The sequence below is a fragment of the Aeromonas sp. 25-248 genome, from assembly GCF_053005425.1.
The window spans coordinates 1-57671 of the sequence record NZ_JBRKTB010000019.1 but is presented as its reverse complement, the minus strand read 5'-3'; the positions used below and the strand labels follow the sequence as shown (position 1 = coordinate 57671).

Below are 57671 nucleotides of genomic sequence, written 5' to 3'. Positions count from 1 at the left end.
ACCGATGCCACCGCCGGCCACAAGCTGCTGCTGGCCCTGGCCCTGTTCGCCTCCGTGCTCGCCGCCGGCATGCTGGCGGAGCACTCCCTGCAACTGGCCCTCAAGATGCACGTGCCCATCCGCCGTCTGCTGGCCGAATCCCTGCTCGCCAAGGTGATGAAGCAGGGTGGCAAGAGCTTCGACGACCGGGCCGGTGGCCGGGTGCAGAACCTCATCAACCGGGACGTGTGGGACATCACATGGATATTGGCGGACCCCGCCATGCCGCTCACCATGGCGCTGCAACTGGCCGGCACCATAGCGCTGCTGGTGTGGCAGGTGGGCAGCGCCGGTCTGGTGGGTTTTGCGGTGCTCACCCTGTTGCTGCTGCTCTCCACCCGGGTGGTGCGCCGCATGAACCAGCAGGAGCAGCAGCTCAAGCGTCAACAGGACGAGCGCAACGGCATCCTGGCGGAATACATCAAGAAGCTGCGGCTGGTGCGCCAGAACGGGCTTGGCCCCTTCTTCACCCGGGCGGCCAACAACAAGCGCCAGCAGGAGTTGGGGGTGCTGGGCCGGGTGCTCAGGCTCGATGCCATCAACGAAGGGCTGATGCTGAGCACTCCCCTGCTGGTGACCCTGGCCACCTTCACCACCTACCTGGCGTCGGGCAACACCCTCACCCTGCCCCAGGTGTTCACCACCATCGCCCTGTTTACCGTGCTGCGCATTCCCATGATGCGACTGCCCTACCTCATCCGCACCCTGATCAACTTCAACACCGGCTTCAACCGGCTGTGCGAGTTCCTGAACAGCCCGGAGCAGCATCGGGAACTCGATGATCCCGCCCTGCCGGCGGGGGCCCTCCACCTGGAAGGCGTCAGTGCCCTGCACCAGCAAAAACCGGTGCTCGAGGGAGCCAACCTAGCCATCGCACCGGGAGAGCTCGTGGGGATCACCGGGGCCACCGGGGCGGGCAAGAGCTGCCTGCTGCATCTGGTTGCCGGCTTTGACAGCGAGTTTGCCGGCAGCATCCGTCGCCACGGCCGGGTTGCCCATCTGGGCCATAAACCCTGGCTGATGAACGACACCATCCGCAACAACATCCTGTTCGGCCAGCCCTGGCACGCCGAGCGCTATCGCTGGGTGCTCGGCGCCTGCGCCCTCACGGCCGATCTCGCGCTGCTCAGCCACGGGGATCAAACCCTGGTGGGGGAGCTCGGCACCCGCCTCTCCGGCGGCCAGCAGCAGCGGGTCGCCCTGGCTCGCGCCCTCTACGCCCGGGCCGATATCCTGCTGCTGGACAACCCCTTGTCTGCGCTCGACCCCATGGTCGCGGCCCAGGTACTGGAGCAGGGGCTCGCCTTCAAGCCGGGGCCGACCCGGCTCCTGGTGAGCCACGACCCGGATGTGCTGGCCAGGTGCGATCGGGTGATCCGCATCGAGCAGGGGCGCCTGGTGGAGCTCGATGCCCACCAGTTGGCGGATCTTGTCCAGCATCCCCAGCCCGCCCCGCCGGTGCCCCCTCAGGAGGCGGAGCAGTTCAGCGAGGAGAAAGTGGTGGAGGGCAAGGTGGACTGGGGGCTGTTTGGCTTCATGTGGCAGCGCCTCGCCGCCCCCGGAGCCATCCTGCTCGTCCTGCTGCTCACCCTGGGCCAGGAGGGGCTGCGCATCGCCTCGGATCTCTGGCTCGGCGGCAAGGCCGAGGTGAGCGACGTCACGACCCTGCTCGGCATCTATGTGCTGCTGGGGGCGGGCTCCCTCGCCTGCATCATGGCGGTGCGAGTCATCAACTACAAACTCGGCCTCAAGCTGGCCTGGACCCTGTTTGACGGCATGCTGGGGCGCATCAGCCGCGCCCCCATGGCCTTCTTCGACAAGGTGCCCCAGGGGCGCATCCTCAACCGCTTCGACCGGGATCTGGGGGAGGCGCAAGAGATGCTGCTTTCCATGCTGGTGGGACTGTTCGGCATGCTGGTGTCCGTGGCCTTGCAGGTGGTGGTGATCGGCATCAATATTCCCCTGCTGCTGCTCATCGCCCCCCTGGTGGGATGGGTGCTCTATGTGTTGCAGCGCCGCTACCGGGCGGTGCAACTCAAGCTGCGGCGCCAGTCCTCGGTGCTGCGCTCCCCGCTCTACATCAGCATCAGCGAGACCATCCGCGGCGCCCCCGCCCTGCGCCTGGCAGGGGCCGAGCGTTTCGCGCTGGACCAGGTGCTGCACCACTATGACAACAACCTGCGCAGCTGGTACACCACCACCTCCATCAACCGCTGGCTCGGCATGCACCAGACCCTGCTCTCCGCCGCCCTGGTGGGGGCCGTGGCACTCATGGTGGCCTTTGGCAACAGCCCGCTGCTGGGGGCGGTTGCCATCACCTATGCCTTTACCGCTTCCGCCATGCTCAACTCCCTCATCCGCACCTTTGCCGAAGTGGAACAGGTGATGAACGCGGTGGAACGGGTGCGCGAATACAGCGAAATAGAGAGCGAACGCCAGGAGGGAGAGGCCCTCGCCACCCCTCACCCCGCAGTGCGCTTCGACAACCTGGGGCTGCGCTACCCCCAGACCAGCCAGTGGGCACTGCACAAGGTGAACTTCGAGCTGGCCCCCGGTGAAAAGGTGGGTGTGTGCGGGCGTACCGGGGCAGGCAAAAGCTCCCTGCTGGGGGTATTGCAGGCCATGTATCCCGCCTCCCAGGGGGAGATCTTCTACGGCAATCAGCCACTGTCACGACTTGCACCGGAGGCGGTGCGCGATCTCTACGACACCGTCTCCCAGATCCCGCTCACCTTCTTTGGCTCCTTGCGGGCCAATCTGGCGCCCCTGACCGAGCATGAGGACGCCATGCTTGAGCAGGCGCTTGCCCGGGTGGGACTGGCCGAGCGCTGCGCCGGACGGCTGGACGAGGATCTCGACAGGCTACAACTCTCCGCTGGCGAGACCCAGTTGCTGGTGATCGCCCGCATCCTGCTGTCGCGCCGACCGTTCATCGTGCTGGACGAGGCCACCTCGGACCTCGATCACGGCGGCATGCGCAAGATGGCGGAGCTGCTCTACCGCTACCGGCCGGAGGCCAGCTATCTGGTGATCGCCCACCACCTGGAGCCGCTCTTGTCGGTGGACAAGGTGGTGGTGATGGAGGCCGGCACCGTGGTGGAGCAGGGGTCGCCGGTGAGCCTGCTGGCCAACTCCCACTCCCGCTTCCACCAGCTGTTTGCCGGCCAGGTCAACCGTCAGGTGCCCCAGACGGCATGAGCACCAAAAATAACAAGGGCTGCCCCCGGGCAGCCCTTGTTGCTTGAGGAGAGCCTCAACGCTCCATGATCTGGGTGATGTCGTCCTTGTTGATATGCACTTCCCTCCCCTCTTCATCGTAATAGCGATACATGCCTGTGGTCTCGTCCAACCTGGGTTTGCTGTCGGTGGCAATCATCTTGCCATCCTTGGTGCTCATGATGTATTGGGAGCTGCACCCCGCCAATCCCAACAGACAAATCAGCATCATCACAGCTTTCATCACTCTCCCCTTCTTCACGCTCACCCTGGCGGTGATAGGTGAAGCCTAGCTCAGTATGGGTTTCTGACTGCAGCAGCCATAAAATTAGAGCAAAAAGTCAACCCTGCCAGACAAGCCTTATACGACACCCTAGTCAGGCGCCAGAAACAAAGCCATAACATCCGGCATACTGAGTTATCAACATGTGGTCTTATACCCGGCTATTTAATGTGCCTTCTGATCAAACAAAGGAATAATCCGATATCAGCCGTAGGAATTGTCTGATATATGTTGCAAAAAAATACACTTTTGATAGATTTCCGCGCGGAAAACAAATGTCATTGTCATTGCCAACACAATCAATAATTTGACGCTTTGACCATCAGGTGCGACGCACACTGTCAGTCAGCCTGGAAAAATAACAAAAAATACACATCCCATGCCGATTTGCCCTTCGGATGCGGTAGCCATGTCTTTTTACTCCCGACCAGCATGGACGTTGTGACACTCATAATGAGCGAAGACACAATAATTACCGTGCACGGGGCAACACGCTGACGCCAAGTACCAGTCATGCCATCCCTGCCCCTGCGGGTGGTTTGCTCCTCATGCTGACAACACTGAGCATACCCAGGCCTTCCATATACCTGGGTGCCTTGCATATAAAAACGTCACACAAGCATGTTCTAATATACGGGGCTTGTTATTTTTTCACGGATATATAAAGAAAGTCTAATTTACTCAATTGCCGAGTAAACACCCTATTTATTACTCACCATCTTCAGCAATCTGAACAAACACATTGCAAGGCTTTACCTAAAATGAAATTTATAACAGCGCCATGGATATTAGCTGCGATTAGTTTAAATGCATTCGCTGCGCCGCAAATCAGCCCGCAGATGATGGAACAATTCAAGCGCCTCCCCGCTGATCAGCAACAGGCTCTGGCCAAGCAATACGGTATTTCTGTCGACCAGTTCCAGAATGCCAGCGCCATGACCCCTGTCACCCCGTCAACACCGGTAGCGGCGCCACGGGAGGTCGACTACAGCCAGGTATCCCAGCGCCCGCTGATCGCAGGAGTCGCCCAGCCAGGGGAGCTCCAACCATTCGGTTACAATGTGTTCGCCGGTGAACCCATTCTGGATGCCCCGGTGACCGACATGCCCGTTGCTGATGATTATGTCATTGGCCCGGGGGATGAAATCCATGTGCAGCTGTATGGCAAGGAAAACGCGGTCTATGACCTGAGCGTCGGTCGCGAAGGCTTCATCGATTTCCCCAGTCTCGGTCCCATCTCCGCCAGTGGGTTGACCTTCCAGCAATTCAGAAGCGACCTTGAAACCCGGATCAAGGAGCAGATGATAGGCGTCAACTCCTTCATCAGCTTTGGTTCCATGCGCGCCATGCAGGTCTTTGTGATGGGGGATGCCTATCGCCCCGGTGCCTACAATGTCAGCGGCATGGCGACCGTCACCCAGGTCTTGCAGGCGGCAGGCGGCATCGATACCGTCGGCTCCCTGCGCAAGATCCAGGTCAAGCGGGCCGGACAGAAAGTCATCGATGTTGATCTGTACAAGATGCTGGTCTGGGGGGATACCAGCCAGGATATTCGCCTGCAGGCGGGAGATACCGTCTTCGTCCCGGCCAAAGGCAGTGAAGTGTCCATCAGCGGACTGGTCAAGCGCCCCGCCATCTACGAATTGAGAAATTCGGCCCCCCTGGCGGACGTGCTCGCCCTGGCCGGTGGCGTAAAGGCGTCCGCCTTGCAGGAAGTCTCGGTAGAACGTCATACAGACACCGGTCTGAAGGTCTTCAACCTGACGCTGGCCAATGACCATGATCGTCAGTTCAGCATCCGGGACGGTGACAAGATTTCGGTCAAACCGAGCAGCACCGAGTACAGTCAGGCCATCGTCGTCAAAGGGGCCGTAGTACGTGATGGCGTCTACAGCTATACCCCGGGCACCCGCATCAGCAACCTGCTCAAGAGCGTTCAGCGGGATCTCATCTCCGCGACCGATCTGAGCTATGCCCTGGTCGTCAGGGAAGTGGATTCCCAGCGCAATATCAGCGTGATCCAGTTCAACCTGGGCAAGGCGCTGCAACAGCCGGGCAGCAAGGACGATGTGGTACTCCAGGCCAGGGATCAGGTGCTGGTGTTCCGCAACGATGCCACTGACCGGCTCAGAGAGACTGCCGCGACCTCGACCAGAGTGAAGGATCTCAAGACCAAGGCAAGAGAGCTGGACAACGCCGCCATGATGCGGACCGATGTCTCCACCGGCGCCGATGTCAAGAGTGACGAGCTCAGCAATGACTCTCAGATCAAGCTCTCCTCCCTGTCCGACAAGACCGCCACGGACGCAGTGGTCGCCGATTCACGGCAAGCCCTTCTGGCGCCTGTCATCGAGCGCCTGAAGGCACAGTCTACGCTGGGTCAGCCGGTGAAGATCATGGAAGTGCGTGGCGAAGTGAAATACCCGGGCCTCTACCCGCTGACCGACAACAGTCGCATGTCCGATGCCATCCTGGCCGCCGGCGGATTCAACGAGCAGGCCAACGTTGTCGAACTCTCCCGCGTCAATGAGCGGGGCGACAGCATCCTGGTACAGAACGAGCGATTCTCGCTGGATACTGCCAACAGCCCTTACGGTTCACCGCTGCTGCAATCCAAGGACAACATCAACGTCCTGCCCCATCCCCAATGGCGGGAAGAGGCGACCGTCCAGGTCTTCGGTGAAGTGAAATTCCCGGGCACTTACACCGTGCGCCGGGGAGAGAGCCTGCACGATCTGATCGAGCGCGTGGGTGGCATCACGACCTACGCCAACCCCAACGGAGCCATCTTCGCCCGCAAGGCCCTGCGCAAGCAGGAGGAAGAGCGGCTGGTGATGCTGCGCGATGAACTTCGCCAGGAGATCTCGACCATGACCTTGCGCAGACAGAGCACCATTGCCAACTACAGCAGCTCCCCTGCCGAAGCCATGTCGGTGGTCAACCAGCTGGAAAACAGCAAGGCCATAGGACGCATGACCATCGACATGCCAGCCCTGCTGGCCGGAGAGAAGCAGTCGGACGTCCTGCTTGAGGATGGCGACAAACTCTATATCCCGACCATGCAGAACGTGGTCTCCATCGCGGGCATGGTGCAGTTCCCCTCTTCCCATATTTACAAAGAGGAGACCAGCATCAACGAGTACATCAGCCTGGCCGGTGGTACCAAGAAACAAGCCGATACCGATCGCGTCTATGTCATCAAGGCCAACGGCAGCGTGATGCTGCCCAATGACAGCTGGTTTGGCGGACGCAAGAGCCTGGAGCCGGGGGACACCATCATAGTGCCGGTGGATTCCGACTATCTGGACAACCTGAGCATCATGTCTTCGGCGACCCAGATCATGTATCAGTTGGGCGTCGCCTGGTCCGCCATCAAGTAACGCGCTGGACGCGTCCAGTCATATTCCATAGGACTCATCAAATCATCATGGAAGCACAAAAAGCGAACGTCATTCCCTTGCCGAGGGATCTTGCTCCGGCAAGCGATGAAATCGACCTGCGAGAGCTGGCTATTGCCCTGTGGCAAGGCAAGTGGTGGCTCTTTGCCACCACATTGATCGCGACCTGTCTCGCCGTTGCCTTCGCACTGTGGAGTCCCAACATCTATCGTGCCGAAGCGCTCCTGACCCCCTCCCTTGAACAACAGGGGGGAGGACTCTCCGCGCTGGCCTCCCGCTTCGGCGGGCTGGCCAGTCTGGCCGGGGTCGATCTGGGCAATAAAGGTGGAGACAAGGCTTCCATCGCCATCGAGGTGGGCAAGTCGCGGCTGTTTCTCGGGGAGTTCATTCGTCGCCATCAACTGGCCGTCCCCCTGATCGCCGCCACCGGCATGGATAAAACCACGGGGGAGCTGCTCATCGACCCCAAAGTCTATGACACCCAGTCCCATCAGTGGGTCCGCGAGATGCCGCCCGGCAGGTCTCCCGAGCCCACTGACTGGGAGCTCATCAAGGCGTTCAGGAGCCTGGTCAATCTCAACAGCGACCCCAAGACAGGGCTGCTGACCGTCAGCGTCGACTTCTACTCCCCGCAACTGGCAAAACAGTGGGTGGACTGGTTGATCGACGATCTCAACAGCACCATGAAACAGCGGGATCAGGAGGAGTCAAAACGCAATATCGCCTATTTGACCGAACAACTCTCCAAAACTTCCGTTGCCGATATGCAGAAAGTCTTTTATCAATTGATAGAAGAGCAGACCAAAACCTTGATGCTCGCCGAAGTCAATCAGGAATATGTCTTTAAAGTGCTTGACCCTGCCGTTATCGCCGAAGAGAAAATAAAGCCGAAACGGGCACTCATCGTCGTATTGGGTGCCCTCTTGGGCGGCATGTTGGGGGTGATGATAATTTTGGTTCGATTTGCATTCCGTCATGATAAAAAATAATGGATGCAAATTGATCAAAAACGATGGCTTGCCATCACAATAGAGTAGAACGATCGTCGACTATTCTGATTTTATAAGGGAAATATATGAAGAAGAGTGTTTTGATTATGACTGCACTGCTGGCCCTGTCCAGCCCGACCATGGCTGCAGAAACAGTCGCTGCTGGCGCAGGCGCCAGCACTGGTGGCGCCGCTGCCGGTGCCGGTGCTGCTAGCGCTGCTGCTGTCGGTGGCATCACCGCTGGTGCCATCGCCGTTGGCGTAGCCGCTGCTGCTGCCATCGGTGTTGCCGTTGCCGTTGCCAGCAACAACAACGACGACAACCCCTCGACTGTCACCAGCACAGCTCGTTGATATAATGAAATAAAGACTGCCTCAGGGCAGTCTTTATTGTTTTTCTATTTATTCAGTGATGCTTTCATGCTAATCAAGCGCATTCTTTTATTGCTATCAATGTTGTTGTTTGGCTGTGCAGACAGCAACGTTGATAGCTATCAACAGCTCAAATATATCTTCACTGCGGATGATGAGATAACCATTTCCCCGGAAGCCATCGAAAAGCTGCCCTATGCCAGTGCATTGCTCACCGTTGACGACAGACCACCTGTATTGCTCGTGCTCGCCTTTGCCGAGGGGGATCGCCTCTCCTGGGTCAGCAGCGACAGAGGCTTGATAGTGACCGAGCATGGTCGAATTACCAAGACGCTCAAGCTGGATAATGATCTTCGCTATTTCGCCGCCACCATGGCGGATCCCTTGAGTCAGGCCGTCATTCCAGGCGATGCCCAATTCAGTTATCTGGCCGAATGGGCGCAACTTCGCCACAGCGGAAGAAACCTCCACGCCACCTTCAAACAGCTGGCTGATGAAAATCTGGATATCAATGGCGCCGTGCTGACAACCTCCCTCTACGAAGAGACGGTCCAGTCGGTGAAGGATGACCTGACGTGGCGGAATTATTACTGGCTGGACAAAAAAACGGGCTTGGTCAGAAAAACCATTCAGCACATCGGCCCTGACAACAGCACCATCGAGATGGTCTTCACCAAGCCCTATGCACCATGAAAAAAATCATACTCTCGCTTCTGATTGGCTATGCCCCCTGGCTTCATGCCGACAGCATCACCCGGGTGATGGTCGGCCATGCCAGCAAGACCACCATTTCCCTCTCCGATAGCCAGCGTCTGGAACAGCTGTTGAATGCGCCCGGCTTGCCCGGCTACGTCTACTGGCCTGCCGCCATCATCTCCTCCCCCGCCCAGGATGAGTCTGCACAGCAAGCCAAAGAACAGCTGCTCAGCGATCTGAAAGCCCTCCAGGTTTTCTGGATGAGAGCGCATCAGGGAGGTCTGGTTCAGGCCACCCAGCAACTGCTGCGCGAGCTGGATCAGCTCGATGTGGCCGGCCGGATTGACATCAAGCTGGATCCGGATCTCAGCAGAGTGGAGCCGGCAAACAACCCTCGTCTGTCTGGCGACTATTCTCTCTATCTCTCTCGCAGGCCATCCAGCCTCTACCTGCTGGGATTGATCAACAGTCGCAGGTCCATGCCCCATGAACCCGCCAAGGGGCTGGCTGAATATTGGCAGGGTCACAGTCTGCTACCCGGCGCCAACCCTGGCGAGGTCTATCTCATCCAGCCGGATGGCCGCGTCCAGTTGTCCCCCGTCGCGGTGTGGAACGAATACCATATCGAGCCCATGCCGGGTGCAACCCTGTTTGCCGGTTTCGATCCGGCGCTGTTGCCTGCCCAGTTCAAGAACATCAATCTCCGTATTGCCGACATGATTGCTAATCGGATACCCGAGTAATGCTGACCAGAATCGCCACTCTCTCGCTGCTTGCCTCCCCCTTCGCGTTTGCCAACACGGACAGCTTCTCGCCTCTCCTCCCCACCCAGAGTGATTTTGGTGGCGTGGGCCTGCTCCAGATGCCGACGGCACGCATGGCTCCGGAAGGCGAGTTTTCATTCAACTACATGGATGACCAGGAATACCGGCGCTGGTCCATCTCCATGCAGCCATTCTCCTGGCTGGAAGCCACCCTGAGATACACCGACATTCGCACCCGGCTCTACAGCAATGACGAGAATTTCAGTGGCGACCAGACCTACAAGGACAAGGGGCTGGATGTCAAAGCCCGACTCTGGACCGAATCCACCTGGCGCCCACAGGTCTCTGTGGGCCTGCGCGATGTGATGGGGACCGGGCTCTTTGACAGCGAATACCTCGTCGCCAGCAAACGCTACAAGAACCTTGATTTCACCCTGGGAATGGCGTGGGGAAACATGGGTCAGAGCGGCAACATCAAGAACCCCTTCTGTGAAGTCCGTGAAGGCTGGTGTCAGCGTGATGACGGCTTCTCGGGCAGCGGCGGCAAGTTTGAATTCGGCAGCCTGTTCCATGGCCCGGCGGCCCTCTATGGAGGGATAGAGTACCAGACCCCCTGGCAGCCCCTCAGGCTCAAGCTCGAATACGAGGGCAACGACTACAGTCACGAGTCGGCGGGGGCCATCGTTCAGAGCACCCCTGTCAATGTGGGCATCGTCTACCAGCCTTACGATGTGTTCGACATGCACCTCAGCTATCAGCGCGGCAATACCCTGATGTGGGGGCTGACATGGCATACCAACTTCAACGACCCTTCCCTGTCGCTGCCCAAGGTCATGGATCCCCCCGTTCCGGCCTATCAGGCCAGCCAGGTCGACTCCCTGGAGCAGGTCGACTGGTCAACGCTCTCTTCCCAGCTGGCCAGCAATGGGGGCTGGCAACAGGCCTCACTCTACAGTGACAAGGAGACCCTGACGCTGGAGGCAGAGCAGACCCGATACAGGGATCAGGCCCAGAGCGAGCAGCGAGCCACCCTGCTGGCCGTCAATGCCCTGCCTTCCACAGTGAAAGAGCTGCGCATCATCGAGCAGAAGCAGGGGATGCCCCTGCAGGAGAGCCGAGTCGATCTCGACTCCGTGCGTCGTGCCAACAGCGATCTCCCCCTAGGCCAGACACAGGAGATCGAGGTCAGCCACCAGCCACCGGCCCCCGTCGAAGGCACACTGCGCCATGGAGCCGAACCCCGCTCATGGGATTTCAAGATAGTGCCCAAGCTGAGCCAGTCCATCGGGGGAGCCGAGAGTTTCTACATGTACCAGCTCGGGTTGAATGCCAACACCGACTGGCACATGACCGAGCACGACTGGGTGAGCAGCACCGTCTTCGTCAACCTCGTCAACAACTACGACAAGTTCAATTACACCGAGCCGCCGCCCGATGGAGAGGCCCTGCCCCGGGTCCGTACCTGGGTGCGGGAGTACGTGACGTCATCGAATGTGCTGCTCAACAACCTGCAGCTCACCCACATGGACAAGTTTGCCGATGGCTGGTACGGCCAGGCCTATGGCGGTTATCTGGAGATGATGTATGCCGGTGTCGGCGGGGAGGCCCTGTATCGCCCCTTCAACCGCAACTGGGCCATCGGCGCCGATCTCAACCTGGTCAGGCAGCGGGACTGGGAGAACACCCTCCAGCTCGCCGATTATCAGATCGCCACCGGCCATGTCACCACCTACTGGCAACCGGCGTTTCTGGACAAGGTGACCGCCCAGATCTCGGTGGGTCGCTACCTCGCGGGGGACTATGGCGCCACGTTCAACTTCGCCAAGACCTTTGATTCGGGGATCAGCGCCGGTTTCTTTGCCACCTTCACCAATGTGTCGGCGGAGGAGTACGGCGAAGGGAGCTTCACCAAGGGCCTCTACATCACCATCCCGTTCGACCTGATGATGTTCAAGTCCACCATCGACAGCGCCAACATCAGCTGGGTCCCCCTGACCCGGGACGGCGGCCAGATGCTGTCAAGGAAGTACGGCCTCTACGACCAGACCAGCGTGGCCTCCTTCTGATCCCGGTTCACCATGCCTTGCAGACAAAAAAAGCACCTTCCATGAAGGTGCTTTTTTATTTCCGCTGCTCGGCTTTGCCGTCTCAGTTGCCCGGCTTGCGCTCGCCGGTGACGGTGGGGTTGGCCGGATCCATGCTCCACTCGAACCAGCCGCCGTCGTAGACGCTGATCCGCTTCCAGTCCATCAACCAGGCGTAGAAGAAGGCCTCGGAGGCACGCCAGCCGGTGCCGCAGTAGAAAGCGGCCTGCTGGGTCGGCTCGATATTCCACTCATCCCACATGGCGAGGATCTCGCGGGCGGGCTTCATGGTGCCGTCCGGGTTGTGGAAGTCGCTCATGCTGTTGGCATCCACCCCGCCGTGACCCCATCTGGCCCCGGGAATGTCCCCCTTGGGCTTGATGTAGCTGTAGCCCGAGGTATTGCCCACGAACTCGTCCCAGGTGCGCACGCTGACCAGGGCGCCGTCCGGCTGCTTGAGCAGGGCCTTGGCCTGGTCAAGGGTGGTGTAGTACTCGGGATGGGCCGGGATGGCCACGCCAAACTCCTTGGCCGGGGTGAACTTGTTGGCCAGCCCGGTCTCGGTGCGCAGATGCTGCACAAACCAGGCCTCCAGCCCGCCATCCAGCAGCCGCACATCCTCGACCCCCGCATACATCATCAGATGGGCCGCACGGGCCGCCGCCATGGTGTTGCGGCCATAGAGGATGACGGTGGTGTCATGACGGATGCCGTTCTCCAGCAGCAGCGCCTTGAGCGCCTCGTCAGAGACCTTGTTCCACAGCGGCTCCCCTTCCAGCCGGTTGGTGTCGATGTAGCCGGCTCCCGGAATGTGGCTCAGCAGATAGGCCTTGGGGGATCCCCAGTCCACCTCGAACACCTTCCACTCCCCCTTGGGGGCGGCGATGACCGGTTTGCCTGCCTGCAAGTCCGCCAGCCAGAGCGGATGGACCAGCTGCTGCCAGCGTGCCAGATGCTCCCGGGGCGCCTCTTTCCATCCCTGCAGCTCGAACAGCTGCTTGATGCCCTGCTGGCGCAGCAGACGGGCCACCTCGGCCACCTCGCGAGGGGTGCCATAGAGGGCGACGGGTTTGTCGGCCTTCAGACCCTTGCTCGCAAGCGCCACAGGCCACTCCTCGTCACTGTATTTCCACTCTGCGGAGAGCAGCTCGGCACCGGCCACATGGCCCCCCTGCTTCTCCCCGTCCATGGGCCAGCCCTGATAGAAATAGCTCGGGCGGGTATCCAGGATCACCGCCTCCTTCCCCTTGGCATCCGCCAGGGAGAGCGGGGGCAGCTCGGCGGCCAGCGCGGGCCAGGCACACCAGAGCAGCAAGGCGGTCAGGCAGCTTCGCCACAGTCCAGTCATTCGTTTCATGATGTCGTCTCGATGCATAGTGAAGAGAGTTAAAAAATGGAGCGGCCCAGGCGCTCGGCCAGCAGCTCCAGCGCCGCCGTCCCGGCCAGGGAGTTGCCCGCCTTGTTGAGCTCGGGTGACCAGACGCAGATGGAAAGCTCTCCCGGGATCAGCGCCATGATGCCGCCCCCCACCCCGGATTTCCCCGGCATGCCGACCCGGTAGGCGAAGTCGCCCGCCTCGTCATAGAGGCCGCAGGTGGCGAGCAGGGCATTGACCTGCTTGGTGGTCCGGGCCGGCAGCAGGGGCGTGCTCTCGCCAAGGGGCACGCCCCGGTTGGCCAGATAGACGAAGGCTCGTGCCAGATCGACGCAGCTCATGCGGATGGCGCAGGCATTGAAGTAGCTCTGCAATACCTTGTCCACCTCGTTCTCGAAGTTGCCATAGGCCTTCATCAGATAGGCGATGGCGGCATTGCGGGCGGAGTGCTGGTACTCGGAGCGCGCCACCACCTGATCCGCCATGATGGCCGGGTTGCCGCACAGGCGGCGCACCAGCTCCAGAGTGCGTTGGCGGGGAGCGGTGAGCCGGGTTTCCAGCAGATCGCTCACCACCAGGGCACCGGCGTTGATGAAGGGGTTGCGGGGAATGCCCTGCTCGAACTCCAGCTGGACGAGGGAGTTGAACGGCTGGCCGGAGGGCTCCTTGCCCACCCTGGCCCAGATCTCCTCCTCCTGATAGAGGGTCAAGGCCAGCGTGAGGCTCAGGGCCTTGGAGATACTCTGGATGGAGAAGGGCTCGAAAGCGTCACCTGCGGTGAACAATTCCCCTTCAACGGTACAGACCGCGATCCCCAGCCGATCGGCAGGCACCTGGGCCAGGGCGGGAATGTAATCGGCCACCTTCCCCTGCCCGAGCAGCGGACGCACCTCTTCCAGGATGCCGGCCAGTAATTCGGATGACAACACCATTGGCTTTTCCATGACGTGAAACGAGGCGGGGCCAGCCCACCGACAAAAATCCCGCCGGCGGCGGGATTTTCTATCTGCCCGGGAGGCAGTCAGATATCAGGCCGGCTCGCCGTACCAGAGATCGAACAGCTCGGTGACCACCACGGCCTCCAGCCCTTTGCCTTGCAGCCAGGTCTGAACGGCGGAACGGTCTTCGTCGGAGCACTTGCCGAGCTGCTGGGTGCAGATCATCCCTTCCCAGGCCAGGTGACCCGAGCCGGCGAAGGCCAGCTTGCGAGGCTCAATCACCTCGTCGATCAGCGCATCGACCACGGCATCAATGGTCTCTTCGGCGGTGCCGACCGGGAAGTTGAAACTGATGTCGAACCCCATTTCCTGGAATTCATCGACGCGCAGTTTCTTACGCAGACGGCGGCTACGGTTGGCCATGATAGCTCCTTAGTTGATACGTTGACTCAGTTGACTCGTTTGAAAATCAGATCCCAGACACCGTGGCCCAGACGATGGCCACGCTGCTCGAATTTGGTCAGGGGGCGCCAGTCGGGACGGGGCACCCAGTTGCCGGTGGCGGAGGTGTTCTCGTACCCCTCGGCGGCACTCATCACCTCCAGCATGTGCTCGGCGTAGTTCTCCCAGTCGGTGGCCATGTGGAAGACGCCACCGATGGCAAGCTTCTGGCGGATATCCTGGGCAAAGGCAGGCTGCACGATGCGACGCTTGTGGTGGCGGCTCTTGTGCCAGGGGTCCGGGAAGAAGAGCTGCAGGCAGGAGAGAGAACCGTTCGGGATCATGTGCTCCAGCACTTCCACCGCATCGTGGCAGATGACGCGCAGGTTGGTGACGCCCGCCTCCTGGGCGGTGCCAAGGCAGGCGCCCACACCCGGAGAGTGCACCTCGATGCCGATAAAGTTCTTCTCGGGGGAGTTCTTGGCCATCTCCACCAGGGAGGCGCCCATGCCGAACCCGATCTCCAGCACCACGGGTGCCTCGCGGCCAAACAGGGCCACCATGTCGAGCGGCTCTGGTGCGAAATCGATGCCCATGACCGGCCAGAGCTCTTCCAGGGCCTTCTCCTGCCCTTTGGTCAGGCGGCCTTCGCGACGGACGAAGCTGCGGATCTTGCGCATGAACTTGCCGTCTTCGTTAAACACATCTTGGGTCACAGACATAGTAAATTGCTCGTTATTGCATCGCTCTGGAACAGAGCCGACATAAATGGATCGCTCGTTATTGCATCAGTTCGCAAAAACAGGGGAGCGAATTATCCCAAGATAGGCACAAGGCGCAAGTGTTTCCCACAACAAATCCCCCGGGACTGCCCACATCCACCGGCAAGGTTGACAAATGCCACCCCCTTCACAGAATCTGCCGGACGTCGGGTTCATCCTGACGCGGAAAAATAAAACCATATACAACAAAGGATTGCAGTATGAAGAAAACCCTGTTGGCCCTCGTCCTGCCTGCCCTGCTGGCCGGTTGCAACCCCTCTGACAACGACTCCCAACCCCCTGCCCCCGCGGCTCAAGCCCATGAATTTCTGGTGCAACTGAGCTCTGGCGCAGAAGGGATAGGCGCTCGTCCCACAGGCACCGAGGCCGAAACCCGCGCCGCCGCCTGGATCCAGGATCACCTGGCCGGTTGGGGCTACGAGGTGCAGAACCAGCCATTCACCTACACCCGGGGCGGCACCGAACGCACCTCCCAGAACATCGTCGCCGAGCTCAAGGGTCAGAGCGACAGGGTGATCCTCATCGGTGCCCACTATGACAGCACCGGCGAGAAGAAAGGATCCGAAGGCGCCACCGACAACGGGGCCGGCGTCGCCGCCCTGCTGGCGGTTGCCGAGGCACTCAAGGGAGAGACCCTGCCCTACACGGTGCGCTTCGCCTTCTTCGGCGCCGAGGAGAACGGCCTCAACGGATCCAAAGCCTATGCCGCCAGTCTCGACACCGACGCCGTCGCCAAGCTGCTGGCCATGGTGAACTACGACACCATCGCCGGGGGTGACATCGTCTATGTCCACTCGGCCCACTCCGACGTGGCCGAGTACAACTGCGCCGACCCGAGCCGCTACAGCTTCGATCCCAAGGTGCGCGATCGCCTGCTGGCCATCTCCCAGCAGACCGCCACCCCATTCGCCATCCACCCCAGCTACAGCGGCTATCCGGAAGGGGAGACCGGCAGCTGGTCCGATCATGCCCCCTTTGCCTGCCTGGGGGTGCCCATCGCCTACGTGGAGGCCACCAACTTCACCATCAACGGGGAAGATGGCTATGACGGCTACTCCCAGAGCACCAATCCGGCGCTGTGGGACTGCTACGACGACGCCACCAAGAGCGCCTGCGACCGGGACAGCGAGACCCAGTGGGGCAAGATCTGGCACACGGAGCATGATCGCCTCGACAAGATGGCCGAGCTCTTCCCGGGCCGGATCGAGCAGCAACTCGGGGCCAATACCGACCTGATGATCCGCTTCCTCAAGGCGCCGGGGCTCTGACCCCCATCCCGCCCGATGCCCCCCTGACAGGGGTTTTTGCGCCCCTGACCGGGGTCGGGACGATAAAATTCGGGCAGGTGCCAAACCTGCCCTTTTTTATGGATTTTTGTGACAGCCATTGCCTCATTTCTGAAATCTGATACAAACGGATAACCTGGCGGTTGAATGGAGCGACCGCCACCTAGTCAGAGAGAACCCTATGCAGCCGTTTTTTGCCCAGCGCTTCGAGAAGGTCGAGCCTTCCTTTATCCGTGAAATCCTCAAAGTTGCCGCCAATCCGGAGATCATCTCCTTCGCCGGCGGCCTGCCCAACCCTCATCTGTTCCCGGTCAAGGCCATCGAGCAAGCGTGCCAGGACGTGCTGCGCGAGCAGGGAGCCGCCGCGCTGCAATACGCCACCACCGAGGGATTTGCCCCGCTGCGCCAGTTCATCGCCGATCGCTACCTGAGCCGCCACGGCATGGAGGTCAATCCGGACAACATCCTCATCACCAGCGGCTCCCAGCAGGCGCTGGATCTGCTGGGCAAGGTGCTGGTGAACGAGGGGCAGGATCTCATCATCGAAGAGCCGGGCTACCTTGGCGCCATCCAGGCGTTCTCCGTCTATCAACCGAACTTCAAGCCCATCACCCTGGGTGAAGAGGGGCTGGATCTGGCCGCGCTGGATGCGCTGCTGGAGCAGGGTACCAGTGCCAGGCTGCTCTACGGCGTGCCCAACTTCCAGAACCCAAGTGGTGTTTCCTACAGCCGCGCCAACCGGGAAGCCCTGGCCGAGCGCCTGGTGCGCCACGATCTGCTGATGGTGGAAGACGACCCCTATGGCGAGCTGCGCTTCGAGGGGGAACACCTCCCTCCCATCGCCAAGCTGGCCCCCCACAACACCGTGCTGCTCGGGTCCTTCTCCAAGACGGTGGTGCCCGCCTTCCGCCTGGGCTGGATGGTGGTGCCGGACTGGCTGCGCAAGAAGGTCACCATCGCCAAGCAGGCCACCGACCTGCACAGCAACGCCTTCAGCCAGCAGGTGCTGCACCGCTTCCTGACCGACAACTCCCTCGACGCTCATCTGGAGAAGATCAAGGAGGTCTATGGTCGCCAGCGTGCCGCCATGGAAGCCGCCCTCGCCCGCCACTGTCCGCCCGGCGTCAGCTACACCCGTCCCGAAGGGGGCATGTTCCTCTGGCTGACCCTGCCGCCCAGCGTCAGTGCCATGGCCCTGTTCGACGAGGCCATCAAGGAGAAGGTTGCCTTCGTGCCCGGCGCCCCCTTCTATGTGCGCCCCGAGATCCAGAACACCCTGCGCCTGAGCTTCTCCTGTGTGGATGAGGCGACCACGGAAGAGGGGGTTCAGCGTCTGTGCCGCGCCCTGGCCCGCATGCTCTGAGCCATCCGGCCATAAAAAAACCAGCGACCCGGTCGCTGGTTTTTTTTTGCCTCGCGCTTACCCCTCAGCGCCCCTGCCCGGCCAGCTGGCTGACAAACTCCTTCATGGGCATGGGCCTGCCAAACAGATAGCCCTGCAGGAAGGTCACCTCGCGGGCCTTCAGATAGTCGGCCTGCACCTGATTCTCCACCCCTTCCGCCACCAATTGCAGACCGAGCCGGGTCGCCAGATCGATGACGTTCTCCACGATGTGGCTGGAGAGCGCGTCCGACCCAATCATGCCGACGAAGCTCTGATCGATCTTGAGGAAGTCGACCTGGAAGGTCTGCAGGTAGGTCAGGCTGGAGTGGCCGGTGCCGAAATCGTCGATGGCGATGAAGACCCCGAGGGCATGCAGCTCGGCAAAGAGCCGGTCCGTCGTCTCGTCCGCCACGATGAGCTCGCGCTCGGTCAGCTCCAGCACCAGCTTGATGGGATTCCCCTTGAAGGCGTTGATGAAATCCCGGCAATCTTCCACCAGGCTCAGATCCTTGCAGTGGCTGGCGCAGATGTTGAAGCCGAAGTGGAACCCTCGCGGCAGATGGTGCGCCTTGCCCGCAAACTGTTCGCGCACCTGCGCCATCAGCAGCCGGGTCATGGGCACGATGAGACCACTGTCCTCTGCCAGGGGAATGAAGCGATCCGGCGAGATCATCCCCTGACGGGGGTGTTGCCAGCGCATCAGCACCTCGCAACCGCTCCATTGGCCGTCCTCCCCGTTCACCACAGGTTGCAGATAGGGGATGAACTCCTGCTGGGACAGTGCCCGTTTCAGCTCCTGGGCCGGCGAAGTCGAACGGCCCATCAGCCAGAAGACCGCCACCCCGAGCAGCAGGCTCAGCAGAGGATAAATAATGACGCCCACCTTGGAGTAGTCCCAGATGTGGGCACGGTACTCATCCACCGACACCGTGGTCACTACCTTGAACGGGTACCTGGTCGAGACCTGTTCGAGATAGCCACTGCGGTCCTTGGGGATCAGCTTGTCGGTGAGCTCGCTGTTTCGCAGCAACATCTCGTTGCCGACCACCAACCCCAGTGGGGAGTTGCGGCTCAGCATGTCCAGGATGTTGAGCAGGTAGTAGCCGTCGACCCCCACCAGCACGCTGAACTCGCCCACCTCTTCCCGGTAGGCGATGAGGGGACGATTCGGGGTGACCGGGTTGCCCTTCATCAGGTCGAGCCTGCCCCCGACATAGTCATCCAGTTTGATGCCGCCATCGACCGGGCCATAGAGGGAAGAGCAGTAGATCCGATCCCCCCTGGCCAGGTTGACGCTACGCACATCCGGCACCGTGGCCACCTGATCCCTGAGCCCCTGCACCACCTCGAGACAGGGCCTGCCCAGGCTGCCGGTGAGGGCCGACGCCGCCAACTGGGCATTGTCCAGAGTGCGGTCAAACATGACCCTGGCATGTTCCAGGCGCGCCACCGCATCCTGTTTCACGCCGGTGGCGGTCTGCCAGATGACGATGACGAGCCCAAGGAGCATGGGCAACAGACCGGCCAGCAAGGCACAGAGCAGCCGGACATAGAATTGACGCACCTTCAAACGTCGAAATGGCATAACGGCCCTCATGAACATGGCGAAAAAGCGCTCGAGTTTACCCGCTGGCGCCCGTTTGGCAAGCCGGAATGAGCCCCTGATACCGCCGCGCCACGGCGCCCCCCGTGGTCGCAACGCCCGGCAACCCCGTGGATAAAGGGGGCGGCGTCTTGGGAGACAAAAATCATAATGCTCATAAAAACAGGAGCTTGTCCATCGGGCACCCAGGCTCTAGAGTAGACCCTAGAGCGTCAGGGAGGCAGGACATGAAGATACTGATCACGGGGGGCACGGGGTTTATCGGCCGCCGTCTGGTGGCACACCTCAAGGTGGCGCACGAAGTAGTCGTGCTGACCCGCCAGGGCAGCCGGGCCTACGAGCTGCTCGGCCACGATGTCACCCTGCTGGACAGTCTGGACAGGCTGGATCACCTCAATGACGTGGACATCGTCATCAACCTGGCCGGCGAACCCATCGCCGCCGGACGCTGGAGCGAGTCCCGCAAGCAGTTGCTCTGCAACAGCCGCTGGCTGCTGACCGAACAGCTGGTGGATCTCGTCAAACTCTCCAGCACGCCCCCCAGATTGCTGCTCAATGCCTCCGCCATCGGCTGGTATGGCCGCCAGGATGACGCCCCTCTGGATGAAACATGCCAGAACCCTCACGACGAATTCACCCACCGTCTCTGTCAGCAGTGGGAGCAGCTTGCCCAGCAGGCCCGCTCGGCCCAGACCCGGGTCTGCATCCTGCGCATAGGCCTGGTACTCGGCATGGAGGGGGGCGCCTTGCCCAGGATGCTGCCCCCTTACCGCCTGGGCCTCGGCGGCCCCATGGGCAGCGGCACCCAGATGATGAGCTGGATCCACGTGCAGGATCTGGTGCGGGCCATGCTGTTTCTCATCGAGCACGGCGAGTGTGACGGCATCTTCAACGGCACGGCCCCGCAACCGGTCAGCAATCGCCGGTTCAGCGAGACCCTGGCCGCCACGCTCCATCGCCCGCACCTCTTCTTCGTACCGGCCCCCCTCCTGCGACTCCTGATGGGAGAGGCGGCGGATCTGATGCTCACCGGACAGCAGGTACTGCCCGCCCGCTTGCAGCAGGCCGGTTTCCACTTCAGCTTCCCGGCCTTGCCCGGCGCTCTGGACAATCTGCTGCACTCACCCCGTTGACCCAATGACACATCCCGACCAAGGTCGGGATGTGTCGAGCCATCAGAGCAGCCCCTGCCCCAGTCCCCTGAGCCGGTCGCTCAGGGTACCCGCCAGCAGTTGGCGGCGCATGCCCTGTCCGGCCAGGGTCACCAGCACGGCCCCAAGCAGGGGGATTGCAGCCCAGATGGCCCAGTGGAACTGCCACTGCGCCCCCTCCCACCACCACTGCAGGCCGAAGGAGCAGAGCTCCACCACCATGGCGGCGCAAAGCCCTGCCAGGGCACCGCTCGCCACCAGCTCCCAGCGCAGCATCTTCTCGAGCAGGGCGCTGCCCGCCCCCAAGGTGCGCATCAGCAGCAGCTCCCGGCGCCGATGGGCCATGCCGGCCTGGGTCTGGGTCAGCAGCACCAGCAGGGCGGCCACCGTCACCAGCCCGAGCATCAGCCCCAGGGCGCGGCTCACCTGGTCGGAGACCAGGGTGAGGCGGCCTATCAGATCCTCCACATCGATGAGGCTCACCGTGGGGTGGCGGCGGATGAGTTCCACCTCTGCCCCTCGCCCCTCAGGCGGCAGACGATAGCTGCCGAGCCAGGTCTGGGAGAAGGGGGCCAGCACGTCCGGCGAGAAGATCATGTAGAAGTTCGGCCTCATGTTGTCCCACTTGATGGACCTCAGGCTGGTCACCCTGGCCTCGAACGCCCGCCCCTCTATGGTGAAGCCGAGCACGTCTCCGAGTGCGATGCCGAGCCGTCCCGCCAGTACCTCGTCGACGGAGACCTCCCCCTTGCCGACCAGCCATTGACCGGCAGTGACCTTGTTGTCGGCGGGCAGGGCCGATGTGGTGGTGAAGTTGAGCTCCCTGTCCACCCCCTCCCGCGCCGCATCCTCCCCCACCGCCTCACCGGCGATACGGGTCAAGCGCCCGCGCACCATGGGGTAGAAGTCCGAGGTGATGGCCCCGGCCTGGTGCAGATCGGCCAGGATCCCTTCCCGCTCGCTGTCCGCCACATTGACCAGGAAGCGGTTCGGGGCGTCGGCAGGCAACCGGGTGGAAAAATCCTCCAGCAGATCGACCCGCGCCGCCCACAGCAGCCCGAACAGCATCAGGGCCAGGGCGAAGCCCGCCAGCTGGAACAGACCACTGCCCCGCTCCCGGGAGAGGTGATTGATGGCCAGGCGCAGGGCATGGGGCCCCTTGAGCCGACTGCCAAGACGCAGCAGCACGGAGGCGAGCAGGGCCAGCAGCGCCATCAACACCCCCATGCCACCGATGAGCCCGCAGGCCAGCCTGATGTCGGCGGTAAAGCCCCACACCAGGGCAAACAGCCCGATGAGCCCCACGGGCACCGTCAGCCAGGGGGGGATCCCCGCCTCCAGCTCCCGGCGCAGCACCCGCAGCGGCGGTACCTTGAGCAGCCTCAGGAAGGGGACGAACGCCAGCATCAGGGTGATGAAGAAGGCGACCGCGAGGCCCAGGGCGAAGGGTCGCCAGGAGGGGGGCGGCAGATCCGCAGGCAGCAGATCCCCCAGCAGGTTCAGGGTCAGCCACTGCATGACACTGCCCGCCACCAGCCCCATCAGGGCCCCCACCAGGGTCAGGGAGAACAGCAGGGTGCCCATCAGTTGCCACAGGGTGCGCCGCGAGGCCCCCAGGGTCTTGAGCAGGGCCACCATGTTGGTCTGGCGCTCGGCGAAATGGCGCACCGCTATCCCCATGGCCAGGGCGCCGAGCAGCACGCCGGCAAGGGATGCCAGACGGAAGAAGCGCTCGGCATTACCCAGGGATTTCCCCACCTGGGTACCCTGATCGTCGGGTTTGACGAGCTTCTGCCCGGCGCTCAGCCTGGGGTTGAGCCAGGCCTCATAGCGGGCGATGGCGTCACGGGGCCCCTTGACGAGATAGCGCCACTGCTGGCGACTGCCCGGCAGCAGGGCCCCGGTCGCCTCGATATCGGCGCTGTGGATCAAGGCCCTTGGCGCCATCTGGAAGGGACTGAACCCCTGATCCGGCTCCTGGCCCAGCTCCCCTGCCACCGTCAGCCGGGTGTTGCCGACCTCGAGTGCCTCCCCCACCTTGGCGCCGAGCAGCTGCATCACCCTGGCTGAGAGCCAGATCTCGCCGGGCGCCGGGGCGCGCTGGGGAGTGAGCTCCAGCTTGCCGTAGAAGGGAAAATCCCCGGGCACGGCGCGGATGGAGGCCAGTTGCAGGGTATCGCCGTGAAACAGCATGCTGTTGAAGCTGACCGTGGTCTGCACGGCCAGCCCCTCCTGATGCGCCTGCGCCAGCCACTCTGCCGGTGCCGGCGTCGCGGAGCGCAGCACCCTGTCCCCTCCGATGAAATCCCGCCCGGAGGCCTTGAGCCCAGCGTCCAGCCGATCCGCCACCAGAGCCACGCTGAGCACGCAGGCGACGCTCAGCGCCAGCGCCAGCACAAACCAGCGCAGCTCGCCGCTGAACCCTTCCCGGCGCAGCAGCTTCAATCCCAGTCGCCACTGACTCATGACAGCTCTCCCACCCTGGCAGCCATGACAGTCTGTGCCTCCAGCCGCCCGGCTGACATCACCAGCTGCCGCTGGCAGCGCTGGGCCAGCTCATGGTCATGGGTCACCACCACCAGGGTGGTGTTGTGCTCGCGGTTGAGACGAAACAGCAGTTCGATCACCGTCTCCCCGGTCTTGCTGTCGAGGTTGCCGGTGGGCTCGTCCGCCAGCAGCAGACTGGGGCGGGTCATGAAGGCACGGGCAATGGCGACCCGCTGCTGCTCGCCGCCGGAGAGGCGCGGCGGCAGGTGGTGCAACCGCTCTCCCAGACCGACCTGGGCCAGCAGCTCCCTGGCACGGGGCTCGCTGTCGGTCTCCCCCCGCAGCTCGGCCGGCAACATGACGTTTTCCAGGGCGCTCAGGGTGGGCAGCAGCAGGAACGACTGGAACACGAACCCCACCTGCTCGGCCCGCAGCCTGGCGCGTCCCTCCTCGTCCAGCCGGGTGAGGGAGTGGCCGAGGATCTCTATTTCGCCGCGGCTCGGCAGATCGAGACCGGCCAGCAAACCGAGCAGGGTGGACTTGCCGGAACCGGACGCACCGACCAGCGCCAGCGTCTCGCCGGTATTGACTTGCAGATCGATCCCTTCAAGGATGGTGAGGCTTTCCTGACCGAGGCGAACGGTTTTACCGAGCCCCCTGACGGCGATAATGGGCGTTGAACTCATCTTGGGTATCCTGTTTGCCTGAACCTGTAATGACAATAGAACGTGGGAGTTGACTGCATGATGCGTCTCTTGTTTGCCGTGAGTTGCCTGTGCTGCTGGGCAGCGTCCGTCCAGGCCCAGACCCTGCTGGTACTGGGCGACAGCCTGAGTGCCGGCTACCAGATGCAGGCCGAACAGAGCTGGCCTGCCCTGCTCAATGAAAAGTGGCAGCAGCAGGGGGGAGAACACACCCTCATCAATGCCAGCATCAGCGGTGAAACGACCCAGGGCGGCCTGGCCCGCCTGCCCGCCCTGCTCGAAACCCACAAACCGGACTGGGTGTTGATCGAACTCGGCGCCAACGACGGGCTGCGGGGCTTTGCTCCCGCCATCACCCGGGCCAACCTGACCAAGATGATCGAGCTCACCCGGGCGCACCAGGCGAAGACGGTGCTGACCCAGATCCTGCTGCCCCGCAACTATGGGGCGCGCTATCTGCAACAGTTCGAGCAGATCTTCCCGGATCTTGCGAAGGCCAACGACCTGCCGCTGATGCCCTTCTTTCTGGATGATATTGTGCTGCGCCCTGAACTCATGATGAACGATGGACTGCACCCGACAGCCGCCGCCCAGCCCCGGATCCGCGACAAGGTCGCCCGCTTTGTCGAGCCTCTGCTGACACAATAGCCCGGTGGCCGGGCCCCTGGCCCTTCCCCTTGCCCAGCAAAAAGCCCCCGCATGGCGGGGGCTTTTTCATGGTTCGGCGTGCCGGTTTCAACGGCCCAGGATCTGCCGCATCCGCTGCTGTGCCACGTCCACCAGCAAGTCGGGCTGGAATTTGGAGATGAAGCGATCACACCCCACCTTCTTGACCATGGCCTCGTTGAAGTTACCGCTCAGAGAAGTATTCAGGGTGATGAAGAGATCGGACATGCGCGGATCGCTGCGCACCTCGTGAGTCAGGCGATAACCATCCATCTCCGGCATCTCGGCGTCCGTGATCATCAGCATGATCTCGTCGGTCACCTTCTTGCCCGCATCGCACCACCCCTTGAGCAGCTTGAGGGCCTGCAAGCCGTCCTGGCACTCGATGACCTCGAGCCCGAGCTGGGCTAGGGTCTCGCGCACCTGGTTGCGGGCCGTGCTGGAGTCATCGACGATGAGCACCCGGCGTCCCTGCATCTGGGGCAGGATCTCCTCGTCCAGCACCTCGGACGAGATACGCACGTCATAGGTGATGATCTCCGCCAGCACCTTCTCCACGTCGATGATCTCGACGATCTGGTCGACGCCCCCTTCCGGGATGCGGGTAATGGCGGTGAGGTAGTTGGCACGACCCGCCGAACGGGGCGGCGGCAGTATGTCCTTCCAGGTCATGTTGACGATGTGGGCCACCTGCCCCACCAGGAATCCCTGAATGGTGCGGTTGTACTCGGTGATGATGAGGTTGGACTCCTGATCGATGGCCATGGGACGCATCCCGATGGCACCGCGCAGGTTGATGACGGGGATGGAGACGCCGCGAATGTTGGCAACACCGCTGATGTTGTGGTGGGACCCCGGCATCTTGTTCAGATGGGGCAGCTTGACCACTTCCCGCACCTTGAAGACGTTGATCGCAAACAGTTGCTGGGCACCCAAACGGAACATCAGCAGTTCCAGGCGATTCTCCCCTACAAGCTGGGTACGTTGATCCACTGAATCCAATATGCTCGCCATATAACGCCCTTACGTCCATTTCCCGAAATTGCCCCGCACCGGAGCTGCGACATGCCAACCAGCCCCGCTTTCCCTGTCGGGACAACGCAAGCCTATATAGAAATAATGAAAAGCGTCGAGGAAAGATAGGATCTTGACCACGGGGCGTGATCATCGCCCCATCACTGCCTCATGGCAAGCACAGCCACGCACCGGCCCCGACAACAAGGGTATCGACCACACGGGGCCATTGCTGAACCCCGACGTGCCGCTCTTGTCATCCAGCGCGGTCAGCCAGCAACGAAAAGACCGGCCACATGGGCCGGTCCTGGGATGTGCAGTGCGTCCGGGACGACTTAGAAGTTGTACTGCAGGGCCACGGCGACGATGTCGTCGGTGGACTTGTTCAGGCTGTTCTTGCCGGTGGAACCCACTTCGTCCAGCAGGTTGATCTTGTAGTCCACGTAGGCATTGAAGTTGTCGGTGAAGTTGTACCAGGCACCCACGGAGACGTATTCGGTCGCGGTGTCATCGATGCCGTGAGCGCTGTCCTTCACGTCGGTACGCAGGTAGGCCAGGGAGGGCTTGAACTTCGGCGTGATGTTGTACTGCACGACCGCTTCGTAGCCATCCATCTTCTCGGCGTAACCGCGCATGGAGCCGGTGTCCACGAAGAGGTGATCTTCACCGTGGGAGTAGGTGGCGGCCATGTAGAGGTTGCCGACGGCATACTTGGCGCCCACCCCGAACAGCTTGGCGTCGTTGTCGCCGCCGAAGCTCACGTTCTCGGCCTGCTCGTCGGTCTTGCCAGCCTGGTTGTAGGCGGCACCCAGGCTCAGGCCCATGTTGAAGTCATAGTTGGCAGAGAGGGCATACCCCTCGGAAGAACCTTTCGGGCTCCAGGTGCTGTTCGGACCGACGCGCTCGCTGCGGCTCGCGTTCTGCGGGTCGTTGTTGCCGGTGAACTGGGCACCCAGGGTCAGCCCCTGCCAGTTGTACATGTACTGGGCCAGGCCGTTGGTACGGCCGGTGCCGAACACCTCGGTGTCCTTGCCCAGACCATCACCACCCCACTCCGGCAGCACGTCGGTGTAGTTGTTCACCGCCTTGGTGAACAGACCGTCCTGGCGACCGTAGCTGAAGGCACCGAAGCGATCGTGCTTGATGCCCGCATAGGCGTAACGCAGCTCGTCGTTGTCAGAACCGGAAACCGGCAGGTTGTACTCGGCGAAGCCGAACGCGGTCAGATCCTCGTCAACCTTGGTTTCACCTGCGATGTGCAGACGCAGGTAGCTGGCATCGCCTTCGGTGGCGTTGTCATCGGTGCCGTAGTACATGCCGTTGACGCGGCCGCCGATGTCCAGTTTGGTACCATTCTGATCGTAAACGTTGGCGGCCTGTGCACCACCGGCCAGCAGCAGGCTGGAGATGGCCATCGTCAATGCTGTCTTTTTCATTGTTCTTTCCTCAGGTGTAAGCACTCTCTGTCAGACCAGAGTTCGGTCGTGATGATCGGTTGATGTGCCGATGGCCTAAGGTAGATCCGGAAACCTTGATGGGAACTGAAGCGGCGAACGATTAATTATAAAAGCATCAATTCGAGCTGACGCCGCGACACATAGTGTCACGCGAAATAATTCTTGCGGAATTTATGACCAAGAAAATCAATATAGCAATACAAGTGATCTATAAAACGGGATAAAAGCAGTTTAATCCTTCAACAAGGCGAGAAGCAGGGAAGCCCTGCCGGGCGACACGGGCTCCCCGCACACCTTCCCCGCCCCGTCAGACCGGCTGCCAGCCGCGCATGACCCTCAGCAGGTCCTTCCAGCTCACTATGCCCACCAGGGCGCCGTTTTCCAGCACAGGCAGACAGGAGATCTGGTGCTCCAGCATGAGGCCGGCGGCCTCTTTCAGGGAGCGTTCGGGGGAGACGGTGATGGGTTCACGGCTCATGATCTGGTGGGCGCGCCGGTTGAGGGTCTCGGTGTCCCGGTTCATCTCGGCATCCGTGTCCAGATAGGGGCTGATGGCACGCAGCAGATCCCGGTCCGAGATGACCCCCACCAGCTCCTCTTCTTCCACCACCAGGAGGTGGCGGAAATGGGCCTGCTCGAAGATCTCCTTGATGACGCTCAGCCTGTCATCCATGGAAACGGTCGCGACCCGGGTCGTCATGATCTCTTTAATCAACATGGTCAGCCTCCTGCCCCCCAGATGTCTCTGTTATGACACGTTTTTCCGGCGGCAGCCATCCCCCCCGCCCTCAAGTGCAAATTTGTGTCATTTCACGTAAGATCCGCGCCAGTTTCTCTCCTTCAATCGAGCCAAGCAGACCCATCCATGATAGTTGCCAGTCAAATCGAACTGATCCGCGGCGGCCGCACGCTGCTGGACAACGCGTCCGCCACCATACACCCCGGCCACAAGGTGGGCCTGGTGGGCAAGAACGGCTGTGGCAAGTCCACCTTCTTTGCGCTGGTGCGGGGCGAGCTGGCCATCGACAACGGCAGCTTCAGCCTGCCCGCCGGCTGGCAGATTGCCGGCGTGGCCCAGGAGACCCCGGCGCTGGATTGCTCCGCGCTCGAATACGTGGTCGATGGCGACAAGGAGTTCCGCGCCCTGGAGGCCGAGCTCGCCCAGGCCGAGGCGGATGACAACGGTCTGCTGGTGGCCGAGCTGCACGGCAAGCTCGATACCATAGGTGCCTACAGCATTCGCGCCCGCGCCGCCGAGCTGCTGCACGGTCTGGGTTTTGGCGGCGATCAGCTCGACTCGCCGGTCAGAAGCTTCTCCGGCGGCTGGCGCATGCGCCTGAACCTGGCCCAGGCGCTGCTCTGCCGCTCCGATCTGCTGCTGCTGGATGAACCGACCAACCACCTGGATCTGGACGCCGTCATCTGGCTGGAGAAGTGGCTCAAGGGCTATCAGGGCACGCTGGTGCTCATTTCTCACGACCGCGACTTCCTCGACTCCGTGGTGAATCGCATCATCCATATCGAGAACGGCAAGCTCAACGAATACAGCGGCGGCTACTCCGACTTCGAACTGCAACGGGCCGAGCACCTGGCCCAGCAGCAGTCCATGTACGAGAAGCAGCAGCGGGAGATGGCCCACATGCAATCCTATGTGGACCGCTTCCGCTACAAGGCCTCCAAGGCCCGTCAGGCACAAAGCCGGCTCAAAGCCATGGAGCGGATGGAGAAGATCCTGCCCGCTCACGCCGACTCCGAGTTCAGCTTCGAGTTTCGCGAGCCCTCCGCTCTGCCGACCCCGCTCATCGCCATGGAGAACCTCAGCGCCGGTTACGGCGACAAGGTGATCCTCGAGAAGATCAAGCTCAACCTGGTGCCGGGCTCGCGCATCGGCCTGCTCGGTCGCAACGGCGCGGGCAAGTCCACCTTCATCAAGATGCTGTCGGGCTCCAACCCGCCCCTCTCCGGCAAGCTGGAGGTGAGCGCCGGGGTGAGCATCGGCTACTTCGCCCAGCATCAGCTCGAGACCCTGCGCCTCGATGACAGCCCCCTCGATCACCTGGTGCGCCTGGCCCCGGACAAGACCGAGCAGGAGCTTCGCAACTACCTCGGCAGCTTCGGTTTTCACGGCGACAAGGTACTCGACAAGGTAGCCCCCTTCTCCGGCGGTGAGAAAGCGCGGCTGGTGCTGGCCCTCATCACCTGGCAAAAGCCCAACCTGCTGCTGCTGGATGAACCGACCAACCACCTGGATCTGGAGATGCGCCACGCCCTGACCATGGCCCTGCAAGGGTTCGAGGGGGCCATGGTGGTGGTCTCTCACGACCGTCATCTGCTGCGCACCACCACGGATGATTTCTATCTGGTCCACGGCGGCCGGGTCGAGCCCTTCGACGGGGATCTCGACGACTACCACAAGTGGCTCGGCGAGCAGGAGAAAGAGGCCAATGCCAAGCCGGCAGATGGCACCGTCTCCGCCAACTCGGCGGTGGCGCGCAAGGATCAGAAGCGCCTCGAAGCCCAGTTCCGGCAAGCGACCCGGCCGCTGCGCCAGAAGCTCGAGAAGCTCGAAACCAGCATGGAGAAGCTGCAGGCCAAGCTGGCCGCGGTGGAAGAGCAGCTCGCCGATCCCGCCATCTATGAAGAGAGCGCCAAGGGCAAGCTCTCCGAGCTGCTCAAGTCCCAGGGCCCCCTCAAGGAGGAGCTGGAGCACGTCGAGCTGGAGTGGATGAGCCTCTCTGAAGAGCTGGAAACCATGGAGCAGGCCTTCTTTGCGTGATGAAGCCTTGATGGCCAGCGAGCGGGTCAGCCCCGACGCCCTGCCCACCCCTTCCGAGTTCTGGACATGGAGCACAGGCGCCTATGGCCAACGCAGCCAGGACTGGCTCCACGTGCAAAGCATGGGGGGCAACGTCAACCTGGCACTCCTGCTGCACCACCTCGACCTGCTCCGGATCCCGGTCGACCTCACGGACTTGCAACCGGCCCTGGTACAGACCGAGGCGGTGCTGCTCCCCTGGCGCACCCTGCGCCAGCAGGCCAAGTCACGGGTGGGGGCCGAGGAGTACCAGACCATGCTGGCCCACGAACTGGAGCTGGAGCGGCTGCAACAGGGGGTCTTGCTGCAGACCCTGCGCACCCTCGCCCTGTTTCGCGGCGACAGCCGCAACCTGTTTCACTATCTATCGTTACTGGGTGCCCAGCAGGGCCCCCTCAGAGATCTCATATGCTGAGCTACCGCCACGCCTTTCACGCCGGCAACCACGCCGACGTGCTCAAACACGCCGTCCAGGCCCTGATCATCGAGTCCCTCAAGAAGAAGGAGAAACCCTTCATCGTGCTGGACACCCATGCCGGTGGCGGTCTCTACGACCTGCGCGGCGACTGGTCCCAGAAGAAAGCGGAATACGCCGACGGGATCAAACGCCTCTGGGATGAGCGGGCCCAGTGGTCCGCCATGGCCCCCTATCTGGGTGTCATCGAGGAGATGAACAGCGATGGCCAGCTGCACTACTACCCCGGCTCGCCGGAGCTGTCCCGCCGCCTTATCCGCGATCAGGACAAGCTGGCGCTGATGGAGCTGCACAACAACGAGGTGGAAGATCTTCGCGCCAACATGGGGTACGACCCCCGCGTCGCCGTCCACCATCGCGACGGCTTCGAGGGGCTGGTCGCCCTGCTGCCCCCCACCCCGCGCCGTGGTCTGGTGCTGATCGATCCTCCCTATGAGCTCAAGGAAGATTACTTCGCGGTAGTCGATACCCTTAAAAAAGCGCAAAAGCGCTGGGCCACCGGCATCTACGCCCTCTGGTATCCCATCCTCGGGCAAGAGGCGGACAAGTCCCGCGACATGCTCAAAGCGATCAAGCGCGAGAACTTCGGCAACGTCCTGGTAGCGGAGCTGGAAGTGGCCGGCCAGACTGCCGATTGGGGCATGAACGGCTCCGGCATGCTCATCGTCAGCCCCCCCTGGATGCTGGACGAGCAGATCGAGGCCTTCTTGAAACCCCTGTGCGCCAAGCTGGCCCAGGGCGCCGGCGCCCAGTACAGGGTGGAGTGGCTGAACAAGGCCGAAGCCTGACCCTCGGAACCACAGAAAATGAAAAAGGGCCTGTCACAGCAGGCCCTTTTTCATTGGGGCTGATGACCCGGCACGTTCACGCTGGCCAGCCGCTCGGTCAGGCGGCTCGCCAGCCAATCGATGGCGAGCCGGGTCTTGAGGGGCAGATGCGGTCCATGGGGCCAGAGGGCGTTGATGGGATAGCGCCGACCCGGCAACCGGGCCAGCAGCTCGCACAGCTCGCCCCGCTCAAGGTGGGGCCGCGCCAGCCAGGTCGGCAGCCAGGCGAGACCAAAGCCCGCGATGGCCGCCTGGGTGATGGCGTTGAGATCGTCCATCTGCAACCGCCCTCTGGGCTGGACTTCGCGCCATGTCTCGGCCTCCTGCCACCACCACGACAGCACCCGCCCCTGGCGCAGATAGGCGATGCACTCGTGCTCCGGTAACTCGGCCAGGGTCACAGGTTCCCCTCGCTCGGCCAGATAGGCGGCCGAGGCGCAGAGCGTCATGCCGTGCTCCCCGAGCCTGCGCGCCGCCAGATCCAGGCTGTCCGGCGGCTCTGCGTTGCGGATCACCAGATCCACCCCCTCCTCCACCAGATCCACCTTGCGGTCGCTGAACGACAGCTCCAGGGCCAGCCCGGGATGCGCCTTCGCCAGCGCCAGCAAAATGGGGGCCACACACTGCTGGCCGAACAGCACCGGCATGGAGACCTTCAATCTGCCGTTGAGGGTGAGCTTGTTGCTGGCCAGCGCCGTTTCCCCAAGACGCACCTCCTCCAGCGCCCGCAGGCAGTGGCGATAGAAGAGCGCCCCCTCCTCGGTCAGGCTCTGGCTGCGGGTAGTGCGATGAAACAGTTGCACGCCGAGACGCAGCTCCAGCCGCGCCACCCCCTTACCCACCGCCGAGCGGGTGAGGTGAAGCCGCTCCGCCGCCTGGGCGAAGCTGCCCGCCTCCACTACTGTGGCGAAGAGATCGATGCCGTTGAGCGTGTTTGCCATCTATTGCATACCTTTTGGAACCAATATGGCGAAATACTATCAGCACTGCGGAAAAAAATGACTGGTAAGCTCCCTTCATTCTTCACACGTTTCAGATGGAGTTTCCCTCATGAGCCAGATCCTGCTGCTGCAATCCAGCCTCAACGGCCCCGCATCCCGCACCAACCAGTTGATGGAGCGCTTCCTGCAAACACGCCGGGAGCAGGGCCACCAGGACCAGGTAGTGGTGCGCGACCTGACCGCCCTCGACTTGCCCGTCCTCAACAGCCCGTTGTTTCACGCCCTGCGCGGGGCTGAACCGGCCAATGAGGCCATCCGGCAGGCGGTGGCGCTGTCGGATCGGCTGATTGCCGAACTCAAGGCCGCCGACCTGCTGCTGATCGGCGCCCCCATGTACAACCTCAATGTACCGACACCCCTCAAGAACTGGTTCGATCTGGTGGCACGGGCCAGGGTGACCTTCCGTTACACCGACACCTACCCCATGGGGCTGGTGGAGGGGGTCAACGCCCTGGTGTTCAGCAGCCGCGGCGGCGTGCATCAGGGACAGGCGACGGATGTGGTCACCCCCTACCTCCAATCCGTGCTCGGCCTGATGGGCATCGCGGAGGTGGAATTCGTCTACGCAGAGGGGATGGATCTGCACCCCCACGGGGCGGAACAGGGAATGCGCGAAGCCCATGCTCGGATCGCTGGCCTCGGCAGGTAGGGCCATCACCCGATCTTGCCCCTTCCAACCGGCCACCTGCTGCGCGGGACATTCCAAGTAAAAAAGCCCCGCAAGGGGCTTTTCTATGACTGCGGCAGTGGCGGCTGAGGGACTAGCTAGGCTTGCCTGGCATCGGGGCCTGCGGGCATGTCCCGCCAGAGCGCCAGAATGAGCAGCGCCAGCAGGGCCAAGGGCGGCACCAGGCAGAGCAGCACGCACAGGAAGGTGACAAGCCCCGGGTGGCGGCTCTTGCGCCGGGCCAGTCGCCAGGCCACCACGCCGACGACGATCATCAGCAGCAGCATGAAGAGAACAAACAGGTTGGAGTTGATGGTCATGAAAGCTCCTTTTTCATGGCAAAAGGCACACTCTAGCGCCGCTGCTGTCCCGGGCAACTCCCAATCTGGTGGGGCCTCCCCCGGTCGATAGGCATTTTCTATTTCGCCGATAGATGAGAATGGTTTTCATTTGATGGAGTTCTGGGTGATACTGCCTTCATCGCCAGAGGAGACACCACCATGAAAAAGACCATCAGCTTCGCCATCCTGCACTTTTGTGTCGCCTTCACCGTGGCTTATCTGCTGACCGGCGAACTGCTCACCGCCAGCCTGATCGCCCTCATCGAGCCCGCCGTGAACACGGTCGCCTTCTACTTCCACGACCTTGGCTGGCACAAGCTCAAGCCCCACCACAGCCTGCAGGCCAAGACCAGCAGCTTCGCCCTGGTCCACTTCTCGGTGGCCTTCGGTGTCGCCTACCTGCTGAGTGGTGAGCTGCTCACCGGCGGCGTGATGGCACTGATCGAACCTGCCATCAACACCGTCGTCTTCTTCTTCCACGAGCGGCTGTGGCGCAGCCGCCAGACCTTGGCGCTGGCCGGCGTCTGATTGCCATGCAGGGCCGCCCGGCACCCAAAAACACGGGGTGCTCCTGCCTCCTTCGGGTGTAAAGTGTGCTCTGGTCACGGGGCATCATGCCCCCTGTTGGAGCCCTGTCGATGAACAAGATCTTGCTTGGAACCCTGCTGTTTTCCCCTCTGCTGGCCGCGGCGGCCACCCCGTCCTTCGAGTGCGCCAAGGCGAAAGGCGCCGCCGAAACCCTCATTTGCAAGGATGCCGGACTGGCTGCGCTGGATAACGAGCTGTCAGCCCTCTATCCCAAGGCGATTGCCGGGTTCTCCCCCGAGCAGCAGAAGAGCGAGCGCGCCATCCAGCGCGGCTGGATCAAGGGGCGCAACGACTGCTGGAAGGCGGGCGACCTGCGCCAGTGCGTGGAAGAGAGCTACCAGTTGCGGATCACCGAGTTGCAGATAAAAGGCGGACAACTGAAGGTGCCGACACCGGTGGACTACCAGTGCGGCAAGAGCGTCACCCTCTCCACCTACTTCTACAACGAGGCCAAGCGGCCCGCCGCCATGATCAACCTGAGCGAGGGTAACAACCAGCAGCAGGTGCTCGCCTATGAGACCCCCAGCGCCAGCGGCGCCCGGTACGAGGGGCAAAACCTCACCCTCTGGACCAAGGGGAGCGACGCCATGCTGGAGCGCTACGGTCAGCCCACCCTTAACTGCAGCGAGATCCCGGGCAACTGATCCCCCGCCCGGCCAGAGGCCGGGCAACCACTCCCGTACAGGCAGCAAGAGGGTCACCAGCTGGTGGCCACTCGCCCCCTTTTACCTATCCCCAGCCCTCTCTCGCCAATCCAGCCCGGACGCCAGGCTTTCGAGCTGACCTCCATTTGTTGATCTTGCCCGGCAATTCGCCATTTCCTCCTTTCCCTTCGCTCTCGGGCCGTTAATATAGCCAATTGGCAACACACGCCTCGTCGGAGTCTCCCATGAGCCATGCCAACCACGCCCCTTTGGTCAATCGCAGCAAGCTGGAAGCTGACATTCAGGGCAGTAGCCATATAGGTGCTTGCCATGGCCAATGTCACGTGACTTTTCTATGCTATCGAAATGGTTATGCAAAAGAAGAGGGCTAGCGAATGCACTTTGCTTCAGAAATATAAAGATAACCAATTGATTTTAATGTTATTTACCCCCCCTAAATCAATGTAAAATAGTGTTAGATAGAAGGCGCTATTCGTGTGTTAGTACAGCCCTCCATCTAATCACAGTTAGGAGCAATGGAGAGAGCAATGGGATTCTTAGAAATATTCGTTACATCTCTTGGTGGAACAGCAACCGCAGTTGCAATACTCGGCTATTTAGGAAGAGGATTGCTAGATAATCGATTAAAAAAAGACTTTGAAGACCACAAATTACTAATGAACGAAGCATTGTCGATAAAAGCCACAGTTAACAGATATTCACGAGTAGTAATGATTGCAGCTGAGGACATACAAGATAGGCTGTGGCATTTGTGCGAACGACAAGCAGCTTCGAAGAATAAAGTACTCGAAGCACAAGAGGATTCCAAGCCAATGTATGGGTCATGGCCCATGACCAAGCAACATTATCTACTTGGAACAATGTACTTAATTTCAAGATATTTATGCTGGGTGGAAATTCTTAAAGAAAGAGTAAGGTTTCTGGAATTCAATGACGACGAGAAAACAAAACTGTTTTACTACCACCTGAAAAGGATTGAGAGGATGCTAGCAGACACATCTCTTCACGATTATTCGGAAAACAGAATCTCTACTGACAAACCAGTTTTTCAATTAATGCAGTCTGAAATTGGACAATATCTAATGAAGGAAAATGGTGGCGAACTTAGCTGTATTGGGTTTCCTGAATTCAAAAAGAATTACAATAAACTAAAAGAATCTTCAGATGCAATTTCGCGCTTAGAAGAACTATTGTATGGTTCTATGTCGAGTGCGAAGAGCAATTTTTGTCTAACGAGGTTGAAGCTTTTAGGAAATTCGCTAATGGATTTAGTCAAATTTTTGCATGAGCATAATCAGCTAGAAGAAGCTGAAGGTTTAGAGAAATTAACAATACAAGATTTTAATATCGATAAGTATCATGAAAAGTGGCCAGTCAAGCCTAACAAGGCAATGCAGCTGACCGCCTTTGGTGGCAGCTGATTGCGGCGTTAGGTGTAGATGCACGCTGCCAATGTGAATTCTAGAGGAAGGATGATATGAGCATCAATTTCGGTATTGTTAGCAACTACATCAGCGATCGAGGATTTGGATTTGTTCGCGGGCTACTGCTTGGAAACAGCTCCGAAGTTTTCTTTCACATTACAACCATCAAAAGAACAGATCCAGAATTGGCGGCGAGACTTGCTAGCGACCCTTTTGGCGAAAACTTCCATTTTTGGTTTGAAACAGAAGTAACACCAAAGGGAACGCAGGTTCGTTCCATCTTGTCGTCTGAGCAAGTCAGACGGGGCGCCATTACCGAACCAAACAGACTTATCGAGAGGGTTGAATTTTGTTGGCGAAATGTGGGACGTCAAAAGCCTTCATGGCTTGACGCCGTAACCTCTGACCTTATGGGTAGAGATCGCACTGATAAGCTGAGCCTAGAGCGTGGGCACCTCGAAACTGAGGGACAAAAAAAACGCGAACTAGAACGCAAAGAATTTGAGGCAAAAACAGCAATCGAGCAAGAGAGAACACAACGACAGCGTGATGCTGAGAGAGCACAAGAACAGCTCGAAGAGGACGAATTTAAGAGTTTGGTGGCTGAAACAACGAAATTTGCATTTACGCACAGCAACCAAGTGTCACATTATATTGTTTCTAACAGACTTGGCTACAAATATAAAAACATCTCTGGCGTCCTACAAATGGAGCTTGATGGAACAACTTGGGACTTCAAAGGAGGCTTCCCGCCAAATATATACGCAAAATTGTGTGATGAGTTAGGTTTATCAAATAGTGGAACAAGGGCAAGAGCCGTAGCTTTTGAGTCGTTTGGCAATATCGAAGAGCGCTCCAACAGGAAGTAGACGTCACAATGACCACCTAACCAACAATTCAATCCGACGCTTTTTAATTCAGGTTATAGAAACCCATAAGAAAATCCGGAAAACATGAATCTGCTGGAAATCTTTCAGCCCGTAGCCTGTAGGTTCGATTAATGGAGCGTATTCTAGCAGTCGCGAATAAAGCCGCACACAGGTAGCCGAATAATCATCAGGCGCCCTTCCAACGATCATTCTGCCGCGATTATCTGATGACGCTTCGCTCATCAGACTGATAAAAGGGATTTCCCCCTCATAAATGATCGGGAAATCCCTTGGGGAGTCCTTTTCGGCCCCTGATGGCCCTGTCTGGCGTTCCAGAGCCAGTATAAGTTCAATTTATGGTTTTTCCGATAATGACCCAGCATTTGCTTATAGTGGCGATCACCTGTCCATTGACGGCTGTTCTGGCCCCGTCAGGGGTCAGAGAGACCAATTCCCGCCCCTGCACTGCGCCAACGGCGCCCCCTCCCCCCTGGGGATTCAATCCCCCCAGCCACTGACCTATAGTGGCCCCTACTCGAACAACCTTTGCGAGCAGCACCATGTATATCGGCGAATTTGCCCGGCTGGCGGGCACCACCCCAAAGGCGGTCCGCCTCTACGAGCAGCTCGGGCTGCTGCCCGAGCCCAGGCGGCGCGGCAAGTATCGCGTCTACCGGGCCGAGGATCTGGAGTGGGTCGGCTTTATCCGCGAGGCCCAGCGGCTTGGCTGCAAGCTCGGGGAGCTGGTTCCCCTGCTCGCGGGCGTCACCAGCCTCGATCACTTCCCCTGGCAGAAGGTGGAGCAGCTTATCGCGGACAAGCTGGCGCAGATCGAGGCGGAGGTCGCCCGGCTGCAACGCCAGCATCAGGGCTTGAGCCAGTGCGCCACGCTGCTGGCGCAGCACCCCTGCCGCTATGGCGCCCCGGCGCGGCAATCCCCCGACGGGCGGGATCATCCAGCCGCCGCGGATCGGGGGCAAAAGGTGGCTTGACTCTGTCCCATGGGACAAGGGGTGTAATGGGGGCTCACTTCAAGGAGCCATACCATGACCCCCAACCTGCTTGTTCTCAACGGCAACCCCAAACCCGACAGCCTCTGCCACGCTCTCGCCCGAGAGTATGCCCGCAGCGCCGAGCAAAGGGGCGCGCGCGTCACCCTGCATCACGTGGGGGAGCTCGCCTTCGCGCCGGATCTTCACCATGGCTATGACGAGGTGCAGCCCCTCGAACCGGATCTGCAGGCGGTGCAGCAGAGCCTGATGGAGGCCCACCATCTGGTGATCGTCGCCCCCGTCTGGTGGGGCCACCTGCCAGCCCGGCTCAAGGGACTGCTGGATCGCACCCTGCTGCCGGGTTTCGCCTTTCGCTACCAGCCGGGGAAGGCGTACCCGGAGCAGTTGCTCGCCGGCAAGACTGCGCGCCTGCTGCTCACCATGGACAGCCCCCCCTGGTATTACCGCTGGTGGCAGGGAGCCCCCCTGGAGCGCACCCTGGACAAGCCGGTGCTGGGGCTCTGTGGCATCCGGCTGACCCACCGCCAGCATCTGGGGCCCGTCCACACCTCGGATGAGGGGGCCCGCCAGCACTGGCTCCGCCAGGCCGGGGCCGCCGCCCGCCAGGATGTGCAGCGGCTGGGCAGGCGTCCCGCCTAATCCCTGCCATGGGCATGTTTTGCCCATTAAAAAGCCCCGCAATTGCGGGGCTTTTGTCGTCGAGGCGGGGGTTATTTTGCCGCGATGGCGTCTGCCATGGGGCTCTGGAACTCCTGCTCGGCTTCTGCGAAGCGATCCTGCATGGCCTTGGAGGGGGCCTTGTCCAACAAGCTGAACAGCACGATAGCCAGGGTGGCAAACAGGAAGCCCGGGATGATTTCGTACAGACCCAGCCAGCCGAACTGCTTCCAGATGATGACGGTCAGGGCACCGGTCAGCATGCCCGCCAGGGCGCCGTTGCGGGTCATGCGGGACCAGAGCACGGAGAGCAGCACCACGGGACCGAAGGCGGCACCGAAGCCGGCCCAGGCGTAGCTTACCAGCCCCAGCACCCGGTTCTCCGGGTTCACCGCCACGGCGATGGCGATGAGGGATATGAGCAGCACCATGGCGCGGCCGACCCACACCAGCTCTTTCTGGGAGGCGTTCTTGCGCAGGAAGGGCTTGTAGAGATCCTCGGTGATGGCGCTGGAGCAGACCAGCAGCTGGCAGCTCAGGGTACTCATCACGGCCGCCAGGATGGCGGAGAGCAGCACACCGGCGATCCAGGGGTTGAACAGGATCTTGGAGAGCTCGATGAAGACCCGCTCCGGGTTGCCGGTGACGCCAGCCGCCTGCTCGGTGAAGGTGCTGAAGTAGGACAGACCGAAGAAGCCGATGGCCACGGCGCCGCCCAGGCAAAGCACCATCCAGGTCATGCTGATGCGACGGGCGCTGGCCATGGAATGGTGGGAATCCGCCGCCATGAAGCGCGCCAGGATGTGGGGCTGGCCGAAGTAGCCCAGGCCCCAGGCCATCAGGGAGATGATGGCGATGAAGTCCAGGTTCTTGAACATATCGAGGTTGCTGGCGTTCTGCGCCGCCACCTGCACCATGGCGGTGTCGATGCCGCCCACGGCGATGATGACGAACACTGGGGTGAGGATGAGGGCGAAGATCATCAGGGTGGCCTGCACGGTATCGGTCCAGCTCACCGCGAGGAAGCCGCCGAAGAAGGTGTAGGTGATGGTGGCTGCGGCGCCGACCCAGAGGGCGGTGTCATAGCTCATGCCGAAGGTGCTCTCGAACAGGCGGGCACCGGCCACCACGCCGGAGGCGCAGTAGATGGTGAAGAACAGCAGGATCACCAGAGCGGAGAGGATGCGCAGCACCCGGCTCTTGTCTTCGAAGCGGTAGGTGAAGTAGTCCGGCAGGGTCAGGGCGTTGCGGTTCTTCTCGGTGTGAACCCGCAGCCGACCGGCCACCCAGCGCCAGTTGAAGTAGGCGCCGATGGTGAGGCCGATGGCGATCCAGCTCTCGGAGATGCCGCCGATGAAGACGGCGCCTGGCAGGCCCATCAGGAGCCAGCCACTCATGTCGGAGGCGCCGGCGGAGAGGGCGGTCACCCAGCTCCCCATGCGGCGGCCGCCGAGAATGTAGTCGTCAAAGTTCTGGGTGGCGCGATAGGCGATAAAGCCGATCAACACCATCCCGAGGATGTACACCAGAAAGGTGATGAGCATGGGGGTGCTAGCTGTCATTCAAAACTCCGTTATGTGACGTCTGTGTTCGTTCTTGCGACGAACTCTTCCTTAAAAAACCGGCCTAGAGTAATCAGCAGATCGCTGGACCACAACCACTTTTAACAAATAAAAAACACACGGAAAACGTTTAACACCTAACCAAGCAACCACTCAATTGCAATAAGGCCGGATTTTATCCCGACCTGCCAAGGGTTTACCCTGATCATCCCCTCCCCCGCGCCATAAAAAAGCCCCGACAGTGGCCGGGGCTCGGGATACCGACGGGCGGGATCAGCGGTTGATGGCGATGGGCATGCCGCTGCGCTGCTCCAGGGCCTGCTTGACCAGCTGGGAGTCGCTGTCCGCGTGGGCGATGAAGCGGGTCACGGCGGTGGACATGGGCAGCGGGGCCGGCAGGCTGGAGTTGAACTCCTCCTGGTTGCGGGAGAGGGGCTGGTGCACTTCCAGGTAGCGGCGGCCATCCGGCTCGACAGAGGCCTTGATGGGCTGGTTCACGAACTGGACGCGGGTACCGACCGGGACCTGCTTGAACAGGTACTCGATGTCGTCGTTGCGCAGACGCACGCAGCCGTGGCTCACCCGCAGGCCGATGCCGAACTGGGCGTTGGTGCCGTGGATGGCGTACATCTTGCCGATGTAGAGCGCGAACAGCCCCATGGGGTTGTCCGGACCGGCCGGCCAGACCGCAGGCAGGGTCTCGCCACGGGCGGCGTACTCGGCGTGCATCTTCGCGGTCGGGGTCCAGGTCGGGCCCGCCTTCTTGCGCTGCACGCTGGTCACCCAGTCTTCCGGGGTGTCGGTGCCGAGCTGGCCGATGCCAATCGGCAGCACTTCCACCACCTTCTTGCCTTTGGGGTAGTAGTAGAGGCGCATCTCGGCGACGTTCAGCACGATGCCTTCACGGGGGGCATCCGGCAGGATCAGCTGGTGCGGCACGACCAGCTTCTCGCCCGCCTGCAGCAGCAGGGGGTCTGCCTTGGGGTTGGCTTCCAGCATGTTGGTCAAGCCGAGCTGGAATCTGGCCGCTGCCGCTTCCAGGGGTTGGCCCGCCTCTTCCGGGGACACCACGTAGTCCAGGTTCTCCCCCACCAGGCGGCTGTTGGCTGCGGGCAGGGCATATTCGATGGCGAGGGCGGGCATGGCGGCCAGGATCAGGGAGCAGCACAGTGCGGCCGCCGTGTTGTGGAGGAGCTTCATAACTTTCCTGTGATAAAGGGGGTGGTTCAGCACTCTGGCCAGCGCGGAGGCGACGGGCGCGCCCGGGGCGAAGAGAAGGCCGCCATTTTTCTCCTCTGCCATGCAAATTTCAACCGCCACGTGCTGACGGGTCGGCGATTAAATACGGTGCCGCGCCGCGCCGCGGCACCTTGTCATAAGCGGGATCAGCCGTTTTTCCAACTGTGCATATCATAACCGGTTGGCGACTGATGCAAACGCAGATGGAATTGCTCAATTATCGCAAATATGTGGTCGAAAATATCAGCCTGTATCCCTTCATACTCGGCCCAGGCGGTGGTCGCCGTGAAGCAGTAGATCTCCAGCGGCAGGCCGTCCGTGGTCGGTGCCAACTGGCGCACCATCAGGGTCATGTCCTTGCGAATGCCCGCATGAGCCCGCAGGTAGGCGTCCAGATAGGCGCGCAGGGTGCCGAGGTTGGTGAGGTGGCGACCATTGATGGGGCAGCTGATGGCATCGCTGAGCTGCTGGTTGTAGCTGCTGAGCTCCTGCTCCTTGCGGCTGAGGTAGGGCGCCAGCAACCTGGCCTGCTTGAGCTGCAACTGCTCCTGCGAGGTGAGGAAGCGCACGCTGGTCATGTCGATGTTGACGCTGCGCTTGATGCGGCGCCCGCCGGATTCGGTCATCCCCTGCCAGTTCTTGAAGGAGTCGGAGATGAGGGCATAGGTGGGGATGGTGGTGATGGTCTTGTCCCAGTTCGACACCTTGACCGTGGTGAGGCCGATGTCGGTCACCTCGCCGTCCGCCCCGTACTTGTCCATCTGCAGCCAGTCACCGACGCTCAGCATGCGGTTGGCGGAGAGCTGGATACCCGCCACCAGGCCGAGGATGGGGTCCTTGAACACCAGCATCAGGACTGCGGTCATGGCCCCCAGGCCGCTGAACAGGAAGAGGGGCGACTTGCCGAGCAGCAGGGCGATCATCAGGATGCCCACCAGGATGCTGGCCACCAGTTTCACCCCCTGGAAGATGCCGCGCAGGGGCAGATCCCGCCCAAGCCGGGTATGACGGCTCAGGGAGAGCAGACAGTCGAGCAGGGCGAACAGGGCCAGCAGCAGGAACAGCAGGATCCAGAGCTGGGCCAGCAACTCGATAAGCGCCAGGCTCTCGGACGCTTTGGGCAGCCAGATCTCCGCCTGACCGAGCAGCACGGCCCCCTGGAACACGAAGGCGAGCCGGTAGAAGAGGCGCTGCTGCAACTGGGGCGGCAGCCACATCTGCTTGGTCTTGCCAAGCAGCCCCACCAGGCGCACCAGCAGGATGCGGTGCAGCACCAGGTGCAGCACCATGGCGGTCAGCACGATGAACCCCAGGGCGATCACCAGGGCCATCATGGGGGTCACATCGACCCCCAGGCCTGACAACCAGTTGAAAAACATCTCTTTCATCGTTACCTCCGCAATATCACACAGCGGTCAGGGTACGCATCTGGTCCCCCATGTCAAATGACAGGCCGATCACTATTGCCGAAACGACAACGCCCGGCAGGGGCCGGGCGTTGTCATCACCAGAGGGTGCCTTAGCCGACCAGGCTCAGGGCATCACGGGCGATCACCAGCTCTTCGTTGGTGGGCATCACCAGGGCCAGACGACTGCCTTCGACGGTGATGGGGCCTTCACCGCCCAGTACGGCTGCGTTGTTGGCCTCCTTGTCGATCTTGAAGCCAAGCAGGGCCAGTCGGGCCAGCACCATCTCGCGCACCATGGCGGCGTTCTCGCCGATGCCGCCGGTGAACACCAGGGCGTCCAGGCGACCATCCATGGCGGCAGCATAGGCACCGACGTACTTGGCAACGCGATAGGTGAAGACGTCCAGCGCACGCTTGGCACCGGCGTCGGTGGCGTAGTTGCCGGTGACGTAGCGGCAGTCGCTGCTCTCCTCGGTCATGCCCAGCAGGCCGGATTCGCGGGTCAGCACCTGGTTGATCTTGTCCACGCTGTAACCCAGGTTGTCGTGCATGAAGAAGACGATGGCAGGGTCGATGTCACCGGAGCGAGTACCCATCGCCAGCCCTTCCAGCGGGGTCAGCCCCATGGAGGTGTCGACGGACTCGCCGTTCTTGATGGCGCAGACGGAGGCACCGTTGCCCAGGTGGCAGTTGATGATGTTGAGCTCATGGAGCGGTTTGCCCAGCGCCTTGGCGGTCTCTTCGGCGATGAAGCGGTGGGAGGTGCCGTGGGCGCCGTAACGACGGATGCCGTTCTCGCGATAGAGCTTGTAGGGCAGCGCGTAGAGGTAGGCTTCCTCAGGCAGGGTCTGGTGGAAGGCGGTGTCGAACACGGCCACGTTCTTGTCGGCCAGGGCCGGGAACACCTTGAGGGCGGCACGGATGCCGATGAGGTGCGCCGGGTTGTGCAGGGGGGCGAACGGAATGGCGGCCTCGATGCCGGCAATCACGCCGTCATCGATGCGCACGGAGCGGGAGAACTGCTCGCCGCCGTGCACGATGCGATGGCCGATGGCGACCAGCTGATCGGCCAGGGCGGGATCCTGGGGCAGGATGTGGCCCACGATGTGGTCGAGGGCTTCCTGGTGCGCAGCACCGGCGCCCAGCATGGCGTCGCCCTTGACCCCGTGGAGTTTCCATTTGATACGTGCGTCATCCAGATTGAAGCATTCGGCCAGGCCGGACAGCATGTCCTCGCCCGTTTCAGCGTCCATTACGGCAAATTTCAGGGAAGAGCTACCGCAGTTAAGGATCAATACCAACTTGCTCATGTTCTACATCTTCCTGTGCTTCGGCTTTACGCCGACAGTGTCGTGTCATCCAGCGATGGATGGGATTCCCCTGCCGGGGGCTTATGGTCGCAGGAGGGTGCGTCCAATTTTTCAAATCGTTGGGCGCAGACCGTTCGTCTGGCGCGCGCGTCGAATCAGCGATTCGCAACGGGCCTCTGTTGGCCCAATCACTCGGGACTCCAGGCCCCGGTTGCCACTCAGGCGCCGGTCAGCAGCGACTGGTGAACCTTGACGACCAGCTTCTTGACCGAACCTGGGGTCGTCAGGGTACAGAGGGGGCGATGCAGTTCTCCCGGCCAGAAGATGGCGAAGTCGCCGGGCTGCAACGCCAGATAACTGGTCTGCTCATCATCGACGAACCAGAGATCGGGGTGAGGATGGTCGGCACCGTCCCGGCTGTAGGCGTGAGGGCCCACGCCGATCCACTCCTCGCCGCGCAGCAGCAGCTGGATGTCCAGATACTGCTCATGAAACTCGCCCCGGCGATCCGCCACCGGCTCTGTCAGATCCTCGCTCACCAGGCAGAACAGCATGAGGCCGTCGACCTCCTGCTTGCCGAGGGGGGCGTGCAGCCAGCGTTCGACGCTTTGCACCACCTCGGCCACGATACGGTTAAGGGGGGCGGGCAAGGGGGTGCGTTGCAAGGTATCCAGACTGCCGGTGATCATGAGGTTCGCATCCTTAGGTATATCTGTGGTCTATCTTTGTGCACCAATGAAAAAGGACCATTGAAGGTCCTTTTATCGTCTCGTCTGCCATCCGTGCAGACGGGGGCGCTGTCGCTTCCAAGCCGATGACGCCGAGTCACTGTTGCATACTCGTCCGCCCCTGCCAAGAGATACTCGCCCATTTACCTGATGATCGTACCAGTTGAAACAATATTATTCACTACCCAATCTCCCCCGACTTTGACCAGACGCAAAAACGGGAGCATCTGCTCCCGTTTTTTTTCCATCACCCGCTCAAAAGCGGTGCCATTCAAACCTTTCCGGCGTTTTCCACCGGCTTGGCGTACATGGCGCGCCAGATGGCCTTGTGCTCTTGTGGCACCTCGGACTGGCGAGTCAGGAAGGCGCTCTGCTCTATGGTGCTGGCCTTGCCTGGCACATCCGCCGCGAGGTAGTTGCCCGGGAAGAGGCGATAGCTGCTCCAGATCGCCTTGTCGATGAGCGCCGCCAGCTCGTCCGGATCGCTGAAGCCCTCGGTGATGGGGGCGCCGAAGGAGACATGTACCCGCCCCTTCTGGCCGACGATGCCCGCGACGATACTCTCGATGTCCTCAAACTCGCCCTTCTCGTAGCTGCCGTTGACCGACTTCTCGTAGAGCTCGCGCGCCTTGGCCTTGTCGGTGGGATCCAGCTCGTAGCTGATGCTCACCGGCACGATGTTGAGGCTGCGCATGTAGTCGACGAACTCGATCTTCTGCTTCTTGCCGTCCACGTAGAACATCTTGAGGATGGCCGGATCCGTCTTGTCATCCCCGTCCTTGGCGCGCCCCTCCTTCTGGGCGATCCAGATGGAGTGCCCCTCATGCACCGACTGGCCGATGTAGGCCGACAGCTCGCCGAGGGCCTTCATCATCTCCCGCGGCCCCTTGGCGGAGCGCTTGACGATGAAGCTCTTGTTGAGCTTCATCAGCTCGGTGGCGCAGGGCTTGCGCAGCAGGTTGTCGCCGATGGCGATGCGCACGGTATCGAAACCATGGGTGTGCAGCCCCCAGTTGACGAACGCCGGATCCATGGCGATGTCCCTGTGGTTGGAGACGAACAGGTAGCCCTGCTCCTTCTTGAGGTGTTCGAGCCCGGAGAAGCTCACTCCCTGGGTGGAGGTGGCGATCATCCTGGTCATGTAGCGGGTCACCCCCATCTGTACCTGATGGATGGTGCTGACCTTGGCCCACTTGTGGCGCAGGAACTGGCGGATCAGCGGGCGAATGGCCCAACCCAGCCAGCTCATCAGGGAACCGAAGCGGTATTTGGCGATGGCGCCGATAAACTCGTCATCCTGGATCAGCCGCTCGATGGCAGCCGGTACTTCTTCATCGCGATAGGGGCGAATGTCCGCGAATCTATCTACTTCTGTCACAATGTCTGCCTTGCATGTATGGAGTCGCGGCCTGCGTCTGCCGGCCGGGAAAATTCAGGGCGCAATTTTACACGCTTTTATCCCCAGGGGTATGAGAGGCGTACAGATAGTGCGATCTTGCAGTGAAAAAGCGATGGCGGTCACCCGCCAGCCCTCCTTTCGACAACGGCTCTGCTAGCCAGCGGGGTTGATGAGCGCGGTGAGGACGTGGTCCTCCCAGCGGCCGTTGATCATCAGATAGTCCCGAGCGTAACCCTCCTGCTCGAACCCCAGCCGTTCGAGGAGCGCGCCGCTTCGCAGGTTCGCGGGCATGTAGCTGGCCATGATGCGATGCAGGCCCCGCTCCCGGAACAGGTGATCGATGCCGGCGGCCACCACCTCCTGCATCAGGCCCTGCCCCTCATGCTCCTTGTCGATGGCATAGCCCAGGTGGCACGCCTTGAACATGCCCATCACAATGTTCGTGAAATTGCAGGTGGCGAGCACCCGCTCCCCCCTGGGATCGAGCGCTACCAGTTGCACGGCACTGCCCTCGAAATAGTGGCCGTAACCGTCGCGCAAGCGGGTCTGCCAGTGGGCAAGGGTGTAGAAGCTCTCCTCCCGCCTGGGCTCCCAGGGGGACAGGTGGGTGCGATTGCGCAGATAGAAATCCACCATCAGGCAGGCCCGCTCCGGGGTCAGCACGGTCAGCCGGGTACGGGGGGTGGCAATGTGGGGCAGCGTCGTCATCTCACCCTCAGGAGGTTGGAAGCGGACAGGAAGGTCATCAGAGATCCCTCAGCCTCAGCCACTCGTCCCGCAGCAGGCCGTAGTGCACGTGATCCACCACCCTGTCCGCCAGCCGCTCCGCCCGCCGGGTGATCCCCTCCTGGGTCATTCCCAGCCGCTCGCACACGGCTCGGCTCGCCTCGTTCTCGAGGGCGGCGCTGATCTCCACCTTCTCCATCCCCATCTCCTCGAAGGCGTGATGGATCAGGGCCTGGCAGGCCCGGGTGATGATGCCGTGCCCCTGCCAGCGCTCCGCCAGCCAGTAGCCGATGGTCACCTTGCCGAGATCCTGATCGATCTGGTTGTAACCGATGACGCCGACCACCTCCCCCTGATACTCGATGGCCGTGGTCAGCCCCTCCCCTCGGGCAAACTTCTCGATGGCGTGGCGAATGAAGGTGGCGCTGTCGGCGGGCTGCTGAATGTGGGGCACCCAGGGCAGCCACTGGGAGAGGTAGTCGCGGTTGCGCTGGCAGAGGCGAAACAGCTCGCTGGCCATGTCGGGTTGCAGGAACAGGAGCGCCAGCTCGTCATCCAGTTGCCATGAAAACATCGCCACTCCTCCCCGGTTCCGCTCCGGCCATCTGCCGTCATGGGAGCCAATGTAGTCAATCAATCCCTTGTTTGCCAAGGACTTTTCAACCGGCTTCCCCGCTGGCAACCCCCATATGGCGATCCCCATGCGGGCACCTTGCTACCAAGGTCATCAATCACCCCTCACAGCGGTTCAACATGCTGCGATTACCAGTATTCGTGGATGATTGGCGCTGTAAAAGTGAATCGTGCTACCTGTTTTCGCTGCCCTGTGACAAATGACAGGCCGTTATTTTCCCCCTTCCCACTAGTGTAAGAGCGCCGGGCAACGGACCCGGCGTGTAATCTTCATCGACTAAGGAAAGACGAGATGAACAAAGTCTATTTGGCCGTCATGCTGGCCTGCTGGGGAAGCGCCGCCATGGCGGCAGAACAGGTGGAAGTGAACCAGGTCTCCGACCTGACCGGTGCGGTGAGCGGCGCCGCCAAGATTGGCGCCCTTGGCGCCGGGGATGGCGAGTTTCGCAAGGTGCGAGCGGTGACGCTGCCCAATGGCCAGCAGCGGATACGCTATGAGCAGACCTGGCAGGGGATTCCAGTGTGGGGCCAGGTTCTGGTGGCCGATCAGGCGCTGGGGGGCCAGGTCAATCAGGTGTCCGGCACCATGCTGCGCAAGATCGATGCCGACCTGACGGGCCCGGCCGTTGCCCTCTCCGCCAGCGACGCCGCACGCCAGGCTCGCAGCGGTGCCAAGGGGAGCAACGAACAGGTCAAGCTGTTCGTGATGCAGGATGAGACCGGCCAGGCCAGACTGGTCTATCTGGTCTCCTGGCTCGCCGCCAGCAAGGAACCGAGCCGTCCCTTCGTGATGATCGACGCCCAGACCGGCAGCGAGCTCAAACGCTGGGAGGGGATCAACCACAAGGACGCCACCGGCCCGGGGGGCAACGTCAAGACCGGCAAGTATTACTACGGCGCCGACTTTGGCCCCCTGCAGGTGGATGACAACTGCCGCATGACGGGGACCAATGTGGACACCCTCAACATGAATCACGGCACCACGGGGGGCACCATCCACCAGTTCACCTGCCCGGAGAACACGGTCAAGGAGATCAACGGTGCCTACTCGCCCCTCAACGATGCCCACTACTTCGGCAACGTGGTGTTCGACATGTACCGCAACTGGTACAACACGGCGCCGCTGAGCTTCAAGCTCAAGATGCGGGTGCACTACAGCCGCAACTACGAAAACGCCTTCTGGGACGGCAGCCAGATGACCTTCGGCGACGGGGCCACCACCTTCTATCCACTGGTGAGCCTGGATGTGGCAGCCCACGAGGTGAGCCATGGCTTCACCGAGCAGAACTCAGGGCTGGTCTACTCCGGTCAGTCCGGCGGCATCAACGAGGCCTTCTCCGACATGGCGGGGGAAGCGGCCGAATACTACATGAAGGGCAGCAACGACTGGCTGGTGGGGGCCCAGATCTTCAAGGGCAACGGCTCCTTGCGCTACTTCGAGGACCCGGCCCGGGACGGCAAGTCCATCGGCCACGCCAGCGATTACTATGACGGCATCGACGTGCACCACAGTTCCGGGGTCTACAACCGCGCCTTCTACCTGCTGGCCAACACCAGCGGCTGGCAAACCCGCAAGGCGTTCGAGGTGTTCGTGCTGGCCAACCGCCTCTACTGGGGCCCCAACACCACCTTCGATCAGGGGGCGTGCGGGGTAACCAGGGCCGCCACGGATCTTGGCTACAGCGTGAGCGACGTGGCAGCCGCCTTCACCGCCGTCGGGGTCAATGCCACCTGCGGCGGCACCACGCCCCAACCGGGCAGCGTGCTGCAAAACGGGGTACCGGTGAGCAATCTCACCGCCGCCAAGGGGGGCAAGCTGAACTTCACCGTCGAGGTGCCCGCCGGCAGAAGCCAGCTGGTGGTGACCAGCAGCGGCGGCAGCGGGGATGCGGATCTCTACGTGAAGTTCGGCAGCGCGCCGACCGCCAGCAGCTATGACTGCCGCCCCTACAAGAGCGGCAATGCCGAAACCTGTACCCTGAACGCCCCCAAGGCGGGGACCTGGCACGTGCAGCTGAGCGGGTTCAGCGCCTTCTCCGGCGTCACCCTCAAGGCCAGCTACTGAGTCTGAGCGGGCATCAAGGGGAATAAGCGAAGAGCGCCGGCCTGGTCCGGCGCTTTTTTATGTCCGCTTGCCCGACCAGCGCCGGGCCAGGGTACGGGCCGCCTCCAGCACCCGCTCCTTGGCGGGATTGGGGCGCTTGCCGCTGCGCCAGGCCATCATCACGTCCCAGTGATCCGGTGGCAGATCCACCACGTCCAGCTTCACCAGGCGACCGAACTCCAGATCCCGGGTGATGGCGAGCGCCGGCATCAGGGTGATGAAGCCGTGCTCCAGCGCCAGCTCCCGCGCCGCACTCGCTGGCTGGATGGCGTGCAGCGGGCTCGCCACCTGACGCAGCAGGCGCAACTGCAGGATCAGCTCGTCGCAGCCCGTCCCCCACTGCTGGGGGGCCAGCCGCTCGTTGGCGATGTCCTGCAGGGTCAGCCCCTGCCGCCCGGCCAGCGGGTGGGTGGCGCAGGCCACAGCGATGATGGGGGAACGGTAAAGCAGTTCGAGCTGGATGCCCGCGATGGCAGGGCACTTGAGAATGAAGCCCACGTCGGTCTCGCCGGTCAGCAACTCCTGCATGATGATGCCAGAGTGATCCGTGTTGCAGCGGATCTCGAAGGTCTCGTCCACCAGGGCCAGCAGCAGGGGGCCGAACACCGCCGTGGTCAGGGAGGGGAGGCAGGAGAGCCGGATCCGCGGCAATGCAGGCGCCCCCTGCATCGCCAACCGCCCCCCTTCCAGTGCGCTCAGGGCCGCGGTCGCGGCGGGCAGAAACTGCTCGCAGGCCGGGGTCGGGGTGGCCCCCCGACGATGGCGACGGAACAGGGACTGGCCCAGCTCCTGCTCCAGCACGGCAATGCGCTGGCTCACCATGGGTTGTGACCAGCCGCGAATGGCGGCCACCTTGCTGAAGCTGCCACGGTTGGCCACATCCAGCAGCAGTTGCAAATCGTCGAGGGTCATAGCCATAACCAAATCCAATATGAAATATAGCCAGTTGTCGGCTACCACTATATCTGGAGCCCCACCAGAATAGCAGCATCAATCGTCATGAACCGGCTGAACGCCACCGAGCCAGGGAGTTGTCATCCCCTTGGCTCTGTTTGGTGACGGCGCCGTTCGGGCAAGAAAGACAACAATATCAGCGAAGCAAACAGAGGTATCAGGGTCATGGTGGATCGGGCGAGGCGGTTGGGGCGGTGGTTCTTGGCATTGGATTCCCTGCTGGTGATCCTGGGCTTCTTCGTGGTGATGCCCATGATCAGCCTGCGCTTCGTCGACCAACTGGGCTGGGCCGCCGGTGTGGTGGGACTGGCACTGGGGCTGCGTCAGCTTACTCAGCAAGGGCTGGGGGTCTTTGGCGGCTCCCTCGCCGACAAGTTCGGGGCGCGCCCCCTCATCGTCTGCGGCATGCTGCTGCGGGCGCTGGGGTTTGCCAGCCTGGCCTATGCCCAGAGCGGATTGGAACTGATCCTCTCCTGCATCATCTCGGGGCTGGGTGGCTGCCTGTTCGATCCCCCCCGCGCCGCCCTGGTGATCAAGTTCACCCGGCCACGGGAGCGGGGTCGCTACATCTCCCTGCTGATGATGCTGGAGAGCGCCGGCGCCGTGGTGGGAGCCCTGCTCGGCAGCTGGCTGCTCAACTTCGATTTTGAATATGTCTGCCTGCTGGGTGCCGGTCTCTTCGTCTGCGCCGCCCTGTGCAACCTGCTGATCCTGCCCCCCTACAAGCTTTCGGTGCGCCCGACGCCGATCCGGGACGGCCTCGGCCAGGTGCTGGCGGACAAGGCCTTCTGCCGACTGGTGCTGATCTTGAGCGGCTACTACGCGCTCTGGGTGCAGGTCATGCTGATCTTCCCCATTCTGGTCAAACAGATGGCGGGCAGCACCACGGCGGTGGGCTGGATGTACACCCTGGAGACGGCCATCTCCCTGGCCCTGCTCTACCCCCTTGCCCGGTTCGGCGAGCGCCACTTCAAGCTGGAGAACCGTCTGATGGCGGGGGTGCTGCTGATGACCACGGGGATCGGGCTGGTGGCCTTTGCCACCACCTTGCCCGCCGTCTTCCTGCTGCTCGCCTGCTTCTATCTCGGCATCGTCATCGCCGAGCCGGCGCGGGAAACCCTGATGACCAAGCTGGCACAACCGGGGGCGCGGGGCAGCTACATGGGCTTCAGCCGACTGGGACTGGCACTCGGGGGCATGACGGGTTACGTGGGGGGCGGCGCCCTGCACGACTACGCCATGGCCCAGGGGCAACCCTGGTTGCCCTGGCTGGTACTCGGCACCGTCGGTGTCACCACCTTGCTGCTGCTGGCCAACTGCTTCCAGCGCGGCTCCCGCCTGGCAGGGGTCAACGCCTGATCCTCTGGCAATCATCCCGTCTACCCCGGGCGCCCTTCTCTTGAAGGGCGCCCTTTTTTACCTTCTCCTTGCATTGCCCTCCCCCTCGTCTGCGCCCATCCGCCCGAAAATCCCCCATAAAAAAAGCGGCAGATTGCTCTGCCGCTTTTGTCCAGCCCGCTTGGCTGTTACTTGTTGATATCCAACATGTTGTTTTGCAACATGAAATCGATCACCTGGTTGGCAGTCGTCCCTGAACCGCCCGTCAGGGTGTCGAAGGTGTGGTTCATCAGCACTATCTCCTGGGTCATCGGCGCCGCACTGCTCTCCTTGACCTGCAGATGCACCCCTTCGCTGTCCTGGAACACCGAGAGCAGGCTCTTCAGGGAGCTCTCGCTCTTGCTGCCATCGCTGTCGAGCAAGTCGCTCAGATCCAGTTTGTCCCCTTCCGACTTGCTGAAATCGACGATGTAGTCCTTGGCCACCTTACCAGCCTCGGTATCCCCTTTCAGCCAGGTGAAGGTATCGGCACCTGCATCCCCCATGAGGATGTCGTTGCCGGCCCCCCCGATCAGGATGTCGTTGCCCAGCCCGCCGCTCAATATGTCGTTGCCGGTACCGCCATAGAGGGTGTCGTTGCCACTGCCGCCATAGAGGCGATCGTTGCCGCTTTCCCCATAGAGGGTGTCGTTGCCGCTACCACCGAACAGGGTGTCGTTGCCGGCACCGCCGTACAGGAAGTCATCACCCCCCTGACCGAACAGGATGTCATTGCCATCACCGCCGAGGAGGGTGTCACCCTTGTCATTGGTCGACGACTGATCGAACTCGCTGGCATGATCCGTGATGTAGGCATGCACCTGGGCATCGGTCACCGACCCGGCCCCCAGCTTGCCGCTCACATACTGCTTGATGGCCGCATACCCTTCCCCGCTGATGCCGGTGAAGCGAACAGCGTCGCCAAACAGGATGTCGTCGCCCGTACCGCCATCCAGCCTGTCAACGCCGGGCAGGTTGCTGACCGGCGTCCCCAGAATGGCATTGGCGAGATCGGAGGCATTGACCCCTGTCTTGATAACGCCATCGGAGTCATAAGACTTGAGGTCGTTATAGGAGATATTCGCTCCCAGTCCGATCGCCTCGACGGTCACTCCCATGCCGGTCAGCAGCCCGAAGCCGGCTACCGAGTTGGTGATGGTTGTGTCAGAGGAGTCCTGCCCATTGCCGCCAAGAGACCAGTATACGTAACCGCCTTTACCATCTGGTCGCATGGCTCCGATGGTGCTCTGGGTACCCCGCCAGTCGTAGGAGTAGACCCTGCCCTGAGCATCAATGATGGTCTTCCCATCATTGTTATAGATTTTGCCCGCCACATAGCTGCCCTTAAGCACCGTGTTAAGACGAACATCATCATCCCAGAACTTATCATTGACGATCGGATTGCCTCCCTCACTGTCCAGATAGAAGGTCGGCTTGCCATCGGTAATGAAATAGGTCAGGTTCTTGGCATTCGTATTACCTTGTGCGGTCGAACTGTTGAACCAGTTGGCCGTGGTCTGGAACACATCTTCATAGTTGGTCCCGCCGCCACTGTCTTTGCTGCCATCCATGCTGTCGAGGATCGCCTGCAACTTGGTCAACGCATCCGAATCCTTGAGGTTCACGCTCACCGATTTGTTGGCCAACGTATCAAAGTCCACCAGGAAGATATTGACCTTGCCCGCACCGGCTGCCCCCGCAGAGTTCTTGAGGCTGGTAAACACTTGGGACAGCTGGGTTCTGATGGTCGCCATGGCGTCACTGCCGATACTGCCGGAGCTGTCGACCATAAAGGCGAGGTTGTAGTTCTGGCCCGGCAGCATCACGCTGCCATCCAGATCCCCCACCACGATATTGTGCTCGCTGCCATAGGTCCGGTTCTGGTCCCCCGGCTCCCCTTCGGTGGCGTTGAAGTAGCTCAGGCGGATGCTGTCGTCATCGGTCGCGGTACTGGTCAGATCGGTCCCGACCTCCTTGGCGATGACATCGACCTTGAGATTGACCAGGCCCGCCTTGTCACCCGGTACCCGCAGAGTCAGGCCGCTCAAGTTCAGATCCAGTGCATTGCTGCTCCACAGCTTGTTCGACGCGGTGAAGGTCAGCTTGCCATCGTCCCCGACGGTACCCAGCAACTGGCTGCCCTTGTAGAGTTCGGAGCCTTTGGGCATGCCGCTCAGCACCAGGCTGTCAAACACCTCGCTGCCATCCCTGTCGGTGAGGGAGGCCGTCAGCTCGACCGGGTAATCCACCTTGGTCGGCGGAACCAGGGTCAGCTCACCCGTGGTCTGGTTGATCTGGTAGATGCCGTCTGCGAACTGGACATATTCCATGTCGTGCAGGGCCTTGGTCACCCCGACGCCTCGCTCGAACACGACGAAGTCGAACCACTTGTCGTTGCTCGAATAACCCTCCCCCTTCTTGATGGAGTAGTCGGCACGATTGCCGGGCAGCACGGCGATATCCGTGCCAGTCCCGCCATAGAGGCCATCGTTGCCAAGACCGGAGACCAGGATGTCGTTGCCTTCTCCACCATAGAGGGAATCGCCCTGGATGGCATCGCTGCCCACCAGAATGTCATCCCCCTGGTTGCCGACCAGGCTGTCGCCGCCTCCCTTCTGGCTCACGATGTAGTCGTTGCCGCTGGTGCCATTGACCAGATCCTGACCAGAAGAGCTATCGGTCAGGGTCTTGGTGATCCCGAGAGCCCCCTTGTCGAAGTTGCCGGACTGGAACTGGCCCGTGGTGATCCCCGCGCTCGGGAAGCTCAGGTTGTAAAGGGGAATACCGTTGCCCACCAGACTCAGGTTGACGGTCGGCTTGTCGGCCACCGCCGCCACGTCGATCACCAGCTTGCTGCCGTTGCTGAGGTTGGCACCGTCGCTTATCTGATAGCCGATGCTGGCATAGTCGCCCTTCATGTTGCCGACCACAGCGCCGTTGCCGTTGGCGGCATGGGTGCTCGATTCGTTCAGACCTGGCACGAAGCGCAGATGGCCTGCGTTTACCTCGGCATAGGAGATGAGGGATCCGGTTTGCACCGCAACCCACTGCCCAGCCGCATTGAGGTATTCGAGGGTACCGTTCAGCGGCAGGGTGTTGATCTGCACCCCGAGATCAGTCGCGTCCTGATCGTCGCTGGCACCGAACTGGGCCCAGGTCAGGACCTGGGGCTGATCTTCGGCACCGGTGCTGTGGCCGCCAGCCGCCGTCGGCGCCCGATCGTTGTCCACTATGGTACCGGTCCCGCTCTGACCACCGATGGTCACCGAGAGGGTCTCGTTCGTCTCTACCAGACGATCGTTCACCGTCGGGATGGTCACCGTGAAGTCTGTCACGCCCGCCGGTACCGTGATCTTGCCGGTGGTGCTGTTGTAGGTCACGCCGTTGCTGAACTGGGCATTGCCCCAGTCCTGGTTGGAGGCGGGGTTGTTGCCCGATCCGCGAATGGCGAAATCGTATTCGGTCGCTTCCTGGGTCGCATCGGACAAGGTGACCTTATGCAACAGGTTGCCCCCTTCAGTCACGCTCTCGCTGGAGACACCCTGAACCAGCGGCGTGAAGAGAGGCTTGGTGCCGAAGGAACCAATGCTGGCGTCACCGTCACCATCCACCACCCGGATCTGGAAGTCGATGTCACCATCACCCAGGGGTTTGGACATGCGCTGGTACTGGAAGAACTCCCACTTGCCGGTGGCTGGCGTGAACTCCAGCTTGAAGACGAGGTTGCCGCCCGCATCCTTCCCGAGCAGGGTATTGGCCCCGCTGGCGGTGATGGCGATGGCTGAGCCGGAAGCCGTCCGCAGACCATTCTCGAAGGTCGCCGGGTCCAGTACCAACCCGATGGAGCCCTTGCCGTCCGCCCCCCACTGCGGGGTCACGGTGCCGGAACCATAAGCGATGGCCTGCGCCGTGTTGGCACCGAGGAACTCGATGCTCTGTACGGTGAAGTCGCTGTTGTCGGAGGTATTGGTGTTGCCGTTGTTGGTCGCCTTGATCACCATGGTATCGAAGCCACCCTGCTGCACCTGGAAGTTCTGGTTGAACTCCCCACCCGATGCGTTGGAGTTGAATACCAGGGTGCTGATCAGCACACCACCGCGATAGAACTCCACGACCCCGCTCTCCAGCTCGCCGCCAAACATCTTGCTGAACTTGATGTTGGCGCCGTAGGCAACCTTGCCCGCATCCAGCCTGACGATCAGCTGCTCGGAGGCGGACGATCCGTCAGCAAAGTGACGGAAGTCGATCTCGTTGGCGAGGTTGTGGTAAGGCGCAGCACCGCTGGCTACCCCCAGCCCCGAGCTGGAGCCGTTGACATCCGCCGTTACCAGTGAGGAATCGGTTGCCGACTTGAAGCCCAGGGCGCTGATGGTAAAGCCCGACATGTTCAGGGTGCTCTGGTTGCCACTGTACTTGGTCAGGTCGAAGAGCCCGGTCAGCACGTTCGGAATATCGGTCTTCACCACGGAAACGGCATCGCTGTTGCCAGCAATGGGGGAGTCGTCCTCGACGCTGACATCCAGCTTGCCCTTGGTGACACCGCTGCCATCGGAGACTTCCACGTCCAGCTGGAACGACAACTTGTCTTCCGAGGTCGTATCCCCGTGGTCGAGGGGGCCCTTGAGGGTCACGTCATAGGTCCACTCTCCCTTGCCGCTGGCATTGGGTGCCGTCAGCTTGACCTCGACCACCGCCTTGTAATCGGCGCCACCAATCGCCCCCGTGTAGCCGACCAGCGTCTTGCTGCCCGCATCCCAGCTCCACTGGACCTTGGCCCCACCGGACGTCAGCCCGGCCGGTCCGTTCAGGGAGATGCTGAGCGTGCTGCTGTCGATGTCGCCCACCGAGAGGGTACCGGACGCCTTGATGGCGTTGGTGGTATCCGGGTTGCCGACCGTGTCGGCAATACCGTTTGCCAGCCCCTCTTCGGAGACGACAGCCCCGTTGGAGATGGTCAGCGTCGGCAGATCGTTGACCGTATCCACCTTGATGGTCACGGTTGCGGGACTCGCATCCACGGCGCCGTCGTTGTCTACCGCCGCATAGTTGAAGGTGGTGTTGCCGTTCCAGTTCGCATTCGGGGTGAAGGTGAGCTTGCCGGCGTCCGCCACCGCAATGCTCTGATCCACCGTCACAGCCACCCCGTTCAGATAGAGGATGCCGTTGGCAGGCAGGCTCTTGATGGTGAAACTCACCACGTTGCCATCGATGTCGCTGCCACTGAGGGTCGGAATGGCGATGCTGGCGGCATCTTCCTGACCGTTTGCCTGCTTGTTCGCCGTCTCCGGCGCTTCATTCAGGATCTGCGCGTTGTCGCTGCCCGGCAGGGAGACGTTGCCCGCCTTGTCGGTCTGGGTCGCCGTCACCGTCAACGACTTGCCGTTGGCCGGGGTCGTCTCCGTCCAGCTGATGGTGCCATTCTGATAGCCGTAGCTCTTGCCATTGCTTGCCAGCAGGGTGCCATCGGCCTTGAGCGTCAACTGGACAGTGCTGTTCACCCCACCATTGTTGATGGTCAGCGTCACCTTGCCGCCCGCAACCAGGTCTGCGTGATTGATCCCGGCGCGTACCTGGATCTGATCATTGCCAATCTCGGCCTTGGTCAGCATCTGGTCGTTGTTGGCATCATCCACGATAACCACGGTCGGGGCGCCGGTCGCGGTGGTGTCGCCCATGGTGGCGTTGTCGCTGCCCGGCAGCGAGACGTTGCCCGCCGCGTCCACGATGGTGGCGGTCACGGTCAGCTTCACGCCGTCCGCC

General features: G+C 61.5%; 46 protein-coding genes (1 of these 46 running past the window's edge). 23 read left to right on the top strand and 23 right to left on the bottom strand.

The genetic code is table 11. The annotated features are described in order from the left end of the window. On the top strand, positions 1–3237 hold the 3' portion of the coding sequence (locus ACVDHI_RS19225; protein ID WP_447212415.1) for an ATP-binding cassette domain-containing protein. Its footprint begins 324 nt before the window's first position; only the last 3237 of its 3561 coding nucleotides appear in the window; its start codon lies beyond the left edge, outside the window; its stop codon occupies positions 3235–3237. Between the two features lie 55 nt (positions 3238–3292). On the opposite strand, the gene ACVDHI_RS19220 is transcribed toward ACVDHI_RS19225, so the two are convergent. Then, on the bottom strand, positions 3293–3499 hold the full coding sequence (locus ACVDHI_RS19220) for a YgdI/YgdR family lipoprotein (RefSeq protein WP_010675497.1): 207 nt from the start codon (positions 3497–3499) through the stop codon (positions 3293–3295). An 878-nt stretch (positions 3500–4377) separates the two neighbouring features. Here ACVDHI_RS19220 and ACVDHI_RS19215 point away from each other — a divergent pair. From ACVDHI_RS19215 to ACVDHI_RS19190, 6 genes are all read left to right on the top strand, one after another. After that, positions 4378–6918, top strand: coding sequence for an SLBB domain-containing protein (locus ACVDHI_RS19215; RefSeq protein ID WP_324063367.1), 2541 nt, complete (start codon positions 4378–4380; stop codon positions 6916–6918). Positions 6919–6965: 47 nt separating this feature from the next. Beyond that, a complete protein-coding gene (locus ACVDHI_RS19210; RefSeq protein ID WP_042014284.1) occupies positions 6966–7925 on the top strand; it encodes a Wzz/FepE/Etk N-terminal domain-containing protein in 960 nt (319 codons plus the stop codon). Between the two features lie 107 nt (positions 7926–8032). After that, positions 8033–8278 (top strand): hypothetical protein, encoded by a 246-nt coding sequence (locus ACVDHI_RS19205; protein ID WP_154676070.1) that lies wholly within the window; start codon positions 8033–8035, stop codon positions 8276–8278. Between the two features lie 66 nt (positions 8279–8344). Next, on the top strand, positions 8345–8989 hold the full coding sequence (locus tag ACVDHI_RS19200; RefSeq protein ID WP_141651337.1) for a YjbF family lipoprotein: 645 nt from the start codon (positions 8345–8347) through the stop codon (positions 8987–8989). Next, complete coding sequence (locus ACVDHI_RS19195) at positions 8986–9735, top strand: capsule biosynthesis GfcC family protein (protein ID WP_324063365.1); 750 nt, start codon at positions 8986–8988, stop codon at positions 9733–9735. The genes ACVDHI_RS19200 and ACVDHI_RS19195 overlap by 4 nt, the downstream gene beginning before the upstream one ends. Then, on the top strand, positions 9735–11822 hold the full coding sequence (locus tag ACVDHI_RS19190; protein WP_324063363.1) for a YjbH domain-containing protein: 2088 nt from the start codon (positions 9735–9737) through the stop codon (positions 11820–11822). The genes ACVDHI_RS19195 and ACVDHI_RS19190 overlap by 1 nt, the downstream gene beginning before the upstream one ends. Before the next feature lie 82 nt (positions 11823–11904). On the opposite strand, the gene ACVDHI_RS19185 is transcribed toward ACVDHI_RS19190, so the two are convergent. The 4 genes from ACVDHI_RS19185 to trmB form a co-directional block, all read right to left on the bottom strand. After that, positions 11905–13188, bottom strand: a complete 1284-nt coding sequence (locus ACVDHI_RS19185) for a sulfurtransferase (protein ID WP_406569183.1) — start codon at positions 13186–13188, stop codon at positions 11905–11907. Positions 13189–13226: 38 nt separating this feature from the next. Continuing rightward, complete coding sequence (gene glsB, locus ACVDHI_RS19180) at positions 13227–14147, bottom strand: glutaminase B (protein WP_010675499.1); 921 nt, start codon at positions 14145–14147, stop codon at positions 13227–13229. A 96-nt stretch (positions 14148–14243) separates the two neighbouring features. Continuing rightward, a complete protein-coding gene (locus ACVDHI_RS19175) occupies positions 14244–14576 on the bottom strand; it encodes a YggL family protein (protein WP_042879866.1) in 333 nt (110 codons plus the stop codon). 26 nt (positions 14577–14602) lie between these two features. Then, entirely contained in the window at positions 14603–15316 is a 714-nt protein-coding gene (gene trmB / locus ACVDHI_RS19170) for a tRNA (guanosine(46)-N7)-methyltransferase TrmB (RefSeq protein ID WP_324063361.1), read from the bottom strand. Positions 15317–15576: 260 nt separating this feature from the next. On the opposite strand from trmB, the gene ACVDHI_RS19165 reads away from it, so the two are divergent. Both ACVDHI_RS19165 and ACVDHI_RS19160 read left to right on the top strand, forming a co-directional pair. Next, positions 15577–16644, top strand: a complete 1068-nt coding sequence (locus ACVDHI_RS19165) for a M28 family metallopeptidase (protein ID WP_213319691.1) — start codon at positions 15577–15579, stop codon at positions 16642–16644. A 199-nt stretch (positions 16645–16843) separates the two neighbouring features. Then, on the top strand, positions 16844–18025 hold the full coding sequence (locus tag ACVDHI_RS19160) for an aminotransferase-like domain-containing protein (RefSeq protein WP_266141673.1): 1182 nt from the start codon (positions 16844–16846) through the stop codon (positions 18023–18025). Between the two features lie 64 nt (positions 18026–18089). Here the strand turns inward: ACVDHI_RS19160 and ACVDHI_RS19155 are convergent, their stop codons facing one another. Beyond that, complete coding sequence (locus ACVDHI_RS19155; protein ID WP_219596620.1) at positions 18090–19631, bottom strand: EAL domain-containing protein; 1542 nt, start codon at positions 19629–19631, stop codon at positions 18090–18092. A gap of 245 nt (positions 19632–19876) precedes the next feature. Here ACVDHI_RS19155 and ACVDHI_RS19150 point away from each other — a divergent pair, with 245 nt between their 5' ends. Further along, complete coding sequence (locus ACVDHI_RS19150) at positions 19877–20782, top strand: TIGR01777 family oxidoreductase (protein ID WP_323880534.1); 906 nt, start codon at positions 19877–19879, stop codon at positions 20780–20782. Between the two features lie 42 nt (positions 20783–20824). On the opposite strand, the gene ACVDHI_RS19145 is transcribed toward ACVDHI_RS19150, so the two are convergent. Continuing rightward, complete coding sequence (locus ACVDHI_RS19145) at positions 20825–23266, bottom strand: ABC transporter permease (RefSeq protein ID WP_447212414.1); 2442 nt, start codon at positions 23264–23266, stop codon at positions 20825–20827. Further along, complete coding sequence (locus ACVDHI_RS19140) at positions 23263–23973, bottom strand: ABC transporter ATP-binding protein (RefSeq protein WP_201900633.1); 711 nt, start codon at positions 23971–23973, stop codon at positions 23263–23265. Before ACVDHI_RS19140 ends, ACVDHI_RS19145 begins: the two co-directional genes overlap by 4 nt. 57 nt (positions 23974–24030) lie before the next feature. Between ACVDHI_RS19140 and ACVDHI_RS19135 the strand changes: the two genes are divergently transcribed. Then, entirely contained in the window at positions 24031–24639 is a 609-nt protein-coding gene (locus tag ACVDHI_RS19135; RefSeq protein ID WP_039040186.1) for an arylesterase, read from the top strand. Positions 24640–24726: 87 nt separating this feature from the next. On the opposite strand, the gene ACVDHI_RS19130 is transcribed toward ACVDHI_RS19135, so the two are convergent. The 3 genes from ACVDHI_RS19130 to ACVDHI_RS19120 form a co-directional block, all read right to left on the bottom strand. Next, a complete protein-coding gene (locus ACVDHI_RS19130) occupies positions 24727–25671 on the bottom strand; it encodes a chemotaxis protein CheV (protein WP_041212426.1) in 945 nt (314 codons plus the stop codon). A gap of 335 nt (positions 25672–26006) precedes the next feature. Next, complete coding sequence (locus tag ACVDHI_RS19125) at positions 26007–27107, bottom strand: porin (protein ID WP_039040188.1); 1101 nt, start codon at positions 27105–27107, stop codon at positions 26007–26009. 328 nt (positions 27108–27435) lie between these two features. Continuing rightward, complete coding sequence (locus ACVDHI_RS19120; RefSeq protein ID WP_010675511.1) at positions 27436–27846, bottom strand: CBS domain-containing protein; 411 nt, start codon at positions 27844–27846, stop codon at positions 27436–27438. Between the two features lie 147 nt (positions 27847–27993). Here ACVDHI_RS19120 and ACVDHI_RS19115 point away from each other — a divergent pair, with 147 nt between their 5' ends. Genes ACVDHI_RS19115 through ACVDHI_RS19105 form a run of 3 tightly spaced genes read left to right on the top strand, consistent with a single transcriptional unit; the run spans position 27994 to position 31206 of the window. Then, positions 27994–29904 carry an ABC transporter ATP-binding protein gene (locus tag ACVDHI_RS19115; RefSeq protein WP_039040189.1) on the top strand — a complete coding sequence of 637 codons (1911 nt, stop codon included), beginning with the start codon at positions 27994–27996 and terminating at the stop codon, positions 29902–29904. Beyond that, a complete protein-coding gene (locus tag ACVDHI_RS19110; protein ID WP_039040190.1) occupies positions 29897–30358 on the top strand; it encodes a DUF2390 domain-containing protein in 462 nt (153 codons plus the stop codon). The genes ACVDHI_RS19115 and ACVDHI_RS19110 overlap by 8 nt, the downstream gene beginning before the upstream one ends. Further along, positions 30352–31206: a 23S rRNA (adenine(2030)-N(6))-methyltransferase RlmJ gene (locus tag ACVDHI_RS19105; protein WP_042879855.1), complete on the top strand. Its 855-nt coding sequence runs from the start codon at positions 30352–30354 to the stop codon at positions 31204–31206. Before ACVDHI_RS19110 ends, ACVDHI_RS19105 begins: the two co-directional genes overlap by 7 nt. 50 nt (positions 31207–31256) lie before the next feature. Here the strand turns inward: ACVDHI_RS19105 and ACVDHI_RS19100 are convergent, their stop codons facing one another. Beyond that, positions 31257–32186: a LysR family transcriptional regulator gene (locus tag ACVDHI_RS19100; protein ID WP_324033800.1), complete on the bottom strand. Its 930-nt coding sequence runs from the start codon at positions 32184–32186 to the stop codon at positions 31257–31259. 109 nt (positions 32187–32295) lie between these two features. On the opposite strand from ACVDHI_RS19100, the gene ACVDHI_RS19095 reads away from it, so the two are divergent. Then, positions 32296–32895 carry an FMN-dependent NADH-azoreductase gene (locus tag ACVDHI_RS19095; protein ID WP_447212413.1) on the top strand — a complete coding sequence of 200 codons (600 nt, stop codon included), beginning with the start codon at positions 32296–32298 and terminating at the stop codon, positions 32893–32895. A 116-nt stretch (positions 32896–33011) separates the two neighbouring features. Here the strand turns inward: ACVDHI_RS19095 and ACVDHI_RS19090 are convergent, their stop codons facing one another. Continuing rightward, the gene (locus ACVDHI_RS19090) at positions 33012–33233 is read right to left on the bottom strand and encodes a hypothetical protein (protein ID WP_324059511.1); all 222 of its coding nucleotides are present in this window, start codon (positions 33231–33233) and stop codon (positions 33012–33014) included. Between the two features lie 180 nt (positions 33234–33413). Between ACVDHI_RS19090 and ACVDHI_RS19085 the strand changes: the two genes are divergently transcribed. The 6 genes from ACVDHI_RS19085 to ACVDHI_RS19060 all read left to right on the top strand — a co-directional run bounded on the left by ACVDHI_RS19085 (position 33414) and on the right by ACVDHI_RS19060 (position 38452). Beyond that, a complete protein-coding gene (locus ACVDHI_RS19085; RefSeq protein WP_039040193.1) occupies positions 33414–33782 on the top strand; it encodes a DUF2061 domain-containing protein in 369 nt (122 codons plus the stop codon). A 110-nt stretch (positions 33783–33892) separates the two neighbouring features. After that, positions 33893–34486 carry an MliC family protein gene (locus ACVDHI_RS19080; RefSeq protein WP_042878427.1) on the top strand — a complete coding sequence of 198 codons (594 nt, stop codon included), beginning with the start codon at positions 33893–33895 and terminating at the stop codon, positions 34484–34486. 548 nt (positions 34487–35034) lie between these two features. Beyond that, complete coding sequence (locus tag ACVDHI_RS19075) at positions 35035–35928, top strand: hypothetical protein (protein WP_319918551.1); 894 nt, start codon at positions 35035–35037, stop codon at positions 35926–35928. Between the two features lie 56 nt (positions 35929–35984). Then, positions 35985–36800: a cold-shock protein gene (locus ACVDHI_RS19070; protein ID WP_323944658.1), complete on the top strand. Its 816-nt coding sequence runs from the start codon at positions 35985–35987 to the stop codon at positions 36798–36800. A gap of 560 nt (positions 36801–37360) precedes the next feature. Beyond that, the gene (locus ACVDHI_RS19065; RefSeq protein ID WP_041212963.1) at positions 37361–37792 is read left to right on the top strand and encodes a MerR family transcriptional regulator; all 432 of its coding nucleotides are present in this window, start codon (positions 37361–37363) and stop codon (positions 37790–37792) included. 54 nt (positions 37793–37846) lie between these two features. Then, the gene (locus ACVDHI_RS19060) at positions 37847–38452 is read left to right on the top strand and encodes an NAD(P)H-dependent oxidoreductase (RefSeq protein ID WP_447212412.1); all 606 of its coding nucleotides are present in this window, start codon (positions 37847–37849) and stop codon (positions 38450–38452) included. 71 nt (positions 38453–38523) lie between these two features. On the opposite strand, the gene putP is transcribed toward ACVDHI_RS19060, so the two are convergent. From putP to ACVDHI_RS19020, 8 genes are all read right to left on the bottom strand, one after another. Further along, positions 38524–40032: a sodium/proline symporter PutP gene (gene putP, locus ACVDHI_RS19055; protein WP_323944661.1), complete on the bottom strand. Its 1509-nt coding sequence runs from the start codon at positions 40030–40032 to the stop codon at positions 38524–38526. A gap of 273 nt (positions 40033–40305) precedes the next feature. Beyond that, on the bottom strand, positions 40306–41232 hold the full coding sequence (locus tag ACVDHI_RS19050) for a L,D-transpeptidase family protein (RefSeq protein ID WP_010675523.1): 927 nt from the start codon (positions 41230–41232) through the stop codon (positions 40306–40308). A gap of 185 nt (positions 41233–41417) precedes the next feature. Then, positions 41418–42659 carry a mechanosensitive ion channel family protein gene (locus ACVDHI_RS19045; RefSeq protein ID WP_010675524.1) on the bottom strand — a complete coding sequence of 414 codons (1242 nt, stop codon included), beginning with the start codon at positions 42657–42659 and terminating at the stop codon, positions 41418–41420. A gap of 131 nt (positions 42660–42790) precedes the next feature. Further along, positions 42791–43990 (bottom strand): acetate kinase, encoded by a 1200-nt coding sequence (locus ACVDHI_RS19040; protein WP_010675525.1) that lies wholly within the window; start codon positions 43988–43990, stop codon positions 42791–42793. Between the two features lie 218 nt (positions 43991–44208). Further along, a complete protein-coding gene (locus ACVDHI_RS19035) occupies positions 44209–44679 on the bottom strand; it encodes a YhcH/YjgK/YiaL family protein (RefSeq protein ID WP_447212411.1) in 471 nt (156 codons plus the stop codon). 310 nt (positions 44680–44989) lie between these two features. Then, positions 44990–46096, bottom strand: coding sequence for a 1-acyl-sn-glycerol-3-phosphate acyltransferase (locus ACVDHI_RS19030; RefSeq protein ID WP_010675527.1), 1107 nt, complete (start codon positions 46094–46096; stop codon positions 44990–44992). A 174-nt stretch (positions 46097–46270) separates the two neighbouring features. Further along, complete coding sequence (locus ACVDHI_RS19025; protein ID WP_286700844.1) at positions 46271–46825, bottom strand: GNAT family N-acetyltransferase; 555 nt, start codon at positions 46823–46825, stop codon at positions 46271–46273. Positions 46826–46862: 37 nt separating this feature from the next. Beyond that, on the bottom strand, positions 46863–47417 hold the full coding sequence (locus ACVDHI_RS19020) for a GNAT family N-acetyltransferase (protein WP_010675529.1): 555 nt from the start codon (positions 47415–47417) through the stop codon (positions 46863–46865). Between the two features lie 351 nt (positions 47418–47768). Here ACVDHI_RS19020 and ACVDHI_RS19015 point away from each other — a divergent pair, with 351 nt between their 5' ends. Further along, positions 47769–49541 (top strand): M4 family metallopeptidase, encoded by a 1773-nt coding sequence (locus ACVDHI_RS19015; protein ID WP_447212410.1) that lies wholly within the window; start codon positions 47769–47771, stop codon positions 49539–49541. Positions 49542–49598: 57 nt separating this feature from the next. On the opposite strand, the gene ACVDHI_RS19010 is transcribed toward ACVDHI_RS19015, so the two are convergent. Then, entirely contained in the window at positions 49599–50498 is a 900-nt protein-coding gene (locus tag ACVDHI_RS19010; RefSeq protein ID WP_029314793.1) for a LysR family transcriptional regulator, read from the bottom strand. Positions 50499–50699: 201 nt separating this feature from the next. Between ACVDHI_RS19010 and mdtH the strand changes: the two genes are divergently transcribed. Continuing rightward, complete coding sequence (gene mdtH, locus ACVDHI_RS19005) at positions 50700–51893, top strand: multidrug efflux MFS transporter MdtH (protein WP_029314794.1); 1194 nt, start codon at positions 50700–50702, stop codon at positions 51891–51893. Between the two features lie 167 nt (positions 51894–52060). Here mdtH and ACVDHI_RS19000 read toward each other — a convergent pair whose 3' ends face one another. Beyond that, positions 52061–57661 carry a type I secretion C-terminal target domain-containing protein gene (locus tag ACVDHI_RS19000; RefSeq protein ID WP_447212409.1) on the bottom strand — a complete coding sequence of 1867 codons (5601 nt, stop codon included), beginning with the start codon at positions 57659–57661 and terminating at the stop codon, positions 52061–52063. Between the last annotated feature and the right edge of the window lie 10 nt (positions 57662–57671).

Excerpts from the sequence above, each read along its gene's own strand:
- ACVDHI_RS19135 (WP_039040186.1), top strand. The coding sequence starts at position 24,031 with ATGATGCGTCTCTTGTTTGCCGTGAGTTGCCTGTGCTGCTGGGCAGCG.
- ACVDHI_RS19085 (WP_039040193.1), top strand. The coding sequence starts at position 33,414 with ATGAAAAAGACCATCAGCTTCGCCATCCTGCACTTTTGTGTCGCCTTC.
- ACVDHI_RS19145 (WP_447212414.1), bottom strand. The coding sequence starts at position 23,266 with ATGAGTCAGTGGCGACTGGGATTGAAGCTGCTGCGCCGGGAAGGGTTC.
- ACVDHI_RS19155 (WP_219596620.1), bottom strand. The coding sequence starts at position 19,631 with ATGCCATTTCGACGTTTGAAGGTGCGTCAATTCTATGTCCGGCTGCTC.
- ACVDHI_RS19205 (WP_154676070.1), top strand. The coding sequence starts at position 8,033 with ATGACTGCACTGCTGGCCCTGTCCAGCCCGACCATGGCTGCAGAAACA.
- ACVDHI_RS19210 (WP_042014284.1), top strand. The coding sequence starts at position 6,966 with ATGGAAGCACAAAAAGCGAACGTCATTCCCTTGCCGAGGGATCTTGCT.
- ACVDHI_RS19115 (WP_039040189.1), top strand. The coding sequence starts at position 27,994 with ATGATAGTTGCCAGTCAAATCGAACTGATCCGCGGCGGCCGCACGCTG.
- ACVDHI_RS19095 (WP_447212413.1), top strand. The coding sequence starts at position 32,296 with ATGAGCCAGATCCTGCTGCTGCAATCCAGCCTCAACGGCCCCGCATCC.
- ACVDHI_RS19185 (WP_406569183.1), bottom strand. The coding sequence starts at position 13,188 with ATGACTGGACTGTGGCGAAGCTGCCTGACCGCCTTGCTGCTCTGGTGT.
- trmB (WP_324063361.1), bottom strand. The coding sequence starts at position 15,316 with ATGTCTGTGACCCAAGATGTGTTTAACGAAGACGGCAAGTTCATGCGC.
- ACVDHI_RS19105 (WP_042879855.1), top strand. The coding sequence starts at position 30,352 with ATGCTGAGCTACCGCCACGCCTTTCACGCCGGCAACCACGCCGACGTG.
- ACVDHI_RS19120 (WP_010675511.1), bottom strand. The coding sequence starts at position 27,846 with ATGTTGATTAAAGAGATCATGACGACCCGGGTCGCGACCGTTTCCATG.
- ACVDHI_RS19020 (WP_010675529.1), bottom strand. The coding sequence starts at position 47,417 with ATGTTTTCATGGCAACTGGATGACGAGCTGGCGCTCCTGTTCCTGCAA.
- putP (WP_323944661.1), bottom strand. The coding sequence starts at position 40,032 with ATGACAGCTAGCACCCCCATGCTCATCACCTTTCTGGTGTACATCCTC.
- ACVDHI_RS19175 (WP_042879866.1), bottom strand. The coding sequence starts at position 14,576 with ATGGCCAACCGTAGCCGCCGTCTGCGTAAGAAACTGCGCGTCGATGAA.
- ACVDHI_RS19130 (WP_041212426.1), bottom strand. The coding sequence starts at position 25,671 with ATGGCGAGCATATTGGATTCAGTGGATCAACGTACCCAGCTTGTAGGG.
- ACVDHI_RS19010 (WP_029314793.1), bottom strand. The coding sequence starts at position 50,498 with ATGGCTATGACCCTCGACGATTTGCAACTGCTGCTGGATGTGGCCAAC.
- ACVDHI_RS19075 (WP_319918551.1), top strand. The coding sequence starts at position 35,035 with ATGGGATTCTTAGAAATATTCGTTACATCTCTTGGTGGAACAGCAACC.
- ACVDHI_RS19090 (WP_324059511.1), bottom strand. The coding sequence starts at position 33,233 with ATGACCATCAACTCCAACCTGTTTGTTCTCTTCATGCTGCTGCTGATG.
- ACVDHI_RS19220 (WP_010675497.1), bottom strand. The coding sequence starts at position 3,499 with ATGAAAGCTGTGATGATGCTGATTTGTCTGTTGGGATTGGCGGGGTGC.
- ACVDHI_RS19125 (WP_039040188.1), bottom strand. The coding sequence starts at position 27,107 with ATGAAAAAGACAGCATTGACGATGGCCATCTCCAGCCTGCTGCTGGCC.
- ACVDHI_RS19050 (WP_010675523.1), bottom strand. The coding sequence starts at position 41,232 with ATGAAGCTCCTCCACAACACGGCGGCCGCACTGTGCTGCTCCCTGATC.
- ACVDHI_RS19040 (WP_010675525.1), bottom strand. The coding sequence starts at position 43,990 with ATGAGCAAGTTGGTATTGATCCTTAACTGCGGTAGCTCTTCCCTGAAA.
- ACVDHI_RS19025 (WP_286700844.1), bottom strand. The coding sequence starts at position 46,825 with ATGACGACGCTGCCCCACATTGCCACCCCCCGTACCCGGCTGACCGTG.
- ACVDHI_RS19045 (WP_010675524.1), bottom strand. The coding sequence starts at position 42,659 with ATGAAAGAGATGTTTTTCAACTGGTTGTCAGGCCTGGGGGTCGATGTG.
- ACVDHI_RS19080 (WP_042878427.1), top strand. The coding sequence starts at position 33,893 with ATGAACAAGATCTTGCTTGGAACCCTGCTGTTTTCCCCTCTGCTGGCC.
- ACVDHI_RS19195 (WP_324063365.1), top strand. The coding sequence starts at position 8,986 with ATGAAAAAAATCATACTCTCGCTTCTGATTGGCTATGCCCCCTGGCTT.
- ACVDHI_RS19165 (WP_213319691.1), top strand. The coding sequence starts at position 15,577 with ATGAAGAAAACCCTGTTGGCCCTCGTCCTGCCTGCCCTGCTGGCCGGT.
- ACVDHI_RS19215 (WP_324063367.1), top strand. The coding sequence starts at position 4,378 with ATGATGGAACAATTCAAGCGCCTCCCCGCTGATCAGCAACAGGCTCTG.
- mdtH (WP_029314794.1), top strand. The coding sequence starts at position 50,700 with ATGGTGGATCGGGCGAGGCGGTTGGGGCGGTGGTTCTTGGCATTGGAT.
- ACVDHI_RS19035 (WP_447212411.1), bottom strand. The coding sequence starts at position 44,679 with ATGATCACCGGCAGTCTGGATACCTTGCAACGCACCCCCTTGCCCGCC.
- ACVDHI_RS19065 (WP_041212963.1), top strand. The coding sequence starts at position 37,361 with ATGTATATCGGCGAATTTGCCCGGCTGGCGGGCACCACCCCAAAGGCG.
- ACVDHI_RS19060 (WP_447212412.1), top strand. The coding sequence starts at position 37,847 with ATGACCCCCAACCTGCTTGTTCTCAACGGCAACCCCAAACCCGACAGC.
- glsB (WP_010675499.1), bottom strand. The coding sequence starts at position 14,147 with ATGGTGTTGTCATCCGAATTACTGGCCGGCATCCTGGAAGAGGTGCGT.
- ACVDHI_RS19100 (WP_324033800.1), bottom strand. The coding sequence starts at position 32,186 with ATGGCAAACACGCTCAACGGCATCGATCTCTTCGCCACAGTAGTGGAG.
- ACVDHI_RS19190 (WP_324063363.1), top strand. The coding sequence starts at position 9,735 with ATGCTGACCAGAATCGCCACTCTCTCGCTGCTTGCCTCCCCCTTCGCG.
- ACVDHI_RS19070 (WP_323944658.1), top strand. The coding sequence starts at position 35,985 with ATGAGCATCAATTTCGGTATTGTTAGCAACTACATCAGCGATCGAGGA.
- ACVDHI_RS19015 (WP_447212410.1), top strand. The coding sequence starts at position 47,769 with ATGAACAAAGTCTATTTGGCCGTCATGCTGGCCTGCTGGGGAAGCGCC.
- ACVDHI_RS19150 (WP_323880534.1), top strand. The coding sequence starts at position 19,877 with ATGAAGATACTGATCACGGGGGGCACGGGGTTTATCGGCCGCCGTCTG.
- ACVDHI_RS19160 (WP_266141673.1), top strand. The coding sequence starts at position 16,844 with ATGCAGCCGTTTTTTGCCCAGCGCTTCGAGAAGGTCGAGCCTTCCTTT.
- ACVDHI_RS19200 (WP_141651337.1), top strand. The coding sequence starts at position 8,345 with ATGCTAATCAAGCGCATTCTTTTATTGCTATCAATGTTGTTGTTTGGC.
- ACVDHI_RS19140 (WP_201900633.1), bottom strand. The coding sequence starts at position 23,973 with ATGAGTTCAACGCCCATTATCGCCGTCAGGGGGCTCGGTAAAACCGTT.